Source organism: Streptomyces sp. NPDC051315 (genome assembly GCF_044455165.1).
In the GTDB taxonomy this organism is placed as follows: Bacteria; Actinomycetota; Actinomycetes; order Streptomycetales; family Streptomycetaceae; genus Streptomyces.
Window position 1 is genome coordinate 360,222 of record NZ_JBITEN010000001.1, and the last position, 55,471, is coordinate 415,692.

The window sequence follows — 55,471 nt, forward strand, 5'->3', positions numbered from 1 at the left end:
GTCACCCCGGGTGGCCGTTAGCCACCACCCTGCCCTGTGGAGCCCGGACGTTCCTCGGGAAGCCCTCGAAGGGACTCCACGCGGCCGTCCGCCCGGCTCGTCTGCCGTGTCGACCATGTTACCGGGCGCCCGCCCCTCGTTCCGCCGCCCGTCGGATCCGGGGGGCTCAGGGTCGGTGTCGGCGCCGACACCGGCGCGCGGCTCGCTTGACCCTGCCGTGGCGTCAACGTCTGTACTGGTCGCATGCGGATCGGAGAACTCGCCGAGGCCGTCGGCGTCACCACGCGGACCGTCCGGCACTACCACCATCTGGGGCTGTTGCCGGAGCCGGAGCGGCGGGCCAACGGCTACCGCGACTACACGCTCCGGCACGCCGTGGTGCTCGCCCGGATCCGGCGGCTGACGGAGCTGGGGCTGGGGCTGGCCGAGGTGCGGGACGTGCTCGCGGACGACGCAGGCAAGGACCTCGCCGAGGTACTGACCGAGCTGGACGAGGACCTGGCCCGGCAGGAGGCGGCGATCGGGGAGCGCCGCGCCCGGCTGCGGGCGCTGCTGGACGCGGACGGGCTGCCCGCCGAGGGGCCGGTCTCGCCCGAGCTGGCCGCCCTGTTCGCGGACATCCCCGCCTCCGGCTCCCCCATGGCCGCCAAGGACCGCGAGGTGCTCGCGCTGCTCGACTCCGCCGCGCCCCCGGAGGTCCGCGAGCGGCTGCTGACCGCGCTGAGCGGCACGCTCGGCTCGCCCGACGCCGTGGCGCGGGCCCGGGAGGCCTACGCGCTGCTGGACCGGCTCGCCGACGCGGACCCGGACGACCCGCGCGTGGAGGAGGCCGCCCGCTCGCTGGTCGCCTGGATCCCACGGGAGACGCTCCCCGAGGCCGCCATCGACCACGACAGCAGCTTCCTGCGCGCGCTCTACGCCGACTTCGCGCCGGCCCAGGCGGAGGTCCTCCGCCGGGTGCTGCGCATCCTGGCCGGCGACGGGGAGGCACGGTGAGAGCCGCCCGCGCCCTCGTCCGGCACCAGGTACGGCTGCTGGCGAGCCTGCTGCTGTGGGCGCTGCGGCGGCGGCACGGGGTCGGCGACGGGCGGGCGTTCGGATACGCGCGCGGGCAGGGCGCGGTGATGGCCGGGTTCGTGACCGTGTGCCTGATCGAGACGTTCACGATGTCCGTGCTGCTGCGCGACTGGCCGGCCGCGCACGCGGTGGTGCTGGCCCTGGACGTCTGCACGGTGGTCTCCCTGACGGGCCTGCACGCGGCCTGGACGGTCCGCCCGCACGTCCTGGCCGGCGACGCCCTGCGCGTGCGCCATGCCGCCCACGTCGACCTGCGCATCCCGCTGGACCGGATCGCGGCCGTACGGCACGAGGTGCGCACCACGCACGAGCGGGCCGAGGGGGAGCTGAACGTCCCGGTCGGCTCACAGACATCCGTCACCCTCGAACTGTCCGCGCCGGTCACCCACGTCGGCCTCCTCGGCCGCCGCCGGGAGGTGGACGTGGTGCGCCTTCAGGCCGACGACGCGCGGTCCCTCGTCCACGCCCTCACACAGGCGCGACGGGCGCCGCCTTCGCCGCCGGACCGGCCCGCGTGAAGCGGAGGCGGAGGCGGAGGTGTGTGCCGTGGGGAGGCCGTCCCCGTGGGTGGGGGCCGGGGAGCGTTGCGCGTGCGGCCGGGGAGTGCCGTCGGGGCGCCGTGGACTCCGGCCGGGACGGGTCGGGGCACCCCGTACGCTGGCGCGGAGCCCTATCGAAGGAGAACCACCCGTGCTCGTCCTGCTGCCCCCGTCCGAAGGAAAGGCCGCTTCCGGCCGTGGCGCCCCGCTGAAGCCGGAGTCGCTGTCCCTGCCGGGGCTCGCCGCCGCCCGCGAGGCCGTCCTGACCGAGCTGGTCGAGCTGTGCGCGAGCGACGAGGAGAAGGCGCGGGAGGTGCTCGGGCTGAGCGAGGGCCTGCGCGGCGAGGTCGCCAAGAACGCGGAACTGCGCACGGCGGGCGCACGCCCGGCCGGTGAGATCTACACGGGTGTGCTGTACGACGCCCTCGGCCTGGCCTCGCTGGACGCAGCCGCGAAGAAGCGCGCCGCCCGCTCCCTGCTGGTCTTCTCCGGTCTGTGGGGTGCCGTCCGGGTGACGGACCGCATCCCGTCGTACCGCTGCTCGATGGGGGTGCGGCTGCCGGGGCTCGGGGCGCTGGGCGCTCACTGGCGGGCGCCGATGGCGGACGTGCTGCCGGAGGCGGCCGGGGACGGACTGGTGCTGGACCTGCGGTCGGCGGCGTACGCGGCCGCGTGGAAGCCGAAGGGGGAGGTCGCCGGGCGGACGGCGAGCGTGCGGGTGCTGCACGCGCCGACCCGGAAGGTGGTCAGCCACTTCAACAAGGCGACGAAGGGGCGGATCGTGCGCGGTCTGCTGACGGCGGGCATCGCACCGAAGGACCCGGCCGAGCTGGTGGTGGCGCTGCGGGATCTCGGCCACGTGGTGGAGGAGCGGGTTCCGGCACGGGCGGGGACGGCGTGGACGCTGGACGTGCTGGTGGACGAGATCCACTGACCCTCCCCCCATCGTTGCATCATACGCAATGAGCTTTGCGTGGAGTGCGTCCCGAGGGCAGGATGAGGCGCATGACCTCCCCCCTGCCCTCCTCTTCGGCTGCCTCGGTACTGGATCTCGCCCCCGTCGTGCCCGTCGTGGTCGTGGCGGACGCCGCCGACGCCGTACCGCTGGCGCGGGCGCTGGTCGCGGGCGGGCTGCCGGCGATCGAGGTGACACTGCGCACGCCCGCCGCGCTCGACGCGATCCGGGCGATCGCGGACGCGGTGCCGGAGGCGGTGGTCGGGGCCGGGACGGTGATCGCGCCGGAGCAGGTGACGCGGTGCGGGGCGGCCGGGGCGCGTTTCCTGGTCAGCCCGGGCTGGACGGAGGCCCTGCTGACGGCGATGCGGGCGTCCGGGCTGCCCTTCCTGCCCGGGGTGTCGACCGCATCGGAGGTGGTCGCGCTGCTGGAGCTCGGGGTGCGCGAGATGAAGTTCTTCCCGGCGCAGGCGGCGGGCGGTACGGCGTATCTGCGGTCGCTGTCCGGGCCCTTGCCGCAGGCCCGGTTCTGTCCGACGGGCGGGGTCGGACCGGACAACGCGGCGGAGTATCTGGCGTTGCCCAACGTCGGTTGTGTGGGTGGGAGTTGGATGGTCCCCGGGGACGCGGTGGCGGCCGGGGACTGGCAGCGGGTCGAGCGGCTCGCGCGGGCCGCCGCGAACCTCAGGAACGCAGGTGGGACGTGTCGTTGAGGAGGCGGACGCTGGCGTTGCCGTCCGCGTAGTACGCCACGACCGACAGCGAGGCCGCCGACAGTTCCATCCGGAACAGGGACTCGGGCGGGGCGCCCAGGGCGAGCCGCACCAGGGTCTTGATCGGGGTGACGTGGGTGACCAGCAGCACCGTACGGCCCGCGTACGCCGCGACCAGCTTGTCGCGGGCGGCGGCGATACGGGTGGCGGTCGCCGCGAAGCTCTCGCCGCCACCGGTCGGTTCGGCCTCCGGGTCGGCCAGCCAGGCGTTCAGGTCGTCGGGGTGACGCTCACGAACCTCGGCGAAGGTCAGCCCCTCCCACGCGCCGAAGTCGGTCTCGCGCAGCCCCTCGTCGATGGTGACCTCGAGCCCCAGGCGGGCGGCGACGGCGCCCGCGGTCTCCCGGGTCCGGGCGAGCGGGGAGGCGACGATGTGCTGGATGGTCCCGCGCCGGGCGAGGGCGGCGGCGACCCGCTCGGCCTGTTCCCGGCCGATGTCGGAGAGGGAGGGGTCGCTGCCACCGCTGCCGGAGAAACGCTTCTCCGGGGTGAGGGGGGTCTCGCCGTGGCGCAGCAGGACGAAGGTGGCGGGAGCGCCGAGGTCCGGGGCGGAGCCCCAGCCGACGGAGGACGGCGCGGCCGACGGGGTGGATGACGTGGCCGAGGGGATGGCTGACGGGCCGGCCGAGGGGGTGGCGACGGTACGGGCGGCGCGCAGGTCGGCTCCGGCCTTGGCACCGGAAGGAGTGGCGGCGCCACCGGAGCCGGTGGCGACGGTGTCCTCGGAGCCGGTGGCGAGGGTGTCGGCGGGAGCGCTGGCGACGGTGTCCGCCGAGGTGGCCGGGGCGGCGGTCGAGCGTCCCCGGGCCAGCGCCTCGCGGGCCCGCGCCGCACCCGCGGCCGCGTCCCCGGGCGGGCCGGACGGCTCGGGAAGCCCGGGAACGGGCGGACCGGAGGCGGCTGCCTCCAGGGCGGCCCGGGAGGCCCCGGCGTCCCACTGCTCGCCCCGCTTGCCCGCGTCCATGGCCTCGTTGGCCAGCCGGTCGGCGTGCTTGTTGCGCTCGCGCGGGATCCACTCGTACGTGACCTGCACGGGCGGGAGGATCTGCGCCGCCTCCATGGCCAGCGGCTTCATGTCGGGGTGCTTGATCTTCCAGCGCCCCGACATCTGCTCGACGACGAGCTTGGAGTCCATGCGGACGCGCACGGTGGCCGACGGGTCGAGTTCACGGGCGGCGCGCAGGCCGGCCAGCAGCCCCCGGTACTCGGCCACGTTGTTCGTGGCGACGCCGATGTACTCGGCGCGTTCGGCGAGGGTCTCCCCCGTCGCCGCGTCGATCACCACGCTGCCGTAGCCCGCGGGCCCCGGGTTGCCCCGCGATCCGCCGTCGGCCTCGACGATGAACTCCCGCACGCCCCGCGCCCCTACAGTCCGGACTCGGAGGTCCGCACCAGGATCCGACGGCAGTTCTCGCACCGCACGACGGTGTCGGGGGCGGCCGCGCGGATCTCGCTGAGCTCGGTGATGGCGAGTTCCTGGCGGCAGCCCTGGCAGGTGCGCGCGTACAGCTTGGCCGCGCCGATGCCGCCCTGCTGCTCGCGCAGCTTGTCGTACAGCTTGAGCAGGTCGGCTGGGATGGACCCGGCGATGACCTCCCGCTCCTTGGTCACGGTGGCGACCTCGCCGTCGATCTCCTCGAAGGCGGCGTCCCGGCGGCCGGTCGCGTCGTCGATCTTCGCCTGGACGGAGCCGGTCCGCTCGGTCAGCTCGGCGACCCGCTCCTGGGCGGACTCGCGGCGCTCCATGACCTCCAGGACGACGTCCTCGAGGTCGCCCTGCCGCTTGGCGAGGGAGACGATCTCCCGCTGGAGGTTCTCCAGGTCCTTGGGGGAGGTGACGGCACCGGAGTCGAGCCGCTGCTGGTCGCGGACGGCGCGCTGGCGCACCTGGTCCACGTCCTGCTCGGCCTTGACCTGCTCGCGGGCGCAGTCGCTCTCCTCGGTCTGCGCGGCCACGAGCAGGTCGCGCAGCTGCGTGAGGTCCTTCGTCAGCGACTCGATTTCGGCGTGCTCGGGCAGCGACCGGCGCCGGTGCGCCAGTTGCTGGAGGCGGACATCGAGGGCCTGGACGTCGAGAAGTCGGATCTGGTCGGCGGGCGCGGCGTTCAGTTGGGGGCTCCAGGTGAAGGGGAGTGACTGGTCCAGGGGTCGGTGACCGTCTTGGAGACGTGGACCCTCAGGCCCCATCCGTTCCGGTCGGAGATCTCGTCGAGCTGGGCGGCGGCCAGCTCGCACCAGGGCCACTCGGTGGCCCAGTGCGCCGCGTCGAGCAGCGCGAGAGGACTGTGGGCGCGGGCCTCGGACGCCGGGTGGTGGCGCAGGTCCGCGGTGAGGAAGGCGTCAACGCCGGCGGCGCGGACGTGGTCGAAGAGGCTGTCGCCGGATCCACCGCTGACGGCGACGGTCCGCACGACCGCCTCCGGGTCCCCCGCCACGCGGATGCCCTGCGCGGTGGCGGGCAGCCGCTCGGCGGCACGGGCGGCGAGCTCACGGACGGTGAGCGGATGGTCCAGCTCACAGATCCGCCCGAGGCCGCGGCGCCCCTCGGCGTCGGAGGGGTCGGGCACCAGCGGCCCCACGATCCGCAGGTCGAGCGCCCCGGCGAGGGCGTCGCTCACGCCCGGATCTGCAGTGTCGGCGTTGGTGTGGGCGACGTGCAGCGCGATGTCGTTCTTGATCAGGCGGTGCACGACCCGGCCCTTGAAGGTGGAGGCCGCGACGGTCGTCGTCCCGCGCAGGTACAGCGGGTGATGGGTGACGAGCAGATCGGCGCCCAGCTTCACCGCCTCGTCCACGATCTCCTCGACCGGGTCGACGGCGAAGAGCACCCGGCCGACCTCCTGACCGGGATCGCCCACGACCGTACCGACCGCGTCCCAGGACTCGGCCCGCTCGGCGGGCCACAGGTTCTCCAGCGCGGCGATGACTTCAGACAGACGGGGCACGGGGAAAGGCTACCTGGCCGTTGTACGGGGGTGCACCGGCGTGGGGGGTGGGCTGCGAGGGGGAGCTGCTGGGGGTGGGGTGGGGACCGCGGCCGGGGGTGGGAGGCGAAGACCACTGGGGTCGGGGCGGAAGCCAGGCCGGGGGGCGCGGGGAGCGGGGGCCTGGCAGGGGGCGGAGGGCGAAGACCCGCCGGGGACCGGGCGGGAGTCACGCTGGGGTCGGGGCCGGAGCCACGCGCCGGTCTGGGGCGCGAGCGACGCCGGGGGCGCAGGGAGCGGAGCCCCCGCCGGAGTCTGGGGCGGAGCCTCATGTCGGTCACGCCTCGCCCCACCGAGTCGGGCGGGTGGGTGCAGAGGCAAACGCCCCTCGGGGTCCGGGGCGGAGCCCCGCGTCGAGCACGCCTCGGCCCACCGAGTCGGGCCGGCCGGGTGGGCAGACACCCTCTCGCCCCACCCCGGCAGCACACCCCCCTGACCGCCGAAGGCGAATCGCTTCTGCACCACTCGTAAGAGTGGAGCCCCCCGCCCGCCGTCCCCCGCCCGTTCGTGCGAAAACTAGCTTCGTCGCCGGAGGTGACCGAACGATGACGGTCTGTGCGATCGCACCCACCGCGGAGTCCGAGGACGAGGACGACGACGGTACGCCGCACGCGGACTGCGTGATCACGGCGGACGGCTCCTACGCCGCCCGCCTGGCGCGAGCCGGCGAGTCCTGGTTCCCGGAGCGCTGGACGCTGGGCGGCCCCGAGCCGTACGCCGTACCGCTGCCCGCCCACCAGCCGGAGGAGCCCGGCACCGAAGTGCACCCGATGGCCGACGGCCGCGTCCTGATCCGCCGCCTGGTGCAGGGACGGCACGTCTTCTCCCTGCTGTACCCCACCGGCCCCGGCACGGGCGAGCTGCCGCTGGGCGCGGTCGAGTGCCGCGAGGAGGGCACCCGGCTGCGCCTGCTGCCCCCGGCGCCCTGTGGCGAGCGGGCGTACGCCCTGGCCGTGGGCCGGCGTTCGACGACGCTGTGGCTGGTGGCGGGCGGCGCCTTCGGCCCGCAGCACGTCGCCGAGATCCCCGGCCGCTGCTCGGGCGGGGTGTGGCTGGACCGGACGGGACGGATACTGGCGCTGGACCGGGAGTCCGGTGGCTGCACGAAGGCGATCGTGGTGGATCTGGAGCGCGGCGGCGAGGTGTCCCCGCTGCTGCAGATCGCCGCCGACAGCGACGACCGCCTGCTGCTCGCGGACCCCGACAGCGGCCTGCTCCTCATCCGCTCGGACGCTCCCTCACCCGGCGAGCCACGACTCGGCTGGGGCGTGCTGGGCAGCACGTTCCCGGTGCGTTTCCCGGAGTCGCTGCGGCTCCCCGGCCGCACCCTGACGCCGTTCGCGATCCAGCCGGGCCAGGTGCTGCTCCCGGAGAACTGTGCGGTGGCGCTCCGTCTCGACGGCCCGTTCGACAGCTGGGTCGGCGTCTGGCGCCCGGCGGAACGGCACCTGCACCAGCTCGCCGCGCCGCGGGGCTGGCTGGCGGGCAGCGGCCTGTGGACGCGGGACGGCGTACTGCGCCTGCCGTACGCGACGGAGGCGGAGCCGTGCGGCGTGGCCCACGTGACGGTGCCACGGACGACCGGGCCGACGAGCACGACGCCGGCCACAGCACCGCACACGACGGGCGGCACGAGACCCGACACGACGCCGCGCACAAGGGCAGACACCAGCACGACCAGCGACACGACCACCCCCATGACCATCCCCACGACCCCACTTCCACCCCCCGCCCCGGAGCCCCCCACCCCGCACCGCCCCATCACCCTCCAACAAGCCCTCGGCCTGCTGGTAACGAACTAGCAGCGATGGGCGTGGCCGCCTGGATTCGCCCCGAGGTGCGCCGGATAAACTCACCCGGCTGTAAAAGATCATGTTGACGGGGTGAATCCTTCCGATGAGCGACGCAAGCACCAAGCAGCCGCTGTCCGCCGACGCCCAGGAGACCGCCGGTCACGGCCGTCACCGGGGTCCGGTCTCGTCCTACGACAGGGAGTCCGCTCCCCGCGGCCGGCACCGCAAGCCGGTCGAGGAGAAGGCCGAGGCGGCTGCCTGACGGTACGACGGGCCCCGTTCGTCTGCTCGACGGACGGGGCCCCTCGTGTGTCCGCCTACTCCCGCCGCAGCCCCAGCACCTCCGCCGCCGCGAACGTCTCCCCCGCCGGCCGCCGCGCGTAGTGCGGTGTGAGCACGGCGTCCAGTTCCTCGTACGTGAAGGTCTCCTGCTCGCTGTCGAACTTCGCTCCCACCCGGGGCCGTTCGACGACGGCGACCATCCCTCCGTGCACGACGATCAGCTGCCCGTTGATCCGTCCGGCGGCGGGCGAGGCCAGATAGCCGACGAGCGGGGCGACGTGCTCGGGCGCGAGCGGGTCCAGCCCTTCCTCGGGGCGTCCGAGGCCCGCGAAGACGTCCTCGGTCATACGGGTGCGGGCGCGCGGACAGATGACGTTGGCCGTGACGCCGTACTTGGCGAGGGCGAGGGCGGTGGACGTCGTGAGTCCGACGATGCCGCCCTTCGCCGCCGCGTAGTTGGGCTGTCCGGCGGAGCCCGCCAGGAACGCCTCGGAGGAGGTGTTCACGATCCGCCCGTAGACCGGCCCGCCGGCCGCCTTGGACCGTGCGCGCCAGTGCGCGGCGGCGAAGCGGGTGGTGTTGAAGTGGCCTTTGAGGTGGACGCGGACGACGGAGTCCCACTCGTCCTCGGTCATGGAGAAGACCATGCGGTCGCGCAGGATGCCCGCGTTGTTGACCAGGACGTCCAGCGTGCCGAACTCCCCGACCGCGAGCTCCACCAGTTCCCGGGCCCGGGCGAAGTCGGCCACGTCCCCGGTGTGGGCGAGCGCGGTGCCGCCGGCCGCCCGTATCTCCCGCGCCACCTCCTCCGCCGGACCGGCCGAGGCCTCGCCCGAGCCGTCGCGGCCGGGCCGTCCGTGGTCGTTGACGACGACGGCCGCGCCCAGCCGGGCCAGTTCCAGGGCCTCGGCCCGTCCGAGCCCGCGTCCGGCACCGGTGACGACCGCGGACAGTCCCGCCAGCGGCAGGGACGACGGCAGTGACCGTGACATGGCCTGCTCCCCCTCAGATCTCTATGCAGGTACGCAGGGCGGTGCCGGTGCGCATCTGGTCCAGCGCCTCGTTGATCTCCGCGAGCGGCACGCGGTGGGTGATCAGGCCCGAGAGGTCGATGCGGCCGGCCCGCCACAGGGAGATGGTCCGTTCGTAGGACCGCAGGACGTCGCCGCCGCCGTACAGGGAGGGGAGGATGCGCTTCTCGTCGAAGAACAGCTCGAACATGTTGAGCTGGAGGAAGTCGTCGAGGGCGCCCGCGCCGACCACGACGAGCGTGCCGCCGCGCCGGGTGTTCTCGTACGCCGTGCGGGCGGTGGCGGAGCGGCCGACGACCTCGAAGACGTAGTCGAATCCCTCGCCCCCGGTGATCCGCTGCCTGGCGTCGGACAGTTCGTCCGGCGGGACGGCCTGCGTGGCGCCGAACCTGAGCGCGGCCTCCCGCCGGGCGGCGACCGGGTCGACGGCGACGATCTCGGCGGCGCCCTTGAGCCGGGCGCCCTGGATCGCGGAGACGCCCACGCCGCCGCAGCCGATGACGGCGACGGACGAGCCGGCGGCCACGTCGGCGGTGTTGAGCGCGGCGCCGAGGCCGGTCGTCACGCCGCACCCGATGAGCGCGGCGATGTCGAAGGGCACGTCGTCGGGGACCGGGACCGCGCATCCGGCGTCGACCACGACCTCCTCGGCGAAGGTGCCGGTGCCCGCGAAGCCGAAGACGTCGGACGTCCCGTCGCCACGGCGGAAGTTGGGGGTGCCTGCGTTCATGAACCCGGCCAGGCACAGTTGGGTCTGGCCGCGCCGGCAGGCGGGACAGGCGCCGCAGGCGGGCAGCCAGCACACGACGACCCGGTCGCCCGGCTTCACGTGGGTGACGCCCTCGCCCACCTCCAGGATCTCGCCCGCGCCCTCGTGACCGGGTACGAACGGCGCGGGCTGCGGCAGCACCCCGCCCATCGCGGACAGGTCCGAGTGGCACAGCCCCGTGGCGCGCACCCGGATCCTGACCCTGCCGGGGCCGAAGCCCACCGCCTCGACGTCGTCGAGGACCTCCAGCTTGTCCTGGCCGATCTCGTGCAGTACGGCTGCGCGCATGGTGCGGCTCCCCTCGGATCCTGCGGAATCCCTGCGGAATCCCGGTGGAATCCCTTCGAATCCCCTCGGCGGACGGGTGGTTCAGGAATGTTCGACGATCGTGTCGGCGAGGACGGGCGCGTCGTCCCGTTCGACGGCGCTCACCGCCGCCCGCACCGCACCCTCCTGCCGCCACAGGCGCAGGCGCAGGGTCTCGCCGGGGTACACGACTCCGGCGAACCGGGTGGCGTACGACCGCACCCGGGTCACGTCCCCGTCGAGCAGCGTGTCGACGACGGCCTTGAGCGTGATGCCGTAGGTGCACAGGCCGTGCAGGACGGGCCGGTCGAAGCCGGCGAGCTTGGCGAACTCGGGGTCGGCGTGGAGCGGGTTCCAGTCCCCGGAGAGGCGGTAGAGCAGGGCCTGGTCCTCGCGGACGGGCCGTTCCAGCACCTTGTCGGGGTCGCCGGCCGGCGGTTCGGGCCGGGCCGTGGGGCCCCGGTCGCCGCCCCAGCCGCCTTCGCCCCGCACGAAGATCTGGGCGTCGTTGGTCCACAGCGGGCCGTCCGCGTCGGCGACCTCGGTGCGCATGACGAGGACGGCGGCCTTGCCCTTGTCGTACACGGCGGCGATCCGGCCGGTGGCGGTGGCGGTGCCCCCGACGGGGATCGGGCGGTACAGGGTCAGTGACTGGCCGCCGTGCAGGACGCGGGCGAGGTCGACGTCGACGCCGGGCATGGACAGTCCGCTGATCACGCCGGGCGAGCCGGAGCCGGCGACGGTGGCGAAGCTCGGCAGGACGTGCAGCCGGGACTCCAGGGTGTAGCGCAGTTCGTCGGGGTGGGTGGCGGGGACGCCCGCGCCGATGCCGAGGTGGTAGAGCAGGACGTCCTTGCGGTCCCAGGTGATCTCGCCGGTCCGGGGTTCGGCGGCGAGCGCCTTGGCTGCGTCGATGGGCATGGGGCTCCTGACGGTGGCGGTACACGGCGTAAGACCTCGGTACGGCCGTCCGCACCGTCGGCCGCACCGAGGTCGTCACGGGGCCGCGGAACCCGCTGTTCTAGAACGCGTTCCAGTGCGGCGAGACCTCTGTATAGCCCAGGGCCCGGCACTTGGGAAGACTCCTGACGGCTTGTCAGATCGTCGGCTCGGCATCCGCCCCGGACCGGCTGGGGATCGCACCGGCCCCACCGTAAGGTGATACGGGGTAAGGGCAACGGGGCTGCATGTGACGGCCGTTGAGCCCCGTCCGCACGGCGCGCCGAACGCGCCGTGTCCCCGTCGTCGCCTGGCGGCTTCGCAGGCGGCGCCCTTCGGCCGGCGGGGTGGGCGGGAGCGCGTCAGACCGGGTGCCCACCGGACCGGGTGCCCCTCGACGGGCCAGGCGGGCAGGTGCCCCCCGACCGGACCGGGCGGGCAGGCAGGGGTCCCTCGACCGGACCAAGCAGGCGGGCAGGAAGGGGCACTCCAGGCAGGTCCCCCCGACCGGACCGGGCGGGCACGGGCACCCCGGGCCGGGCGTCCCTCGGCAACGGCCGGATCAGGGCACCCCCCGGCCCCCGGCCGGCAGCCCTGCCTAGATGCCGGCGCCCGTGCGCCGGAGCACCCGCAGCGAGCCGGTGTCCGAGAGCTCCGTGAAGGCGCCGGAGGCCAGGGCGCGCAGGTAGACGCGGTAGGGGGCCTGGCCGGTGAACTCGTCGGCCGGGTCGGGGAAGACGTCGTGGATGACGAGGAGGCCGCCCTCGGCGAGATGCGGGGCCCAGCCCTCGTAGTCGGCGTTCGCGTGCTCGTCGGTGTGGCCGCCGTCGACGAAGACCAGGCCGAGCGGGGATCCCCAGACCTTCGCCACCTGGGGCGAGCGGCCGACCAGGGCGACGACGTGCTCCTCCAGACCCGCCCCGTGGAGCGTGCGGCGGAAGGTGGGCAGGGTGTCCATCAGGCCGGTCTCGGGGTCGACGGTCTCCGGGTCGTGGTACTCCCAGCCCGGCTGCTGCTCCTCACTGCCCCGGTGGTGGTCGACGGTGAGGGCGGTGACCCCGGCCTGCCGGGCGGCGTCGGCGAGCAGGACGGTGGAGCGCCCGCAGTAGGTGCCGACCTCGAGCAGCGGCAGTCCGAGCCGCCCCGCCTCGACGGCCGCCGCGTACAGCGCCAGCCCCTCGTCGGCGGGCATGAACCCCTTCGCGGCCTCGAACGCGGCCAGGATCTCGGGCTTGGGTGCCGCGGTCATGGGGTCTGCCTTTCCGGAAGGGGTCGTCCGTGCGTCTCGGCGCCCCATGCTGCCGTACCCCCTGGCGGGCACGGGACAGGGGGTACGGAGGACGGGGGGATGGACAGGGGGTACGGACGGCGGGTGCCGGCCGGGCGTGCCCGGGTGGACGGGAGCGCCGGCCGCGTCCCGGGTGGACGGGAGCGCCGGCGGTCACGGCGGAGCCAGTACGGCGGGACCGCCGGTCTCGTCCCCGTGGACGGGGGCGCCGGCGGTCACGGCCGAGTCAGTTCGGCGGGACCGCCGCGCCCCCTCCCTCAGGGCGCGGTGACCGTCTCGCCCGGCAGCGCCAGGTCCACGTCCACGGGGCGGTCGTCGCCCGTGTGGGTCGCGGCGGAGGCGAGCGGGCCGTGGCCGGCGGCCCGGGCGGCGAGGACGTAGGCGCCCTGGGCGGGGACGACGAGGGCGTAGCTGCCGTCCGCCGCGGACAGGGTGGCGCCGGCCTGGCGGCCGCGGGGGTCGATGAGGGTGACCCTGGCGCGGGCGACCGGGGCGCCGCCGGCGTCCAGGACCCGGCCGCGGAAGCCCCGCAGCGCCCGCTCGGCGCGCTCCAGGTTGGCGTCCTCCTCGCTGGAGGCGCGCAGCTGCGGTGCGCGGGCCGGGGTGCGGCCGGGCAGGAAGAGGGCCAGGAGCAGGCCCACGGCGACGGCGGCGGTGGCGATCAGGAAGGAGACGCGGAAGCCGTGCATGGTCGGGATCTCGACGCCACCGACCGTGTTCGCCGTGTTGGCCAGCACCATGCCGATGACGGCGCTGGAGACCGACGTGCCGATGGAGCGCATCAGCGTGTTTAGGCCGTTGGCGGCGCCGGTCTCGGAGGCGGGGACCGCGCCGACGATCAGCGCGGGCAGGGAGGAGTAGGCGAGGCCGATGCCGGCCCCGAGGACCACCGCGATGACGAGGCTCTGCCAGGCGGCGCTCATCAGGCCGAGGCCGGCGCCGTAGCCGATCGCGATGATCAGCAGGCCGAGGATCAGCGTGACCTTGGGGCCGTACTGGGCGGACAGCCGGGCGTAGACGGGCGCGGTGAACATCATCGTCAGGCCGAGCGGGGCCACGAGCAGGCCCGCGACGACCATCGACTGGCCGAGGCCGTAGCCGGTGCTCTTCGGCAGCTGGAGGAGCTGGGGCAGGACGAGGGAGACGACGTAGAAGCTGACGCCGACCATGATCGAGGCGAGGTTGGTGAGGAGGACCTCGCGGCGGGCGGTGGTGCGCAGGTCGACGAGCGGGGCCTTGAGGCGCAGTTCCATCACGCCCCACAGGAGGAGGACGACGGCCGAGGCGGCGAACAGGCCGAGCGTGGTGGCGGAGGTCCAGCCCCAGTCGCTGCCCTTGGTGATCGGCAGCAGGAAGAGGACGAGTCCGGCGGACAGGCCGAGCGCGCCGGGCAGGTCGAAGGAGCCCTCGGCGCGCGCCGGGGACTCGGGGACGACGAGCAGGGTGAGGGCGATGGCGAGGACGCCGAGGCCGGCGGCGCCGTAGAAGAGGGCGTGCCAGTCGGCGTGCTGGGCGACGAGGGCCGCGGCGGGCAGGGCGAGGCCGCCGCCGACGCCGATCGAGGAGCTCATCAGGGCCATGGCCGAGCCGAGCCGCTCGCGGGGCAGCATGTCGCGCATCAGGCCGATGCCGAGGGGGATCGCGCCCATCGCGAAGCCCTGGAGGGTACGGCCGGCGATCATGGGCAGCAGGGCGCTGGTGACCGCGCTGACGAGGGCGCCGACGACCATGACCGCGAGGCTCAGGATCAGCATGCGCCGCTTGCCGTACAGGTCGCCGAGGCGGCCCATGATCGGTGTGGCGACGGCTCCCGACAGCAGGGTGGAGGTCAGGACCCAGGTGGCGTTGCTGGGGGCGGTGTCCAGCAGGAGCGGCAGGTCCTTGATGACCGGGACGAGCAGGGTCTGCATCACCGCGACCACGATGCCCGCGAAGGCGAGCACCGGGACGACGGCGCCGCTCGCTCTGCGGGGGTCCGGGTCGGTCGGCGTGTGCGTCATGGAGTGGGGCCTCCGGGCCTGGGCTGGGTGGGTCTACGGGTCGCAAGGTGAGCCGTGCGGTACGTGCAGGCTGAACCGTGCGGTACGTGCAGAGTGAACCCCGTATGCATGAGCAACTATTCCGATGCTTTGGACCGCTAACGAATTCTTGACCTTCTCTTGGGACGGAACCCTGGGGAGGGACCCGGCGAGGCCCTCAGGGCGCGCCGGCCGGTAGGGGCGGTCCTCCTACGGCTTACGGCGGGAGGCGTACGCCGAAATCCCGATGCAAGGGTCGCGGCCGGGTTGAGACCATGACGCCCATGCCTGAAGCAGCCCCCGCGTCCCGCCGCGCCCCGTCCCCCGCCTGGCTCGTCGTGGCCCTCGCGTGTGCCGGGCAGTTCCTCGTCGTCCTCGACGTGTCCGTCGTCAATGTGGCGCTGCCGTCGATCCGGGCGGAGCTGGGGATGAGCGCGCCGGGACTGCAGTGGGTGGTGAACGCGTACGCCATCGCCTTCGCCGGGTTCATGCTGCTGGGCGGGCGGGCCGGTGACCTCTACGGGCGCAAGCGGATGTTCCTGATCGGGCTCGGCCTGTTCACGCTGGCCTCGCTGGCCGGCGGACTGGCGCAGGACGACTGGCAGCTGCTGCTCGCGCGGGCCGCGCAGGGGCTGGGCGGGGCGGTGCTGGCGCCCGCGACGCTGACGATCGTCACGGACGCCGTCCCGGAGGGTGCCGCGCGGGCCCGGGCGATCGCGACGTGGACGGCGGTCGGCGCGGGCGGCGGGGCCGCGGGCGGACTCGTGGGCGGGGTGCTGGTCGACCTGCTGTCCTGGCGCTGGGTGCTGCTGATCAACGTGCCGGTCGGCGCGGTCGTCCTGGCCGGCGCCCTGGCCCGGCTCCGTGAGGGCCGCGCGGGGACCGGCCGCCGCCTGGACCTGCCGGGCGCCCTGCTCGTCACGGCCGGACTGGCCACGCTGGCGTACGGCATCTCGCGGACGGAGACCGACGGCTGGACCGCGTCGGCGACGCTGGTGCCGCTGGCCGCCGGCCTCGCGCTCGTCGCGCTGTTCCTCGCCGTCGAGGCGCGCACCCCGGATCCGCTGATGCCCCTCGGGCTGCTGCGGCGGCGGGCGGTGTCCTCGGCGAACGTGGCGATGTTCGTGTGCGGGGCGTCGATGTTCGCCATGTGGTTCTTCATGACGCTGTACGCGCAGAACGTGCTCGGCTACAGCCCGCTGGAGGCCGGTCTGGCCCTGGTGCCCAGTTCCCTGGCCGTGGTCCTCGGCTCGAAGCTCGCGCCCCGCCTGATGCGGGCGGCCGGGGCACGCACCGTGGCGGCGCTGGGTGCGCTGGTGGCGGCGGCCGGGTTCGGCTGGCAGTCCACGATGAGCGCGGACGGCGACTACGTCACCGGGATCATGGTGCCGGGCGTGCTGATGATGGTGGGCGCGGGCCTGACGGCGACCCCGCTCGCCGCGCTCGCCACGTCGGACGCGGCGCCGGGCGAGGCCGGCCTGGTGTCCGCGCTGGTCAACACCTCCCGCACGATGGGCGGATCGCTGGGCCTCGCGGTGCTGTCGACGCTGGCGGCGGAACGCACGGCGGGACGCGGCACCCCCGAGGCGCTGACGGAGGGGTACGCGCTGGCGTTCCGTACGGGAGCGGGGGTGCTGCTCGCGGGGGCGGCGCTGATGCTGGTGTGGCTGCCCCGCAGGACGGCGCGTCCGACGGATTCCGGCACCTCCGCGACCGCCGGCGATCCGGCCGGGGCAACGGATTCCCGGACGTCCGTCCGATGAGGCGACACCCCTGACTGCTCACCGCCCCGCTCGGACCGTCGGGAGCACGGGCCGGTAGCGGCGACCCGGTCACACGCGCGGGCCGATCGCCGCGCCCCGACCACTCGAACCACCGGAAGCCCCGGCCGAACGCGGCAACCCGGCTCGTGGGCCCGGCGGCCCGTCATCCGGCCGGCCGCCGCTCCCGGGCCGCTCCCGCGGTCCCCGTTAGGGTGGCAGGCGTGTCGTACACAGGCCCCGAACTCGATCCCCCGCACCCCCGCCGCTCCCCGCTGCGCCGCACCCTCGCCGTGGCGCTCGCCGCGCTGGTGCCCGGTGCGCTGCTCGGGTGGCTGGCGTACGAGACGCTGGGCGGGTCGGGGGACGGCGGGCCCGACCCGGTGACGGGAGCGGCCTCGAGCGGTCAGGCCTCGCCCTCGGGCGCGACGGACGGCGACGAGAAGGGCGGCACCTCCGTGTCACCGTCCGCCACCTCGTCCGCCCCGGCCGGCGCGGGCGCCCTCCGGGGCAAGGTCGTCGTCATCGACCCGGGCCACAACCCCACCAACGTCGAGCACACCACCGAGATCAACCGCAAGGTCGACGTCGGCACCCACTGGAAGGAGTGCGACACCACCGGGACGGCCACCAACTCCGGTTACAGCGAGGCCGCTTTCACGCTGGACGTCGCGCACCGGCTGCGCACCCTGCTGCAACGGCAGGGCGCCACGGTGAAGTTGACGCAGGACGCGGACCGCCCCTACGGCCCCTGCGTGGACGAGCGCGCCCGCATCGGGAACGCCGCGCACGCCGACGCGGTCGTCTCCCTCCACGCCGACGGCTCCGGGGCCGGCAACCGCGGCTTCCATGTGATCCTGCCGGGCGAGGTGCACGAGGGCACCGCCGACACCCGTGCCATCGTGGCCCCTTCGCGGGAGCTCGGAAAGCTGATCGCGGGCGACTTCCAGCGCGTCACGGGCAGCGCGCCCTCCAACTACCTCGGCGACGGCAGCGGTCTCGTCACGCGTGAGGACCTGGGCGGTCTCAATCTGTCAACGGTTCCCAAGGTGTTCGTCGAGTGCGGCAACATGCGCGATACCAAGGACGCGGCGCTGCTGACCAGCGGTGCCTGGCGGCAGAAGGCGGCGCAGGGGATCTCTGAGGGAATCGTGAGTTTCCTGCGCGGGTAGTGATCAGCGGTCTGATCCCGGCGGACAGCCTGATCGTGCGGACGATAGTGTCGTCCCTACGATGAGGGGCCACCCCCGCGCTTCACACCCGGGCCTGACGGCGACATGGTGACAGCGACGCCTCTACCGATGCGTGTACCGATGACGAGACGACTGACGAAGGACCTGAAGTGAATATCCGCTCCCTCACTCGAGGCGACGGCGTGGTGATCGGAGCAGCGGTATTGCTGTTCATCGCGTCGTTCCTGGACACGTTCGACGGCTCCGGTGACGACGTCCCCAACGCCTGGGACAACCTCGGTCTCCTGATGAGCACGTACGTCGGCGGGATCATCGGGGCGGCCCTGATCGTCGTCGCCCGCGCGCTCCCGCAGCCGCGCAAGGTCGTCGGCCTCGACCTCGGTCAGCTCGGGGTCGCGCTGACCGTCTTCGCCGCGTGGACCGCGCTCTGGTCGATCATCGACCCGCTGGGCGCGTTCACGGACGCCTTCGAGGCGGCGGACATCGACACCGGTGCCGGTCTCATCCTGGGCCTGATCGCCGCCCTGCTGCTGGCCGCCGCCGCCATCGCCACCCCCCTGGTCCCGGCGCTCCAGGCCGCGCTGATCCCGGCCCCGAAGCCGCCGGCGCCGCAGCCCTACGGCGCCCAGCCGCCCGGTGGTTACGGCTACCCCGGCGCCCAGCAGCCGCCGTTCGGCGCCCAGCCGCAGCCGGGTCAGCCCGGTCAGCCGGCGTTCGGCGGCGGCCAGCCGGCCCCGGCGCCGCAGCCGCCGGCCGCGGACTTCTCGCCGTTCTGGTTCGCGGTGCCGGTGCCGCGCCCGCTGTACGCGGAGGACGGCGCGCCGATGCCGATCGCCGAACTGGCGCCGGGCACCTGGTACCTGGCCGTCGAACAGGGCGCCCAGGGTCTGGTCGCGCAGACCCAGGACGGCCGCCGCGGCGTCCTGCGGGACACCTCCGGCATCCAGCGCGGCTGAGCCCCTGGCCACCGCGGGCAGCTCACGGCCCCTCGCCCTTCCGGGCGGGGGGCCGCTGTCGTACAGTCGCCACCCTGATCTGACTCATCGTCAGGAGGCGTGCATGCGGCTCGGACTGGCGCTCGGCTACTGGGGGCGCGGCCCCTCCCCGGACCACGTGGAGCTGGCAGTGGAGGCGGAGCGGCTCGGCTACGACTCCGTGTGGACGGCCGAGTCGTGGGGGTCGGACGCCTTCACCCCGCTCACCTGGATCGCGGCGCGGACGTCAGCCATCGGGCTGGGGACGGCCGTCGCGCAGATGGCGGCGCGCTCACCGACCACGACCGCGATGCACGCGCTCACCCTGGACCACCTCTCCGGCGGGCGGGTGGCGCTGGGCCTCGGCCTGTCCGGCCCGCAGGTCGTGGAGGGCTGGTACGGCCGCCCGTTCCCGAGCTCGCCGCTGACCGCGACCCGGGAGTACGTCGACGTCGTACGGCAGGTGCTCGCGCGGCGCGGGCCGGTGGAGCTGGACGGACGGTTCCACGCCCACCCCTACCGGGGCCCGGACGCGACGGGACTCGGCAAACCCCTGAAGCCGATCACCCACCCCCTGCGCGCCGGTCTGCCGGTGCTGCTGGGGGCGGAGGGGCCGAGGAACGTGGCGCAGACGGTGCGGATCGCCGACGGCTGGCTGCCGCTGTACTGGTCACCGAGCCGCCCGGAGGCGTACGGGCCGGCGGTGACGGAGCTGCCGGAGGGCTTCCGGGTCGCCCCGATGGCCCAGGTGCGGGTCTGCGACGACGTCGCCGAGGGGCTGCTGCCGGTCAAGGCGATGCTCGGCTTCTACATCGGCGGCATGGGCCACGCCCGCCGCAACTTCCATGCCGACCTGATGGCACGCATGGGGTACGAGGAGGAGGCCCGGCGGATCCAGGACCTGTTCCTGGCCGGGCGCCGGGAGGAGGCCGTCAGGGCCGTCCCGGACGCCTTCGCCGACGAGATCTCCCTGGTCGGCCCGCGCGCACGGGTCGCAGAACGGCTGGAGCTGTGGCGCAGGGGCCCGGTGACGGACCTGCTGGCCCTGGCCCCCGACCCGCACACCCTGCGCGTGCTGGCGGAACTCAACACCTAGCGGGTCGCGCGCCCCGGCCGCCTCGCGGGTGCGTCCGCACCCGGGCGGCCGGCTGACCGGTGCCGTACGGGGCGCGCGGCACGACCTCTCCCTGCCCGGAAGGGCCAACTCACCGCGAGAACCGTGGAGGTGGCGTGTTCCGGGGGGTTTCATACCGAGGCGAACGGCAAGCCGCACAGTATGTCCACTCGATATCGCAACGGTGCGAATCAGGCCGGTACGGTCATCGCCGTGGTGGCCGACGTCATGGCACTCATCCTGGGCCTGTGGATCCTCATGTACCTGCTGGACGCCAACCGGGGCAACGACTTCGTGCAGTTCGTGCACGACACCGCCCGCTGGCTGGCGGGCTGGTCCCACGACCTGTTCACGTTCGACGAGGCGTGGGCCCGGGTGGTGGCGGGTTACGGTCTCGCCGCGGTGGTCTACCTGTTCGTGGGCCACGCGATCGCCAACCGCGTACACCGGCACTGAGCGTTCCGGCCGGTGTGCCGCACGCACCCCGCCAAGCGCGGACGGCACACCGGCCGGTGACCGCGGGCCTTCAGCGGCCGGCCGCGCCCGGGCGGCAAGGCCGCGTGTCCGGTACGGCCCCGCGCTGTCGGGGACGCTCAGCCACAGCAGTCCGGGTCGAGCCCCGTCGGCAGCAACTCGCCCCCGAACACCGCGCAGGTGGCCTCGTGGCCGCCCAGCGCGGCGACCGCCAGCAGCAGCGATCCGGCCGTCCACGTGGTCAGCTCGCGCGGCCAGATCGCCTCGTCCTCGAAGACGTACCCGGTCCAGTACAGGCCGGACTCCGGCTCGCGCAGGTGCTGGATCGACTGGAGGATCTCCAGCGCGCGGTCGGACTCGCCCATCGCCCACAGGGCCAGGGCGAGTTCGGCCGACTCACCGCCCGTCACCCAGGGGTTGGGCACCACGCACCGCACGCCCAGGCCCGGCACGACGAACCGCTCCCACGCCTCCTCGATCCGGGCCTTGGCCTCCACCCCGGTCAGCGCCCCGCCCAGGACCGGGTAGTACCAGTCCATCGAGTAGCGCCCCTTGTCCAGGAACCGCTCGGGATGCCGGCGTATCGCGTGCCGCAGCGCACCCGCCGCCAGCTCCCAGTCGGGCTGCGGCTCCTCACGCTGCTCGGCGATCGCCAGCGCGCAGCGCAACGCCTGGTGGATGGAGGAGGAACCGGTCAGCAGCGCGTCCTCGGTGGCGGTGCCGTCGTCGTCGCGGCGCCAGCCGATCTGCCCGCCCGGCTGCTGGAGCCGCAGCACGTACTCGACCGCCGCGTAGACGACCGGCCACATGCGGTCCAGGAACGTGTCGTCGCCGGTGGACAGGTAGTGGTGCCACACGCCCACGGCGATGTAGGCGACGAAGTTCGTCTCCCGGCCCCGGTCGGTGACGTCGGCGAAGTCGCCGTCGGCGTAGGCCGCGTACCACGACCCGTCCTCGTTCTGGTGCCGGGCGAGCCACGCGTACGCCCGCTCGGCGGCCTGGTGCTCGCCCGCCGCGTCCAAAGCCATCGCGGCCTCGGTGTGGTCCCACGGGTCGAGGTGGTGCCCCCGGAACCACGGGATCGCGCCGTCCTCCCGCTGCACGGCGAGGATGCCGCGGACGGTCGCGGCGGCCTGCTCTGCGGTGAGGACCCCGGGCAGGACGAGGTGTTCCGTCCGGGGGGTGGTCACGTGGCGTCCACCCGGGGCAGGTGCGGCTTGGTCGCGTAGACCACGAAGCTCTTGCCGATCAGCGGGTTCAGCGCCTGCTCGGCGACCCGGGTGGCCAGCGGCTTCTTCATGATGTCCCAGACCAGCAGCTTGTGGTACGCCCGCACCGGCAGCGCCTTGTCGTTGTCGACACCGAACGCGCACTTCAGCCACCAGTACGGCGAGTGCAGCGCGTGGGCGTGATGGCTGCCGTACGGCTTCAGCCCGGCTTCGCGGACCTTGGCGACGAGCTCGTCCGCCTTGTAGATGCGGATGTGGCCGCCCTCGACCTCGTGGTAGGCGTCGGACAGGGCCCAGCAGACCTTCTCGGGGCCGTAGCGCGGGACGGTGATCGCGATCCGGCCGCCCGGCTTCAGCACGCGGACCATCTCGGCGAGGACGCCCTTGTCGTCGGGGATGTGCTCCATCACCTCGGAGATGATCACGACGTCGAAGGACCCGTCGGGGAAGGGCAGCGCGAGGGCGTCGCCCTCCATCGCGGTCGCGGTGGCGCCCTCGGGGGCCTCCCCCGCCTCCTTCATCGCCGCGAACCACTTGGCGACCTCGCGGATCTCCTCACCGTTCTGGTCCAGGGCCACGACCTGCGCGCCACGCCGGTAACACTCGAAGGCGTGCCGGCCGGCCCCGCAGCCGAGGTCCAGGACACGGTCGCCCGGGGCGAGCGGGAACCGGGAGAAGTCGACGGTCAGCACGTGGCCCTGCTTTCGCGATCGGATGCATCTGATGGGACGTCAACGGCTTCGGGGGCGGCCGCGCGGCGGGCGGCCGGCACCGCGGCGGACCGCGGACGCCCGCCGCCGGCCCGTTCGATGGCCTCCCGGTACCGGGCCACGGTCCCCTCGGCGGCCCGCGCCCAGGTGAACCGCTCCAGCACCCGCTGCCGCCCGGCCGCGCCGAGGCGGGCCCGCAGCGCGGGGTCGCCCAGCAGCCGGCTCAGCCCGGCGGCCAGGGCACCGGAGTCGCCCGGCGCGACCGCCAGGCAGGTCTCCCCGTCGCGCCCGGCGACCTCGGGGATGGCCCCGCCGGTGGTGGCGACGAGCGGTGTCCCGGTGGCCATGGCCTCGGCGGCCGGCAGCGAGAAGCCCTCGTACAGTGACGGCACGCAGGCGACCTCCGCCGAGCGCACCAGGTCGACCAGTTCGGCGTCGGAGATGCCCTTGACGAACTCGACGGCGCCCTCGAGTCCGTAGCGCTCGACGGCCTGGGCGACGGGCCCCTCCTGGGGCCGCTTGCCGACGACGACGAGGTGGGCGTCCGGGTGCTCGGTGCGGACCTTCGCCAGCGCCTCGACGAGGAAGACCAGCCCCTTGAGCGGCACGTCCGCGCTGGACGTCGTCACGATCCGGCCCGGTATGACGGGCACCGACGGGTCGGGCGAGAACAGGTCGGTGTCGGCGCCGATGTGGACGACGTGGATGCGGTCCTGGCGGACGCCGAGGTGGTCGACGATCTCCTGGCGGGAGGTGCCGGAGACGGTGAGCACGGACGGCAGCCGGCGCGCGACGCGCTTCTGCATGCGGGTGAACGCGTACCAGCGGCGGACGGAGTACCGCCGCTGCCAGCCCTCGGCGGCGTCGAGCTCCAACTGCCGGTCGACGGTGATGGGGTGGTGGATCGTGGTGACCAGCGGGGCGCCCACGTCGCCCAGCAGCCCGTATCCCAGGGTCTGGTTGTCGTGCACGACGTCGAACCGGCCGCGCCGGGCGCGCAGATGCCGGCGGGCCCGCAGCGAGAACGTCAGCGGCTCGGGGAAGCCGCCGGTCCACATCGTCGCGACCTCCAGCGCGTCGATCCAGTCGCGGTACTCGCCGCGCCCCGGGGTGCGGAAGGGGTCGGGCTGGCGGTAGAGGTCGAGGCTGGGCAGCTCGGTGAGGGAGAGGCGGGCGTCGAGGTCGCCGCCGAGATCGTCGAGGACGGGGTACGGCTGGGAGCCGATGACCTCGACGCGATGGCCGAGGCGGACGAGTTCGCGCGAGAGATGCCGTACGTAGACGCCCTGGCCGCCGCAGAACGGGTTTCCCTTGTAGGTGAGGAGCGCTATGTCGAGCGGTCGCCCGCCGTCCGCGGCGGGAGCCTGACCGGGCCCCGCCTGACTGGCCTCAGCGGTCACTCCGGGCCCCCTTCTGCCTGCACTGTCCCGCGAGATTACGACGGGACGCTAATCTAGAACAAGTTTCAGACTTGATCGTTCGGGAGGCTCTGAATCTACCGGCAGGTAAGGACGCTGTGAGCAGTGGATCAGGTGATTCACGCCACGACCGGACGTCCTGTTCCGCGGTGTGATCGCAAGCCCTCACCGACTGTCACGGAACGGGACCCATGCCTGCGGAAGCCAAGGGGGACAAGGTGGAAGCCAGTACCGTGCGCCCGGCCTCCCCGCCTCTCACCGAGCGGCAGGAGGCCCGCCGCCGCCGCATCCTGCACGCGAGCGCGCAGCTGGCCAGCCGGGGCGGGTTCGACGCGGTCCAGATGAGGGAGGTCGCCGAGTCCTCCCAGGTCGCCCTGGGCACCCTCTACCGCTACTTCCCCTCCAAGGTGCACCTGCTGGTCGCCACGATGCAGGACCAGCTGGAGCACATGCACGGCACGCTGAGGAAGAAGCCCCCGGCGGGCGAGACCCCGGCGGAGCGCGTGGCGGAGACCCTGATGCGCGCCTTCCGCGCCCTCCAGCGCGAGCCCCACCTGGCCGACGCGATGGTCCGCGCCCTCACCTTCGCCGACCGCAGTGTCTCCCCCGAGGTCGACCAGGTCTCCCGCCAGACGACGGCGATCATCCTCGACGCGATGGGCCTCGCCGATCCCACCCCCGAACAGCTCTCGGCGGTCCGGGTCATCGAGCACACCTGGCACTCGGCCCTCATCACCTGGCTCTCGGGCCGCGCCTCCATCGCCCAGGTGCGGATCGACATCGAGACGGTGTGCCGGTTGATCGACGTGACGGATCCGGGCGCCGGCCACGCGGCCGGCACCCGGACCTGACCGATCCGGGACCACGGGACCGGCGCCCTGGCCTGACCGGTCCGGGTCCGTCGGGCAACGGCCCACGGCCGGTTGCGACTTCGGCTGAATTCCGGCAGAACACGCAGGTCAGGCCGTACGCTTCGGGGGAATTCGCCGAACCGCACCGAAGGGGTCGGGAGTTGGCCGCACCACCCGCGGGTCCCGTCGCGGACTTCTGCGCCGAACTGAACCGCCTGGTACGCGCGTGCCGTGTGTCGCAGCAGGAGATAGCCGGAGCGCTCGGCCTGAGGAGCACCAGCTCGGTCTCCGAGCTGCTCAACGGGCGGCGGCGGACCCCGCCGGAGTGGGACACCGTGCGGCGGATCGTCGACCTGTGCGCCGAGCGCAACGGAACGGCACCGCCACCGCCCGGGATGAGCCTGGACGCCCGCTGGTGGCGGTTCCGGCACGCCGAGCTGGAGCGGACGGCCGACGCGGCGCACGACCGGGCCGAGCGGTGGCCCGCGCCGGCGGCCCCCGCTCCCGTCCCGACGCTCGACACGGCCGACTGCGCCGCCATGGGCGTCGAGGACGCCGTGGGCCTGCTGGCCGAGGGCCGCATGAAGTGGACGGTCGCCATGGACACCCTGATGAACCCGCCTCTGGGCGAGCGCGACGAGCAGCGTGTCCTGGACTACCTGCTGGAACGCTTCCCAGAGCGGGTGCGCGCCGCCCACGGCCTCGCGCGCGCCGCCCTGATCCAGGCGGCGCGCGTGGCGCTGGTCGCGGCGGCGGTGGTCCGGCACACGTCGAGCCGTGAAGAGACCGCGCGACTCATCCAGGACCTGGCGCACGGTACGCACACCCCCTACGGGTCGCCGCTGGCGGAGCACCGCGTCGACGACGGTCCGGCGGCTCGGCTCACCGACGAGTACGTGCGGCTGGCCACCCCGCTGGCCGCCGCCTGCCCCGAGTTCGCCCTGGTGGCGGGTCTGCCCGGCGGCGTGCCGCAGGACGGTCCGGCCGGCGCCGGCCTGGCCGGCCTCGCGGACCTCCTGGCGGAGTTCGACGTCCGGGCCGGACGCCCGGCGTCCGGCGGAGCACTGCTGCGCGGCCCGATCGCATCCCTGGACTCGCCCGGTCCGCGGCTGCCCAGTCTCGCGGAGGGCTACGTGACGCCCCGCTTCCGGCTGGCCGGCGCGTCCCGGACCGCGTCGGCCGCGATCGCCTCCGACAAGTGGTGGGAGGAGCAGCCGGTGTACGACCGCATCGAACGGTTCCTCGCCGCCCACCTCCTGGGCCTGCCCGCCCTCCTGGCACCCCTCGTCGTGCTCGGGCATCCGGGGGCCGGCAAGTCCCTGCTCACGAAACTGCTGACGGCCCGGCTGCCGGCCGGTGAGTTCCGCCCGCTGCGGGTGGAGTTGCGGCACACCCCGGCGGAGGCGGACGTGCAGCGGCAACTGGAACACGCTCTGCACCGGGTGACGGGACGGGAGGTGAGCTGGCCGGACTGGTCGGAGGAGGAGTCCGGCCCCGTCCCCGTGGTCCTGCTGGACGGCTTCGACGAACTGCTCCAGGCGGGCGCCCAACGGCTGGGTCCGGCCGGGCCGTGGAGCTATCTGCAGAAGGTCCGGGTCTTCCAGGAACGGGAGGCGCGGCTCGGCCGCCCGCTCATCGTGATCGTGACCAGCCGCACGGTGGTCGCCGACCGTGCGGACATCCCGCCGAGCAGCCCGGTGGTGCGTCTGGAGCCCTTCGACGCCCCGGAGATCGAACGCTGGCTCACCGTCTGGAACGCCACGAACACGGGCTACTTCGACCGGCAGGGCCTGAGACCGCTCACCCCGGAGGTGGTCCTCCCCCACCGGGAGCTGGCGGCCCAGCCCCTGCTGCTGCTCATGCTGGCGCTGTACGACGCCGCGGACAACGCGCTGCACGGCATGCGGGAGGAGAACATCAGCCGGACCCAGCTGTACGACCGGCTGCTCAGGGAGTTCGTCCGCCGCCAGGTCGAGAAGGACGGCCCGCTTCCCCCTGCCGAGGCGGCCGCCGCCGTCGAGAGCGAGCTGCACCGCCTGTCCGTGATCGCCCTCTCCATGTTCCACCGCGGCGCACAGGCCATCAACGGTGAGGAGGCCGACCGGGACCTGCGGGCGCTCGGCGCCTCGCCGCCGTGCGCGGCGGAGGACGGCTCGGGGCTGCTCTTCGGCCGCTTCTTCTTCGTTCACGAGGCACAGGCCGTCGTCACGGAGGAACGGCTGCGCAGCTACGAGTTCATGCACGCGACCTTCGGCGAGCATCTGGCCACGCGTCTGATCGAGGCGGCGCTCCGGCGCCTGGCCGACACCGTGGCCGCCGACCGCCGCGCCGCCCTGGACGACGGCGAGCTGTACGCCCTGTTGTCCTTCGCCCCGCTCACCGACCGGGCGCAGCTCGTGCAGAACCTGCGGGACATGCTCGCCACCTGGCCGGAGCACCGCACGCGCACCGACCTGGTGCCCGCGCTCGTCGACCTGTTTCGCGCCGCCGCGTGGGGCACCGAGCACCGCTCCGCGGTCGGCTACGCCCCGGTCCGGCTGCGGCGGGCGTACCGGGAGGCGGTGTACGAGGTGAACCTGGTGCTGGTCGTGGTGCTGGCGGTGGGTGAGGCGTACGCCTCGGAGCTGATGGGGCACGACGACGGCGGCACGGTCGCCGGCTGGCGGCGGCACGCCCTGGGGTGGAAGGGGCAGTTGTCCGCCGAGTCGTGGGCCGCGCTGGCGTCCACCCTCACCCTCGAACGCTGCTGGCGCGGCGGGCAGCCGGATCTGCGCCTCACGACGCGTGGGACGCCGCTCGCGCACCATGAGCTCGGCTGGTCACGGGGGATGTTCTCGCCCGAGGCCGGCCGGCCCCTGCCGGGCCGGCTGGAGGAGCGGCTCTCCCACACGGGCGTCTCGGACCTCGTCAGGCGGGTCTCGTTCCCGGGCGATCCGGACACCGAGCTGCTGCTGCACGTGGTCCACCCCCTGCTCCTGCAGATGCCGAGCGCCTTCGCGGTCCTGAGCGACAGCCCGGTCCGGTCGGCCGCGCAGCCGCTCGTCTCCCTGCTGACGCGTGACCTGGACAGCAGCCCCGGGGCGCTGCGCGATCTGTACACGGCGTGCCTGGAGCATGCCGAGGTGCTGGCACCGGAGGAGCGCGGGCCCTATGTGGAGACCGTGCTGCGTCACCTGGTCCATGACGTCCCCGCGCTCCCCGACACGGCCCTCGCGTCCGTCCTGTCCCGCCTGTACGACGCGTTCATGAGCGGTGGGCTGCCCCTCACCCCCGCGTTGGAGGGGCCGTTCCTGGACTGCTTCCGGCACGCTCAGGAGCGCGGGAGCCTTCATCTGAACGCCCCGCTGGGCGCCCTGCACACGCTGATGAGCGAGGACGACACCCCCCTGCGGAACCTCCTGCGCGTGACCCGTCTGAGTCACTCCACCCGCGCCTGGCAATGGGCGGGCTCCCTGCGCGGCAAGACGGCCGCCCGTCACTTCGACGACCTGCTCGCCGCCCTCGACCTCCGGGAGGTCGCCGCCGAGCACCCCTCCGCCGTCGTCGGCCTGCTCCGCCTCGCCGCGGAACTCGGCCTCGACGACTGGCTGGCCGCCCGCACCGCGGAGATCCTCGAGGCGCTTCCCGCCGAGGCCTTCGGCCTGCTCCGCCCCTCCGACCTGCCCCACCTGCGCGCGGCCGTGCCGAGGGGCGCGTACGCCGACGAGTTCGAGGCGGTGGAGTGGACCTGGCGCGGCCCGGAACCGTCGGCGCTCTGAGGCGGTGACGGACGCGATCACCGACGGAGAACGAGGGCAACCGCGCAGGACGCGGACACCGGCGGATGACGCGGACACCGCGGAGGACACGAGCACCGCGACGGATCGGGACGCGGGCAACGCAAAGGACCTACGAGACGGGTTCCCTTCGCCGGTATTACCCGGATCAGGTACTGGGGGTCGCCTTCCGGCCCGACTACTGCCTTCCGGCCTCTCAGCCCGACCGTCGACGTCGGCTGCCGGCGGATGCCGTGACCTTCGCCACGGCGTCGCGCCGAAGTCGGCTACTCCGGTCGAACTCCCTCACTCGTCCCGTAGGCCAATACCAGAATAGAACGCCACAAGTCGGACACAACCCCCTGGCGGGAAGATTTTTTCGATTCGTTCGTTCCCGGTCCGGTGGGCCCGCGGCGGCTCATCCCACCGTCACCAGCCCACTCCGGCTCCGCCCCGTCGAGGTCTCGCCGGCCCACCGCTCCAGCAGGCGCCCGGCCTCGTCCTCGGGTGCGGCCAGGGAGATCCGCCGGGTGCCGGCGTGCACCGAGCGTTCCTGTTCGAGGGTGCCCTCGCTGCAGCACGTGCACAGCGGCTCCAGGCCGCTCGCCGGCTCGGCCCCGCAGTCGTGCCCGGTGAAGAGGTCCAGCAGGGCCGCCACGTCGGCCGGCGTGCCCGCGTCCACCGTCACCTCCAGGGTCGGCAGCTCGGACGCCTCGAACAGCAGCAGCTCGTCGAAGACGGGGTGGGCCGTCCGTCGACGATGCGCTCGCCCTGGGGTTCCCCGTCGTGCACGACGATCTCGCCGAACCGCCGTCCGCCGGTCATGGGCACGCTCAGCACCCGCCCGCGCGTCGGGCACAGCCGGTCGAATCCACACGACCTCGCGCTCACCGCCGGTGTCGAGGCGCACGCAGGCGAGTCCGAGCCGGGCGACGATCCATCCCCCGCGTCGTACCACCACTCGGCGCTGCGCTCGCCGTCCGGGAAGTGGGCGAGCAACGCGCTCGAAGCGGTCGGCCGCGGTCGGCCAGTCCTCTGCGCCCCGGGCCTCGTACGCCTGCTCGATCACCTGCTGGGCCTCGGACTCGTGCACGTCTTCCCCTGCCTCGGTCTGCCGTTCGGCGACCGCAGGAGCGTAAGCCCTACTCCTCCGGCGGGAACACCGCCTCCCCGCTCCCCGCCAGCGTGATGGCGATCGCCTCGACCGGGCAGCTCTCCGCCGCCGCCAGCACCCGCTCGTTGGCGTCCGTGTCGGGGTCCAGCGGGCGGGACTGGCGGGCCGTGTCCAGGCGGAACCCGTGCGGCGCGTGGTGGACGCACTGGGCGGAGCCGATGCACAGGGAGCGGTCGACCTCGACGTGCCAGCGGTCGCCCACGGCGTCCGTCACCCCTCCCAGCCGGCCGGCAGGTGGATCATCTTGTGCTCGAGGTACTCGCCGTGGCCCTCGGGGCCGAACTCCCGGCCGAGACCGGAGTTCTTGTAGCCGCCGAACGGGCCGAGCATGTCGAGGCTGAAGGTGTTCACCGAGTAGGTGCCGGTACGGACCCGGCGGGCGACCTCGACGCCGTGCTCGACGTCCGCCGTCCACACGCTGCCGCTGAGCCCGTAGTCGGAGTCGTTGGCGATCTTCAGGGCCTCGGACTCGTCGCCGTAGGGGAGGAGGCAGATCACCGGGCCGAAGATCTCCTCGCGGGCGATCCGCATGGAGTTGTCGACGTCGCCGAAGAGGGTCGGCTCGACGTACCAGCCGCGCTCCGGCCCCGGCGGGCGGCCGCCGCCGGCGAGGACCTTCGCGCCCTCCTCCTGGCCGATGCGGATGTAGTCGAGGGCGCGCTGCTGCTGGCGCCGTGCGACGAGCGGGCCGACCTGGGTCGCCGGGTCGAGCGGGTCGCCGACGACCAGCGCGCTCGCCGCCGCCGCGAAGGCGTCCGCGAACTCGGCGTAGCGGGAGCGGGGCAGCAGGATGCGGGTCTGGGCGACGCACGCCTGCCCGTTGTTCATCCAGGCCGCCGGGACGATCCCGGCCACCGCCGTGGCGACGTCCGCGTCCGGCAGGACGACCGCCGCGGACTTCCCGCCGAGTTCCAGGGTGACGCGGGTGAGGTTGCGGGCGGCGACCTCCATCACGCGCTTGCCGGCCGCCACCGATCCGGTGAAGGAGACCTTGTCGACGCCGGGGTGTCCGACCAGGTACTCGCTGACCTCCCGGTCCGCCGGGAGGATCGACAGCACGCCCTCCGGCAGGCCGGCCTCCCGCGCGATGTCCGCCAGGATGTACGCGTCCAGCGGCGACTCCGGCGACGGCTTCAGCACCACCGTGCAGCCGGTGAGCAGCGCCGGCGCGAGCTTGGCGGCGGCCACGAACTGCGGGACGTTCCAGGGGGCCACGGCGGCCACGACCCCGACCGGCTCGCGCCGCACGAGGATCTTCCCCAGGACGCCGTCGCGCCGCTCCTCGTAGGGGAAGTCCCGGGCGACGGTGATCGCCGCGTCCCACACCATCATCGCGCCGAGCGCCTGGGCGAGGACGCTCCAGGAGTAGGGGGAGCCGTTCTCGGAGGAGATCACCCGGGCGATCTCCTCGTGGCGGGCGGCGATCCCGTCCTTGATCCGGGTGGCGACCGCGATCCGCTCGCCGAGGGACAACCGGGGCCAGGGCCCCTCGTCGAAGGCCCGGCGAGCGGCGGCGACCGCCCGGTCCACGTCCGCCGGCGAGGCGTGCGGCACGCGCCCGACGACCTCCTCGGTGTGCGGCGAGACGACCTCGATGACGTCCTTGCCCAGGGGGTCGGTCAACTCCCCGCCGATGAACAGCTGCCGGTGTTCCACGAGCTCGGTCATGGGGTCCGCCTCCCGAGGGTGCCCAGGCCCACCGGGCACCGTTTCTGACGGTGTTTCAGAAACTGATACCAGTTCTGGTTATAGTGGGCAATGGCCGTGGGACGGAGGGCAGATGACGAGCAGCCCGCACGCAAAGCCCGTGACCCCGACGACGTACGACCACGGTGGGGGTGTGCGCTCGCTCCGGGTCCCCATCCCGGACAACCCCCTCGGTCACACCCTCGTCCACGTCGTCGACACCGACCGGGGACCGGTCCTCGTCGACACCGGCTGGGACGACCCCGCCTCCTGGGACGCGCTCACCGCCGGACTGACCGCCTGCGGCACCTCGGTCACCGAGCTGTACGGCGTCCTCGTCACCCACCACCACCCCGACCACCACGGCCTGTCGGGCAGGGTGCGGGAGGCCTCCGGGGCGTGGGTGGCGATGCACGCGGCGGACGGCGCGATCGTCCGGCGGGCGCGTGCCACCCGGCCCGAGCGCTGGTACGCGTACATGGCGGACAAGCTGATGGCCGCCGGCGCCCCCGAGGAGCACGTGGCGCGCCTGCGCACCGCCCGCCGCCGCACCCTGCCCGGCCTCTCCCCCGCCCTGCCCGACCGCGAGATCGTCCCGGGCGAACTCCTCGACCTCCCCGGCCGCCGTCTGCGCGCGATCTGGACCCCCGGGCACACCCCGGGCCACGTCTGCCTGCACCTGGAGGAGGACCATCCGGCCGGACTGCCGGGCCGGGGGCGGCTGTTCTCCGGCGACCACCTCCTCCCCGAGATCTCCCCGCACATCGGCCTGTACGAGGACCCCGACGACGACGGGGGCGCCCACGGGCGAGCGGAGCCGAACGCCGGGGACGTCACCGACCCCCTCGGCGACTACCTCGACTCCCTCGAACGCGTCGGGCGCCTCGCCCCCGCCGAGATCCTCCCCGCCCACCAGCACGCCTTCACCGACGCCCCGACCCGCGTACGGGAGTTGCTCGCCCACCACGAGGACCGCCTCACCGGCCTCCTCACCCTCCTCGCCGAACCCCTCACCCCCTGGCAGCTCGCCGAACGCATGGAGTGGAACCGGCCCTGGGAGCAGATCCCCTACGGGTCGAGGAACATCGCCGTCTCGGAGGCCGAGGCGCATCTGCGGCGGCTGGTACGACTGGGGCGGGCCGAGCCGGTGGCGGGGAGCGAGCCGGTGACGTACCTGGCGGTGTGAGCGGACGGCGCGGCGCCATGGACGGAGGCCGCCCTGCCGTGGGCCCGCCGGCCGCCGTCCCTCGGCGGCCGCGTCGCCCCATCCCGCACGGCCGCGTCGTCCCACCTCTCATGGTCGCGGCACGGCCCCCATGCCGCGCCGTCCCCTCACGGTCGCGGCACGGCCCCCACGCCTCCTCGATCACGTACCCGTCGGCCGTACGGCCCGAGCCGAGCAGGTGGCCCGGCTCCCTCCCCGGAAGGGTCGCGGCCCGGAACCACCCGGCCGTCCGCAGCCCCACAGGCACCTCTCGGGGCTTCCCCTACGGGCGAGTAGAGTGGCCGGGTCGTCATCACACCCGTACGGGGGGAAGCCGGTGCAAATCCGGCGCTGACCCGCAACCGTGAGCCACGCCGAGTGGCCAGCCGGACTGCCCCGGACGGGACCGTGACCGGCTCACGTGCGCCGGCAGCCCGCCGTCGCACGGCACCGTCGAGGTTCACGGAGCCGAGCCGCCGGGGTGTCCCGTGCTGCCCGGCTCCCTGACAGGGAGAGGCACCCGCCGATCATGAACGTCCGCCGCAGCGCCGCGGTCCTGGCCGCCACCGCAGTGATCGGCGCCGCCACGCCCGCCGTGGCCGCGTCCCCGTCGCCGACCCCCTCGGTGGCGATCCCGTCCGGCCTGTACGGCGGCACGGACCCCACGTACGACGGCGTCTGGCGCCAGTCGCTCGCGCTGCTCGCGCAGGACACGGTGGGGGTGACCCCGGCGGCCGAGGCCGTGGACTGGCTGACCGGACAGCAGTGCGCGAACGGCGCCTTCGCCGCCTTCCGCGCCGATCCCGCCAAGGCCTGTGACGCCAAGCTCATGGTCGACACCAACAGCACGGCCGCCGCCGTCCAGGCCCTCGCGGCCCTCGGCGGCCACGAGGCCGCGGCGCGGAAGGCCGTCACCTGGCTGAAGTCCGTCCAGAACGCGGACGGCGGCTGGGGATACACCCCCGGCGGCGCCAGCGACACCAACTCGACGTCCGTCGTCATCGGGGCCCTGGCGGCGGCCGGCGAGAAGCCCGCCCGGGTCGAGAAGGGCGGGAAGTCGCCGTACGACGCCCTGGTGGAACTCGCCCTTCCCTGCGACGGCGCCGGCGCGGGCGCCTTCGCCTACCAGCCGGACCCGAAGGGCGCCCCGGCGGCCAACGCGGACGCGACGGCCGCGGGTGTCCTCGGCGCGCTCGGCAAGGGCCTGGCGCCCGCGGCGGGGGCGAAGACGGACGCCGCGGCCTGCGCCGACGCGGGCGGCCCGACCCCGCAGCGGGCCGCGGCCAACGGTGCCGCGTACCTGGCGAAGGCCGTCGCGAAGGACGGGTACCTGACCTCGGTGCTCCCCGGCGCCGAGAACCAGCCGGACCACGGCAACACCGCCGACGCCGTCGTGGCCCTCGCCGCGCAGGGCGGCGCCGAACGGGCCCGGCAGCCGCTGGCGTGGCTCGAGCAGCACTCCGCCGCCTGGGCGAAGCAGAGCGGCCCGGCCGCCTACGCCCAGTTGATCTTCGCGGCCCACGCGACCGGCACCGATCCGCGCGCCTTCGGCGGCACCGACCTGGTGGCGGCCCTGAACGCGACGGGACCGACGCCGGAGGCCACGGGGAAGGCGACCGGCGAGGCGACCGCGCCGACGCCGGACGACGACTCCGTCAAGGGCGACTCCGACGACGGCTACGGCACCTGGTGGACCATCGGTGTCTTCCTCGTCGCCGGCATCGGCATCGGCTTCCTGATCAGCGGCCGCAGGAAGCAGCAGCCGTGACCGTCATACGCCGCGCCGCCGCCCTCGCCCTCGCCGCGCTGCTGCTGATCCTGGCCGGCCCCGGCCGGGCCGAGGCCACCGGCTACCGCTACTGGTCCTTCTGGGACCGTGCGGGCGAGCGCTGGACCTACGCCACCGAGGGCCCCGCCACGGCCCGCCCCGCCGACGGCGCCGTCCAGGGCTTCCGCTTCGCCGTCAGCGAGAACTCCCAGGACGCGGCCCAGCCGCGCGGCATGACGTCCTTCGCGGTGATCTGCGCGAGGACGCCGGCGCGGGAGGGGGCGAAGCGGGTGGCGCTGGTCCTCGACTTCGGCACGAAGGCCGACGCCCCCGCCGGGGAGACCCCGCCGGCCTCCCGCGCGGTCTGCGCCCGGGTCCCCGAGGACGCGACGACGGCGGAGGCCCTGGCCTCGGTCGCGGGGCCCCTGCGCTACGACACGAACGCCCTGCTGTGCGCGATCGCGGGCTACCCGAAGGCGGGCTGCGGGGAGCAGGTCACCTCGGGCAGCAAGCCGTCGGCGGACGACGGCGGGGACGGTGGGGACGCCGGTCCGTCCGTGGGGGTGTACGCGGGCGGGGCCCTGGTCGCGGCCCTGGCGGCGGCAGCGGTGTGGCAGGCGCGGCGGCGCGGGAATGGCTGACGGTTCCCGTCACGGGACACTCCACCCGGGAGCCTGGTGGCTGTGGGCCCTCGCCCTCGGTACCGCCGCCACCCGCACCACCCACCCCCTCCTCCTCGCGCTCCTGCTCACCACCTCGGCGTACGTGGTCGTCACCTGCCGCCCGGACGCGCCGTGGTCCCGCTCCTACTCCGCCTTCCTGCACCTCGCCCTGGCGGTCCTCGTCATCCGTCTCGTCTTCGTCGTGGCCCTCGGCTCCCCCGTCCCCGGCACGCACGTGATCGTCACCCTCCCCGAAGTGCCCCTCCCGGCCTGGGCGCAGGGCATCCGGCTCGGCGGCCGGGTCGCCGCCGAGGGCGTCCTGTTCGCGCTGTACGACGGCCTGCGCCTGGCCACCCTGCTGGTCTGCGTCGGCGCCGCGAACGCCCTCGCCAGCCCGTCCCGCCTGCTGAAGTCCCTCCCCGGGGCCCTGTACGAGGCCGGAGTCGCCGTCGTCGTGGCCCTCACCTTCGCCCCGCACCTCATCGCCGACGTCCACCGTCTGCGCGCCGCCCGCCGCCTGCGCGGCCGCCCCGACAAGGGTCTGCGCGGCCTGCTCCAGGTGGCCCTGCCCGTCCTCGAGGGCGCCCTGGAACGCTCCGTCGCCCTCGCCGCGGCGATGGACGCCCGCGGCTACGGCCGTACCGCCGACGTCCCGGCCCCGGTCCGCCGTACGACCGCCGCCCTCACCCTGGGCGGCCTGCTCGGCGTCTGCGCGGGAACGTACGGCCTGCTCACCGCGGCCGGTGGCGGCTACGGCCTCCCGCTGCTCCTCGCCGGGCTCACCGCGGCCCTCGCCGGACTCCACCTCGGGGGCCGCCGCTCGCCCCGCACCCGCTACCGCCCCGACCGCTGGACCCCGCGCACCTGCCTGGTCGCCGCGTCCGGCATCGCGGTCGCCGCCCTCCTCGTCCTCGCCGGCTCCGCGGACCCCACGGCCCTGCGCCCCACCGTGGTCCCCCTCGCCGCCCCCACCCTCCCCCTCTGGCCCGCGGCGGCGATCCTCCTGGGTCTCCTGCCCGCCTTCCTCGCCCCCGCACGCCGCAAGGAGCCGTGAGCCGTCGTGATCCGCTTCGAGAACGTCTCCGTGACCTACGACGGTGCCCCGGAACCCACCATCCAGGACGTCGACTTCACCGTCCCCGAAGGTGAGCTCGTCCTCCTCGCCGGCCCGTCCGGCGTCGGCAAGTCGACGCTCCTCGGCGCGGTCGCCGGTCTCGTCCCGCACTTCACCGGCGGCACCCTGCGCGGCCGGGTCACGGTCGCCGGCCGCGACACCCGCGCCCACACGCCGCGTGAACTCGCCGACGTCGTCGGCACGGTGGGCCAGGACCCGCTCGCCCACTTCGTCACCGACACCGTCGAGGAGGAACTCGCCTACGGCATGGAGTCGCTGGGCCTGCCCCCGGCCGTGATGCGCCGCCGGGTCGAGGAGACCCTCGACCTCCTGGGCCTGGCCGGGCTCCGCGACCGCCCCCTCGCCACCCTCTCCGGCGGCCAGCGCCAGCGCGTCGCGATCGGCTCGGTCCTCACCCCCCACCCCAGGGTCCTCGTCCTCGACGAACCGACCTCCGCCCTCGACCCGGCGGCCGCCGAGGAGGTCCTCGCCGTCCTCCTCCGCCTCGTCCACGACCTCGGTACGACGGTGTTGCTCGCGGAACACCGCCTGGAGCGCGTCCTGCACTACGCCGACCAGGTCGCCCTGCTGCCCGCCCCCGGCGCGGCCCCGGTGCTGGGCACCCCGGCCGAGATCATGGCCGTGTCCCCGGTGTACCCGCCGGTGGTGGACCTGGGCCGGGCCGCGGGCTGGTCCCCGCTGCCGCTGACCGTCCGCGACGCCCGGCGACGCGCGGGTGGCCTGCGCGGACGCCTGGCCGGAAAGGTGCCGGACCGAGGCGGGGCGCCCACTCCTCCACCGGCCGCCGAGCCGCACGCGCCCGCGCGCCCGGCGTTCGCCCTCCGACGCCGCAGGCCGTCCCCGCCCGCGCCCGCGCACCCCGCCGAGGTCCGCGCCCTCGCCGTCCGCCGCGCCCGCGTCCAGGCGCTCCGCCACGTCGACCTCACCGTCGCCCCCGGCGAGACCCTCGCCCTCATGGGCCGCAACGGCGCCGGCAAGTCCACCCTCCTCACCACCCTGGTCGGCCTGGTCGAACCGTCCGCCGGGACGGTCCGCGTCGGCGGCGCGGTCCCCCACCGCACCCCGCCCCGCGACCTGGTCCGCCGCGTCGGCCTGGTCCCGCAGGAACCCCGTGACCTGCTCTGCGCCGACACGGTCGCCGCCGAGTGCGAGGCCGCCGACCGGGACGCGCGGGCCGCCCCCGGCACCTGCCGCGCCCTGGTCACCGGCCTGCTCCCCGGCATCGCCGACGACACTCACCCCCGTGACCTCTCCGAGGGCCAGCGCCTGACGCTCGCCCTGGCCGTCGTCCTCACCGCCCGCCCGCCCCTGCTCCTCCTCGACGAGCCGACCCGGGGCCTGGACTACGCGGCGAAGGCCCGTCTGGTGGCCGTGCTGCGCGAGCTGGCCGCCGCCGGTCACGCCATCGTGCTCGCCACGCACGACGTGGAACTGGCCGCCGAGCTGGCCCACCGGGTCGTCCTGCTCGCCGAGGGCGAGGTGATCGCGGACGGCCCGACGGCGGAGGTCGTCGTCTCCTCCCCGTCCTTCGCCCCGCAGGTGACGAAGATCCTCGCCCCGCAGGAGTGGCTCACGGTGGCGCAGGTGAGGGAGGCGCTCGCATGACCGCAGTGGAACGACAGGTGCCCGCCGTGCGACGACAGCCGCCCGCCGTACAGCGGCAGGCGCGGGCGGTCCGCCTGGGCCCCCGCTCCCTCGCCGCCCTCGCCCTGGTCAGCGCGGTCGGAGCGGTCTCCCTCACCTGGCCCTTCCTCGCTCCGCCCGGTTCCACCCTGAACGCCCACGCCCAGGACGCCCCCTGGCTCTTCGCCGGCCTGCTGGTGCTCCTGGTCGCGGTGGTGACGGCGACGATCTCGGAGTCGGGACTCGGCGCGAAGGCGGTCGCGGCGCTGGGGGTGCTGGCGGCGACCGGGGCGGCCCTGCGCCCGCTCGGCGCCGGGACCGCCGGCATCGAGCCGATGTTCTTCCTGATGGTGCTGAGCGGCAGGGTGCTGGGCCCCGGCTTCGGCTTCGTCCTCGGCTCGCTCACGATGTTCGCGTCCGCGCTGCTCACGGGCGGGGTGGGCCCGTGGATGCCGTTCCAGATGCTGTCGATGGGCTGGTTCACGATGGGCGCGGGCCTGCTGCCGGGCGCCGACCGCCTCCGCGGCCGTACGGAACTGGCCCTCCTCGCCGTCTACGGCTTCCTGGCCGCGTTCGCCTACGGCACGGTGATGAACCTGGCCGGCTGGCCGTTCATGGGCGAGCTGGCCTCGCGCATCGCCTTCGACCCGGACGGCGCGGTCGCCGCGAACCTGGCCCGCTTCGTCGCGTACTGCGTCACGACCTCCCTGGGCTGGGATCTGGGCCGGGCCGTCGTCACCGTCGTCCTCACCGTGACCCTGGGCCCGGCGGTCCTGCGCGCGCTGCGCCGCGCCACGCGCCGGGCGGCTTTCGAGGCGCCGGTCACATTCGAGGCGCCGCGCTCGTGAGCACGCGTACGCGCCGGGTGAGAAGGGTGTCGCGGAGCGGTGAAGCACCCCACATGACGCAGGTCACCTACGAAGGTCGATAGTCGGACAATTCGAACGTCATGTACATGCAGATACCAGCCCTGACCTGCACTTTGAGAGCCAGGTCACACAAGCGACCTTCACCCCACATGCGGCCACAACTAGTAAAAGGGGTCATTGCGGACGCCCTCCCGGCCTGCTTCTCTGGATGACGTCGCACGGCGCCGACGAGCCCCAAAGGCCTCGGCGCCGACGCATGCAGCCACCCACCGCACCTCACGCGGTGCGGCCACGCACCACGTGACTCCGGCATGCAGGCGACCCACCGCCCCCGAGGAAAAGGTTCTTTCGTGTCCGTCTCCGTCATCCGCCGCATCGCCTCCCCCAAGAAGACCCTCACCGCCGTCGCCGTGGCCGCCGCCACCGCCGGCATGGCGCTGACCGCGGCGCCCGCCCAGGCGGCGGCCCCCACGGCCGTGACCTCCGCCTCCGAGGCCAAGGCGATCGCGCACAAGATGATCCCGGACGCCGCCCAGTTCAACGCGTTCAGCAAGATCGTCGAGCACGAGAGCGGCTGGGACATCGACGCCACCAACGCCTCCTCCGGCGCCTACGGCCTGGTCCAGGCCCTGCCCGGCTCCAAGATGGCCTCGGCCGGCTCCGACTGGAAGACCAACCCCAAGACCCAGATCAAGTGGGGCCTCGACTACATGAACGAGCGCTACGGCAGCCCGGCCGGCGCCTGGTCCTTCTGGCAGGCGAACGGCTGGTACTGATCCAGCCACAGCCTCCCCCGGCCGAGTCACGGCCTCCCCCTGACGCGAAAGCGGCGGTCCCTGATCCCCGGACCGCCGCTTTCGTCTGCCCCGACGGCACCGCCGCTCTCGCCCGCTCCCCGACGGCACCGCCGCCCTCCGCCCGTTCCGCGGCGCCCGTCAGCCGGCGCTGACCCGCAGCTCCTTCACCCCGTTGATCCAGGCGGACCGCAGCCGCCGGGGATCCTCCACGAGCCGCAGCCCGGGCATGGCGTCGGCGACGGCGTTGAAGATGAGGTCGATCTCCAGCACGGCGAGTGACTTGCCGAGGCAGAAGTGCGGCCCGCCCCCGCCGAACCCCAGGTGGGGGTTGGGATCCCGGGTGACGTCGAACACGTCGGGCCGGTCGAACACCTCGGGATCGCGGTTGGCGGAGGCGTAGAAGATCCCGACCCGCTCCCCCTTCCTGATCGTCTTCCCGCCCAGTTCGGTGTCCTGCGTCGCGGTCCGCTGGAAGGCGACGACGGGGGTGGCCCACCGCACGATCTCCTCGGCGGCGGTGGCGGGCCGCTCCCGCCGGTACAGCTCCCACTGCTCGGGGTGCGTGAGGAAGGCGTGCATCCCGTGCGTGATGGCGTTACGGGTGGTCTCGTTGCCGGCGACGGCCAGCATCAGCACGAAGAACCCGAACTCGTCGGAGTTGAGGTTGCCCTCGTCCTCGGCGGCCACCAGCGTGGAGACGATGTCGTGCGCCGGGCACCGCTTCCGCTCGGCGGCCATGTTCATGGCGTACGTGATGAGCTCGGCGGCGGACCGGGCGCCGACCTCCTCGGTGATGGCGTACTCGGGGTCGTCGTACGCGATCATCCGGTTGGACCACTCGAAGATCCTGGTCCGGTCGTCCTGGGGTATGCCGATCAGCTCGGCGATGGCCTGGAGGGGCAGCTCACAGGCGACGGAGGTGACGAAGTCGAAGGGCCCTTCGAGCTCCCGCGCGGCGCCGACGATATCGACGGCCCGGGCCCGCAGCCGCTCCTCCAGCGCCCGGACGGACCGGGGCGTGAACCCTCGCTGCACGATCTGCCGCACCCGGGTGTGCTCCGGCGGATCCATGTTCAGCATGATCAGCCGCTGGGCGTCGATCGAGTCGCGCCGGATGTGCTCGTTGAAGCGGATGATGGCGGTGTTGAGGGTGGAGGAGAAGAGCTCCGGGTGGGTGGAGACGTACTTGACGTCGGCGTGGCGGGTCACCGCCCAGTACCCCTCGTCCCGGAACCCGGCCACGTTCCCCGGCTGCGGGATCCAGCGGACCGGCTCGGCCCGGCGCAGCTCGGCGAACTCCGGGAGGGGCACACGGTGTTGCAGCAGGTCGGGGTCGGTGAAGTCGAACCCGTCGGGAAGCGCTGGACAGGGCATGGGCGGCTCCAGCCAGGGGGCGGCTCTGCGGGCGTCGTTTGCTGACGGTCCATCAGAAACAGAGTGCAGCGAAGGTAGTTCAGTCACCTGAAGGCTGCAAGACCCTTGCGGTGACCCACGTCACGTCCGCAGACTGCACCAGAGAACTAGTACGTGTTCTAGTTCTGCCGGTTCGCGTGCTGGTTCTGCTGGGGCCCGTCGTTCGCGGGGTCCGGTGCGTGCGGCTGCAGGGCGGAGCAGGGCGCCGACGCGGAGCGTCGGCAACCGACGACGACGCCGCAGAGGTGCGTGCCGGACACCGCGACGCCGGCACGATCCGGACGACAGGCCCTGGTCCGTCATGCCGGAGGAGAGCCGCCCCCCGAGAGGATCCGCACCCATGGCTGCCGAACCCGTGATCGTGGAAGCCGTCCGCACCCCCATCGGCAAGCGCGGCGGCGCGCTCGCCCATCTGCACCCCGCGTACCTCCTGGGCGAGACCTACCGCGAACTCCTCGGCCGCACCGGCATCCCCGCCGACGCCGTGGAACAGATCGTCGGCGGCACGGTGACCCACGCCGGCGAACAGTCCATGAACCCGGCGCGCACCGCCTGGCTGACCATGGGCCTCCCCTACGAGACGGCCGCGACGACGGTCGACTGCCAGTGCGGCTCCTCGCAGCAGGCCGGCCACATGACGGCCAACATGATCGCGGCGGGTGTGATCGACGTGGGCATCTCGTGCGGCGTGGAGGCGATGTCGAGGGTCCCCCTGGGCTCGGGCTCGAAGCACGGCCCCGGAAAGCCGTTCCCGGACGAGTGGAACGTCGACCTCCCGAACCAGTTCGAGGCGGCGGAACGTATCGCCAGGCACCGGGGGCTGACCCGGGAGGACGTCGACAGGCTCGGCCTGCTCTCGCAGGAGCGAGCGGCGGTCGCCTGGTCCGAGGAACGCTTCAAGCGCGAGACCTTCGCCGTCCAGGTCCCCACGACGGAGGAGGAACAGGCGGCCGGCCAGGGCATGTGGCGCCTGGTGGACCGGGACGAGGGCCTGCGCGACACGTCGATGGAGGCCCTGTCCGGCCTGAAGCCGATCATGCCGAGGGCGGTGCACACGGCGGGCAACGCCTCGCAGATCAGCGACGGCGCGGCGGCGATCATGTGGGCGTCGAAGCGGATGGCGCGAGCCCTGAAACTGAAGCCGAGGGCGAGGATCGTGGCCCAGGCCCTGGTCGGCGCGGACCCCCACTTCCACCTGGACGGCCCGATCGACGCGACACGCGCCGTGCTCGGCAAGGCGGGCATGTCCCTGACGGACATCGACCTCGTCGAGATCAACGAGGCGTTCGCGTCGGTGGTGCTGAGCTGGGCCCAGGTCTTCGACGCGGACCTGGCCAAGGTCAACGTCAACGGCGGCGCGATCGCCCTCGGGCACCCGGTCGGAGCGACGGGCGCCCGCCTGATCACGACGGCACTTCATGAACTGGAGCGCACGGACAAGGAGTTCGCGCTGATCACGATGTGCGCGGGGGGCGGGCTGGCCACCGGGACGATCATTCAGCGGTTGTAGACCCACCGGCCCAGGAGAGGAACGCGGTGAAGGCGGCGGGCTGGAGAGTGAGGACCGGGCCCGCCGGGGTCTTTGAGTCGCGGACGGCTACGGCGGCGGTGGGGAGGTCGGCGACCTCGACACAGTTGCCGCCCTGGTCGCCGCTGTAGCTGGACTTACGCCACAGGATCCCCGCCAGAGTCGCGTTGTTCTCCATAGCGTTCCTCCATCAAGCGCCGCATCAGCTCCGCCGAGTCCTTGAGGGAAAGCGCGGCGGCTTGCAGATGATCGTAACGGAGGGAGCAGTCCTTGACGGTGTCCGGATTGGCGCTCGGATGCCCGCTGCCGTACCCCTCGGTGTAGACGATGGCCGGGTCGCTCGCGAAGCGGTAGAGGTCGAACGAGCCTTGCAGTCCGGCATGCGCGCCCGCCGAGAACGGCAGCACCTGAATGTTGATCCGGGGGTTGTCCTCGAAGGACAACAGGTGGCCCAGTTGCTCCCGCATACCCGACGGGCCACCGATCTCCTGACACAGCGCGGCCTCGCTGAGCACCAGCCAGTAGACCGGCGGTTCACGCTTCTCGAAGATGCGCTGGCGGTCCAGGCGCACGGTGGCGCGGTCGTCGAGGTCCGTCCGGTCCAGCACACCGAGCACGGCACGCGCGTACGCCCTGGTCTGAAGAAGACCCGGCACGATGTGCGTCTCGAAAGCACAGATCTCGGTGGCCCGCCCTTGAACCTCGGCGACCTGCTGAAACCACGACGGCAGTTGACTACGAAGCACGAGCGCGACGAGCCGCGAGAACAGGCCACCGCTCCCCAGGGCCGCATCCGCCCGCTCGCTGAACTCGACGGTCGGGACCTTCCTGGCGGTCTCGATCTGCCCCACCAACGACCCGGTGTAGTTGAGGATGTCCCCGAGTTGCCGCTGGCTGAGCCCGGCGGCTTCTCTCAGCCGCCGCAGCTCGAACCCGTAGTAGTCGAGCGGCGAGGCGCCGGGATCAAGGACGTTGATGTGGGTCACGCGAGGCCCCTTTCACGCAGCACTGCTCACACCTGGACGGGTTGTATCCATCCGGTGGCCCAGAGTAGTTGGACCAGGTCACCCTCGTCCCGTGAACGAATACTTCCCCTCCGTCCTCGCCTCCCCCGTCATCGCCCAGTACCGCCTGACCCTGACGGCCGGCGCCCACTCGGCCCACCACATCCGCCACATCGCCCGCTCCCTCCTGGTGGACTGGGCACTGGAGTCCCTGACGGACGCGGTCGAACTGGCGCTGACGGAACTGGTGGCCAACGTGGTCCGCCACGTCCCGGACCGTCGCTGCACGGTGCTGCTGCTGAGGCAGGGGGCGGGGGTACGGGTGGAGGTGACGGACGGCTACGGCCAGCTTCTGCCGACCCCGGCCGACTCGCAGCCGGAGTCGGAGAGCGGGCGGGGCCTCTTCCTGCTGGACGCGGTGGTCGACAAGTGGGGGGTGTCGCCGACGGGCGGGGGCGGGAAGGTGGTGTGGTTCGAGTGCGTGGACGTCAGCCCTCGTTGATCCGCAGGCCGCCGCAAACAACGAACCCGTCCCCCGAACCGTCCGTGACGATCAGGGTGGCGTACCTGGAGCTGTGCCTCTCCGGGATGCCCACGAACTCGTCGGTCTCGGCGCCGTCGGGCGCTGCGGAGATCCGCAGTTCCCGGTACTGGGACTTCACCTTCATCCCCAGCACGTCCAGGAACTCGATCTCCACCATCCCGTCCAGCCTGCCTTCCGGGCGTCCCCGCAGGACGAGCTGTCGGTGGGACGCCTCCAGCGCGCTCACTCGTCTCGACGCCTTCTCGAACCCTGGCTGACCAGCAGCATCCCGTCCCTACCAACAGCACACCCCGGAGCCGTGGAATCCGGCGCCCACCCGGCGCGACAGCCGGGCCATCAGACAGACCGCAAGCAGAAATCTTCGCTCTGAACCATCAGAAAGGGTCTGTCAGCAAGTTGGCGGACCCTCGTGCAAGATTCGAGGTTAGAGGGTGCGGAGAGCGCATGTGTGGACTGCAATTTCGCCCTGAGCCGTGCTCGTCGCAACGAGGGCCGTCCCGTCCGGTTGGGTGAGGGCGCTCACGATGGTGCCGCTGAGCGAGAACCCGATCGGGTTTCCACCCTCGCCGCCTGATTTAGTAGAGGCCCATTGTGAAGGGACGGGGACCTCAACGGCGACTCCTTCCCCGATGTCCTGGTCAAGCAGGGCAGCAAGCTCTGGGTCTATTACGGTGACCGCCTGGGACGCCTGGACAACGTGGCACCCCACCCGTCCCACGCCGGCAGCAACGGCGCCGACTGGAACAAGTTCACCTTGCTCTCCCCCGGCGACCTCAACGGCGACACCGTCTGCGACCTGCTCCTGCGCGACCGGCGACCTCTACCGCTCCTACGGCGCCAAGGAACCCATCAGCGGCAAGCTCGACCTCGCAACCTGGGAGCCCCGAACACCCGCACCAAGATCGCATCTGGTTTGAAGACGGTTGACTACCCCTCCCTGGGCGCCTCCGGTGACCGCACCGGCAACGGAATCCTCGACCTCTCGGTACGCCTACAACGACGGCAGCGACAAGGTCCCCACCATGTTCGCCGCATCCGTCGCCGGACAGAACCAGTTCGGCTCCGCCAAGGTCACCCTCGACGCCGAGCTCAGCTGGGACATCAACCAGACCCAGCTCGCCACCGGCGACTTCAACGGCGACGGCCACGACGACCTGGCCGCCCTGCGCCAGCAGAACAGCACCGTCCAGACCTGGACCTGGAACTGGTCCGGGCCCGACGCCACCTTCAAGGGCGGCCTCGCCGGCTGGACCGACTCTTCCACCAGCTGGCCGTACGAACCGATGAGGCTCGTCAAGCCCTACAACTGACGGCCTCCGCTCCACAGCGCCCAACCCTGACGGGGCGGAGCACGCCACCCGCGTGCCCCGCCCCGTCACGTGCTCAGCTCCCCTGCCCGGGGACCTCCCTCATCCCGTCCACCACCGCCCGCTTCACGATCGCACTCGTGTAGTTGATCGTGCCCGGCGTCACCAGTCCCCCGTCCTCCTTGCTCGCCCTCACCTGGACCTCCCGCTGGCCGAGGAAGACATGGGACCTGGCGTCGAAGATCCACTCCTCGCGCGCCCCGCTGGTCTCGTCCAGGCGGGCGACGGCCACGCCGGGGCGGCCGATGGCGTCCTTCACGTTCTGGACCACGACGACTCCGGGGATCTTCGCGGCGGCCTTGAAGAGGGCCGAGTACAGCTCGGTGGGCGGGTAGGACTCGCCGAGCAGGTCGCCGATGGTGGTGAAGGCCTGCTGGTCGGGGCTGTTGCCGTGGCCCTCGGCGGCCTTGTAGATCATCGCCAGGAGCCGGTCGGGGTCCGTGGTGAGCTTGGTGAGGAAGTCGTACGACGGGTTGTTCAGGCCCGCCACCGGAGTGTTGCCCTGCTCGTCGGGGAGGCTGAGGGTCTCCCCCGCCGGGTCGTCGTTGACGGCCGGATCGATCAGCCAGCCCTTGGTGCCGTCGGCGGACTGCCAGATCTGGCGCCGGTGCAGCGCGTGGCTCTCCAGGGACGCCTTGTCGCCGTCGTGCCGCACGTAGGTGTCGGCGGACTTCGACTCGATGTAGACGTACTGACCCGGCTTGATCACCGGGTTGCGGGCCTCGGCCGCCGCGAGCGAGATCTCGTCGAGCAGTTGCGGCACGCCCTGGGTGGTGGGGGTGCCGAGCTGGGTGGTGAGCGCCGGTCCGGTGGCGAGGCCGTCGCTCTGGACGCCGTTTCCGTCATTCATGATCGAGCCGACAGTGACCGCGCCGGCCAGGGCGAGGGCCATGGCGGGGAGGGTGATCGCCGGGCGGGGCAGGCGGAACCGGCGGGCCTTCGGGCGGGCCGGCGACGGGTCGTGCGGCGCCGGGGTCATGCGCCCGGTTTCCCGGGTGCCGTCGCCCTGCTGCAGGTCCTGCTGGATGCGAGCCATCAGACGCTCCTTGTGGAACTGGTGACGGCCCGTCGGCAGGTCGCGCGCCGTCTGCGGCAGGAGGGACGCGGTCTCCTCCCACTCGGCCGGGCTCTGCCGGGACGGTGTCGCTTTCATCGGCTTCCTTCCGATACGGGCCGGATCGTGTGAGTGTGTTCTCCTCTTGTCTGACGATCCGGCGGGCCGAGTTCCCGTTTCTCGTCGACGAGTTGGGCGTCGGTGAGTCTGCGCAGTTTGGCGCGGGCCCGGGAGAGGCGGGAGCGGACCGTGCCGACCGGGACGCCCAGGGCCTCGGCCGCCGCCGTGTACTCCAGGCCCTCCCAAAGGCAGAGCGCCAGCACCTCGCGTTCCGGTCTGCGCAGCAGGGCCAGCGCGCGCAGCGCGGCCGCGATCCGCCGGCGGTCGTCGAGCCGGCCCGCGACCTCGTCGGCGTGGTCGGGCAGTGCGGTCTCGGCCTCGGCGGCGGCGGTCGCGGCGGCCCGGTAGCGCCGGTCGCTGCGGTGGTGGCCACGGGCGACGTTGGTGGCGACGCCCAGCAGCCAGGGCCGCAGGGAGCCGCCCTCGGCGTCGACGCGGTCACGCAGCCGCCAGGCCTGCATGAAGGTCTCCGCCATCACGTCCTCGGCCGCCGACCAGTCGGCGGTGAGCCGGAACGCGTGGTTGTAGACCGCGCGGGCATGGCTGTCGTACAGCTCGGCGAAGGCGCTCGGATCCCCGGCCCGTACCCGGGTGCGCATAGGAGTGCTCACCTCTGTTGGCTGCCGCCGCGACCGCCCCGAGTTCCCGTGACCCCCGTCACACCCCGTCGCCCGGTGGGCGGATCAGGAACGCTGCGCGTCGGCCAACCGGTCGACCTGCCGCTCCACCAGGTCCCGGGGGAACGTCGCCTCACGGCCCTCGTCCGCCTTCCGGAAGGTGGCGATGACGCCCGCGGTGCGTACGACGACGTAGTCGTGGTGCATCACCAGGCCGTCCTTCGTGGGCGTGACCGTGCGGAAGGTCAGGGCCTCGTCGCCGACCCGTCCCGCCCTCGGGCCGTCCACGCCCGTGACCTCGGTCGTGTACGCGCCCGCGTACGACCTCCCCGAGTAGGACCGGCAGGTCCTCAGCCCCTTCTCCAGCCGCTCGAAGACCTGCCGCGCCCCGGCGTCCTCGTACGAGGCCAGCGTGGACGCGCCGCCCCACAGGTCGTCCTTCCAGTTGAAGACCTGACGTACGACGGCGGAGGCGCCCTTGGCGTCCAGGACGTCGAGGACGGTCTGGCAGGACGCGTCGGAGACCGGCGGGAAGGTCCGCTCGGGCCCGGGGGCGGGACTCTGCACGGGTGAGCCGTGGGAGTTCGGCACCTCGCCGTTCCGGAAGGCGAGGTTTCTCAGTTCCTCACGGCCGAGGGCTCTGCCCTCCGTCCCCTTCGCCCCCGCTCCGGGCCGCTGCGCGGTCTCCTGGCCGGAACAGCCCGTCACGGACAGCACCACGCCCACACCCACAGCCGCGGCACCGGCCAGCCGTATCCACCCGCCGATTCCGGACATGCGCCCCTCCTCACAGCCCGACCGGACTCCGTACCGGTCGGGGACGATCCGTCGCGAGAGTGAACGGGAGGCCGAGGCGATCCGGCACGCACTCACCGGAGTGGACCTCGGCCCGCATGTCTCGCGACTGGTTCCTCATCCCCCCGTTCCCGCGGCTCCCGTCCGTAGGGAGCGCCTTGCGCTCCCGCATCGAGGGGCGTCCGGCCGGGGGGACCAGAACATGCTGTCAGAAGCGATGACGGCCGTCGCCGCCGGTGGGGGGATGGCCGTCTACAGGCCGCCACCGGTGGCCGTGGTGCGGGCCGGTGACCGTCGTACGGGCCGCCACCCGTGGCCGTGGTGCAGGCCGCCACCGGTGACCGACCTGCGGGCCGGTGACCGTCGTACGGCCGCCACCGGTGGCCTTCGCGCAGGCCGCCGGCTCGGGCGCCTGAGCGGCGGGCCCCGTCCACCAGTGCCGGCTCGCGCGGCCGCGCGAGCGGCCGGCGGGCGCGGGCGGTCAGCTCGGCGCGGGCGGTCAGCTCGGCGCGGGCGGTCAGCTCGGTGCGGGGTCCTTCTGGGGCACCGCGGGCTCGACGGCGGTCTTCGTCACCACCGCCGCCCGGGCCCGCGGCCCCTGGAAGGCGTACGCCAGCCCGAAGCCCGCGAACACGACCGCCGCACCGCCGACCGCGTCCAGCACCCAGTGGTTGCCGGTCGCCACGATCGCCGACGCCGTGAAGAGCGGGTGCAGCAGGCCGAGCGCCTTCATCCACGCCTTCGGCGCCACGATGGCGATCACCATGCCGCACCACAGCGACCACCCGAAGTGCAGCGACGGCATGGCCGCGTACTGGTTGGTCAGCGCCGTCAGCGTGCCGTAGTCCGGCTTGGAGAAGTCCTGGACGCCGTGGACGGTGTCGATGATGCCGAGCGACGGCATGAGGCGGGGCGGGGCCAGCGGGTACAGCCAGAAGCCGACCAGGGCCAGCAGGGTCGCGAAGCCCAGGGAGGAGCGCGCCCAGCGGTAGTCCACCGGGCGCCGCCAGTAGAGCACGGCCAGCACGGACAGCGGCACCGCGAAGTGGAAGGACTCGTAATAGAAGTCGAAGAAGTCGCGCAGCCAGTCGACCCCGACCACCCAGTGGTTGACGGCGTGCTCGATGTCGATGTGGAGGACGCGTTCGAGGTCGAGGATCTCCTGGCCGTGCGCTTCCGCCCGCTCCCGGCCGCCGGAGATCGTGCCGCCGGTCGCCGCCAGCCGCACCTGCTGGTACGCCGCGTACGTGACGCGGATCAGCAGCAGCTCCAGGAGCAGGTTCGGGCGGGTGAGGACCCGGCGCAGGAACGGCAGCAGCGGGACGTGTCTCCAGCGGGCCGGCACCGGCGCCGCGTACTCCGTCGGGATCGGCGTGCGGTAGTACTGCGAGGTCCGCGACAGGAACGGCACGACCGTCGCCGCGGCCACCGCCGCCAGCAGCACCACGTTGTCCCGCAGCGGGTACAGGGCCGGCATGTTCGGCAGCATCATCTTCGCCGGGAGGGTCATGACGAGGACGACGGCCACCGGCCAGACCAGGCGGTCCGAGGCCCGCCGGCCCACCCGGCCCACCACCGCGAGCAGGACCCACAGGAGCTGGTGCTGCCATGTCGTCGGCGACACGGCGATCGCCGCGCAGCCGGTGATCGCCACCGCGAGCAGCAGCTGGCCGTCGCGGGCGTAGCGCACCGCCCGGCGGACGCCGAGGACGGCGACGGTCGCGCCGAGGGCGAGGAAGAGCGCGATCTCCAGGGGGCCGTCGAGGCCGAGGCGGAGGAGGGCGCCGTGGAGGGACTGGTTGCCGAGGGCGTCCGCCTTGCCGCCGAGGCCGACACCCGCCATGTGGTGGACCCAGTAGGTGTACGAGTCGTGCGGCATCGCCGCCCAGGCGAGCACCGTGGCGGCGGCGAAGGTGGCGCCGGTGGAGAGGGCGGCCTGACGGCGGCCGGTGAACCACAGCAGCGGGACGAAGAGGAGCACCGTCGGCTGGAGGGCGGCCGCCAGGCCGATCAGGACGCCGCCCGTCCGCTGTCCCCGGACGACGAAGCATCCGAGCAGGACGAGCAGGACCGGGATGATGCTGGTCTGGCCGAGCCAGAGGGTGTTGCGGACGGGGAGGGACAGCATCAGCAGGCTGATGGCCACCGGGGCGGCCAGGAGCGAGGTGCGTCTGCTCACCGGCTGGGGCAGGGCGCGCGCGACCACCAGGCCGAGGGCCGCGACCAGCAGCAGCGTGCCGAAGGTCCAGCCCCAGCCGAGGGCCTGTTCCGCCGCCCGGGTGAAGGGCTTGAGGACGAGCCCGCCGAAGGGGGTGCCCGTGAAGCGTGTGGAGTCGTAGAGCGAACCGTTGACGTGCAGTACGCCGTCGGGTCCGACCCAGGTCTCGAGGTCCGTCAGCCGCTCTCCGCGCGGGGTGCCGAGGACGACGGCCACCTGCCGGACGGCGAGGACCGCCACCACCAGCCAGAGGCCCAGGCGGGCCGCGTGCAGCCGCGACCTCGCCGTGCCGACCGCCGTCGCCCCGAAGGGTTCCGCCGGCCGCCCGCTGTGCTCCGCATTCGCCACGCCTCGTCGGCCTCCCGCCCCGCTCGTCCCACGCGTCACCCGCGTGAGGTGCCTTTGCGAACCCTATGAGGCTCGCACCACCCCCGGACAGAGACGCAGGGCACCCCGCCTTCACCTGACGTCCGCTCTCCTTTTGTCCGGAAGACGATAGTGCTCCGGGGGGAGGGTTGCCTCCGCAGGGTGCGATGTGGATCACACCACGAACGGAACCAACCCCTCGGGCCAGTCCGTCGTAGCCACCACGGCCGTGATCAGCGGCGGACGACCGACGACGGAGGGCTACGGGGCATGCTCGGTTTCCGGGGGGAACGGCGAGACCGGCACACACGGCGGAAACGCCGGCGCGGGCGGCTCCTGGCCCTGCTCCTCGCGCTCCTCGCGACCCAGCTCGGCTCCCTGATCGCCCCGGCCTACGCCTGCGGCTGCGGCGCGCTCGTGCCGGGCGGCCAGCAGCGGGTCGCGGTGCACCGGGAGGTCTCCGTCGTGCGGTGGGACGGGGACCAGGAGCAGATCGTGATGAGTCTGTCGGTCACCGGGGACGCCGACCGGGCCGCCTGGATCATGCCGGTGCCGAGCCGGGCGACCGTACGGCTCGGCGACGCGGAGGTCTTCGACCAGCTGGCCGACGCCACGGCGCCGGAGGAGCGCACCCGCCACCACTTCTGGCCGCGGGACGGCGACTGGCCGCTGTCCGCCACCGACGGCGCGGGGGCCGCGCCCCTGCCGGGCGCGGGGCCCGGGGTGGGTGTGGTGGGGCGCGAGCGGCTCGGGCCGTTCGACGTGGCCCGCCTGACGGCCACCGACCCGGCCGCCCTGGACGACTGGCTGGGCGACAACGGCTTCACCTTCCCGCCCCGCCTGGAGACGGCCCTGCGGCCGTACGTCGACCAGCGCTGGGAGTACGTGGCGGTACGGCTGGCCCCGGAGACCGCGGGCACCCCGCTGAGCGGCGAGCTCGAACCGCTCCACCTCACCTTCGCCAGCGACACGCTCGTCTACCCGATGCGGCTGTCCGAGCTCGCCACCACCCCGCAGTCGCTGGCCCTGTACGTCCTGGCCGAGCACCGCATGGAGCCGGTGTCGCGGATCGGCGGGGAGCGGCCCCGGGTCACCTTCGCGGGACGGGTCGGCACGGCGACGGGGCCGCTGGGCGAGCTCGCGGACGGTACGCCGTTCCTGACGGCCCTGACGCAGGAGTTCCCGGTGCCCTCGTCGATCTCGGCCGACCACGAGCTGCGCCGTACGGCCGAGGACACGGCGTACCGGCAGGTCACCTACGAGAGCCGGCTGCTCACCGTGGCCGGGATCCCGGCATGGCTGCTGACCGTCGTGGGGGTTCTCGGGGCGCTGGTGACGGGGGCGGTCGTGCTCGGCGTGCGCGTCCGGCGGGCGCGCCGGCGGTACGCGTGGGGGCAGCGGCTCGTCGGGCCGCGGCCGGCCGGATCCGCGCTGCCGGCTCCGCCGTCGCGGCCGGCGCCTCCCCGTCCCCCGTCGCCTCCTGGACCGTACGGCTGAATGCCGCAGGCCGGGGTCCCGTCGGGTCCGGTCGGCGGGGAACCCCGGCAGGGCGGGGCGCCGTTGCCCCGACCGGCCGGTGTTTCCTGGCTAGATTGTCCGAGGCATGTCCTAGGGGGTGTCTTGTGGACCAGGTCGGCTGCGAGTGAGGTGCCCGTCGGCCGCGCCGAGCGGGGTCGCGTGCCAGGGCCCGCGACCCCGGTCGGATCCACGAGACACCCCCTAGGTATGTCAAGGGATGTCCTAGGTATGTCAGGTACACGAGAGGCAGAGCGCATGAGCGAGTCGCAGGTCTGGGACGCCGTCGACGCCTACTTCATCACCCACCTCGCCCCGGACGACGAGGTGACCACGGCCGCGCTGCGCGACAGCGAGGCGGCCGAACTCCCGCAGGCCAACGTCACGGCGAACCAGGGCAAGCTGCTTCAGCTGCTCGCCCAGATCCAGGGGGCCCGCAACATCCTCGAGATCGGCACGCTCGGCGGGTACAGCACGATCTGGCTGGGCCGCGCGCTCCCCGCCGACGGCCGGCTGATCTCGCTGGAGTACAACCCGCGGCACGCGGAGGTCGCCACCCGCAACGTCGCCCGCGCGGGACTCCACGAGCAGGTCGAGGTGCGGGTGGGCCCGGCCCTGGAGTCGCTGCCGCTGCTGGCGGACGAGAACCCGCCGCCGTTCGACCTGGTCTTCATCGACGCCGACAAGGCCAACAACGCCAACTACCTGGAGTGGGCGCTGAAACTGACCAGCACGGGCAGCCTGATCGTCATCGACAACGTCGTCCGGGGCGGGCGGGTGGTCGACGTCGACACCGACGCGGGGGACGTGCGCGGGACCCGCGCCGCGATCGAACTCATCGGCTCCCACCCCAGGTTGAGCGGCACCGCGATCCAGACGGTGGGCGCCAAGGGCTACGACGGGTTCGCGCTGGCCCGCGTCCTGGCGTAGCCCCCGGGGCTGCTGACGGAGGCTACGCCTCGTGGTAGAAGCCGACGTTGACGCTGCGCGGCCCGGTGCGGTCCACGACGACGATCTCGCCGTTGCCGCCCCGGGGCAGCTGCACGGTCCCGCCGTACGCGATGGTCTGGGCGTACTCGCCGACCACCAGCCGGACCTCGGACGACGGGTCCGGCTGGGAGCCGCGCAGCCAGGTGACCTGCCAGACGCCCTCGGGCCCGCACAGGAACTCCAGGTGGACACGGGAGACGAACAGCCAGTCCTCGGGCGTCACGAGGCGGCAGACGGACTTGTCCCGGCCCACCCGCAGCACGGCGCCCGGGTCGCTGGGCGCGTCGGCCATGAGCATGCCGGCCGTGGCACCCTCTTCCGTCCCCGAGACGGTGGCCATGGTGAGTTCGAGCACGTGCGCTCCTCGTGAGGTGTCCGACAGTGGCTTCAGTGACCTTGGTGCAGCCGCCGCATCCTAAATCGCCCGGGGCCGTCGCGTCCGGCACAATGGACCCATGACCGAGCGAAAGCCACCCGGCGTCCCGTTCGAGTCCTGGGTCGACAAGCAGATCCGTGACGCGCAGCGGCGCGGTGATTTCGACCGACTGCCGGGCGCGGGAAGGCCGTTGGCCCCGGGTACCGACACCTCGTACGACGAACTGTGGTGGATCAGGCGCAAGATGGCGCGCGAGGGGCTCTCGGTGCTTCCGCCGGCGCTCGCGCTGCGCAAGGAGGCGGAGGACGCCCTCGCGGCGGCGTACGCGGCCCCCTCGGAACGCCTCGTCCGGAAGATCGTCACGGACGTTAACGTGAAGCTCCGCGCCATGATGTTCAGGCCGCCGCCCGGCCCCCCGCTGGGTATGAAGCCGTACGACGTCGAGGCGGTCGTACGGGAGTGGCGGGAGCGCCGGGCGGCGGCCTCTGGGGAGAGCTAGGGCCGGGGCCCGTCGGCCCGGACGGGCGAGGCCACGCGAGCCGGTTCACATGTGCATCAGCCGCTCCGACAGTTCGCGGTAGTCCCGCAGGGCCAGGCGGAGCTGTTCGGTGTCGGCGGTCGTGACGCTGTCGTCCTTCGTGCCCTCCGCGAGCTGCCAGGAGCCGCGCAGCGTACGACGGCGGCTGTTCACGGCGTCGGTGAAGCGCGCGGTCAGCTCCTCCAGGACGTGGTCGGCCTCCTCGACGGCGTCCCGGGGGCGGTCGATGAACTCGGCCACGGCGTGCTGGATACGGGCGGTGAGCTTGTCGCACTCCTCGCCCGGGAGGAGCGGGGAGGTGTGGGAGCCCTGAGGGGCGACGGCACCGCGCGTCTCGTGAGCGCCGGTGCCGGCGGCCGGGGCCGTCGAGGCGGGCGCGGCGCCCCTGACGTCACCGCCCTCGCCCGCGTCGCGGGCCCTCCGGGCGTCCCTGGTCTCCTTGGCCTCCCTGGCCTCCTGGACGAACGCGCCGCGCATCTCCGCGGTGGTCGCCGGGGGCTGCTGGCCTCCGGCCGTCATCGGGGTCCGCCCCTCGTCCTGCGTCCCGCGCCGGTCTTCTCCGCTGGGTGTCACGTCCGGCATCCTTCTCACCCCTCCTTCGTCTGGTGCCGGTGGAAGCTCCACGGCAGGTGGTGGCCCTGACGGGCCCGGGTGTCCCGGCCCTCGTCCGGCCGGGTCAGTACGCGGTGACGGCCGGACTCGTTCCGGCTCCGCGTCACCAGGTCGTCGAAGAGCTCGCGGGCCTCGACCATGGCGGCCCGCAGGTCCTCGGTGCCGGGGGCCTGGCCGTTGCGCGCGCCGCCGTCCGCGTGGAAGCGCGCGACCTGGTGGACGCGCCGGTAGCCGTGCACATGGTCCGCGTGGTGCACGGAGAGCGCGGCGAGCTGCTCCTCGTACTGCGCGCCGTCCGGGAAGCCCCGGGCGCCGGCCACCTCCGCGAGCAGTCGGTCGGCCTCGGCGACCGCCTCACGGGGCGAGTCGACGAAGCGCTCCTGCGCAGCCGTCCAGCGGGCCTCGAACCGCTCGCGCTCGGCGGGCTCCAGCGGCCGCTCGCGCAGCTCGCCGTGCCGCTCCACGAGGGCGGCGAGTTCCCGCTCGGCCGCCTTGACGTCCCCGTCGTGCCGGGCCACGGCCCGGTCGTACTCGGGCCCGAAGCGCTGCTTCAGGCTGCGTCCTCCTCCATGCGACCCTCGGGCCCGCAGGGCCAGGACCGCCGCGACGGCGATGACGGCCGCCACGATCACGATCAGAGCGATGATCACGCCTGTGGACATGGTTGCCTTCCGGTGTTTCGGCCCGCACGGGCCGGTTCACGATTCGGGTTGCCCGGACGGCGCGGGACAAACGGACGCGGCCGCGCCCGCCGGACGTGCGGGTCCCGGCCCGTAATTCGGTTGCGGACCGGTCCTGTCCGCTCCCGACAATGGCCGTCATGAGCTGGACGATCACCCCCGAGCCCGTGGACTCCGCCGTCGCCGCCGCGCTGTGGCGGGCGTACTACACGGAGGTCAGCGATCGCTGGTACCTGCGGCACGAGGGGCGCCGGACCGACCCCGACGAGCTGGAGCGGGAGATCGCCGCCGACACGGGGGACGGGCTGGTGCCGCCGAAGGGGCTGTTGCTGGTCGCGCGGTACGGCGGTGAGCCGGCCGGCAGCGCGGGCGTACGGCTGGTGGACGCGGTGACCGCCGAGCTGAAGCGGGTGTTCCTGGTGCCCGAGGCGCGCGGCAGGGGCGGTGCGGCCCTGCTGGTGGGCGCCGCCGAGGAGGCCGCCCGCGGGCTCGGCGCCGGACGGATGGTCCTCGACACCCGCGGCGACCTGGTCGAGGCCCGCGCCCTGTACGCCCGGCTCGGTTACACGGAGACCGAGGCGTAC

Annotated in this window: 52 protein-coding genes, 1 other RNA gene, 1 pseudogene and 1 riboswitch (2 of these 55 only partly in view); of the genes and pseudogenes, 28 read left to right on the forward strand and 26 right to left on the reverse strand. The window is 73.5% G+C overall.

The genetic code is table 11. The features are described from left to right. Positions 1 to 100: RNase P RNA component class A (rnpB, locus tag ACIBBD_RS01520), an RNA gene on the reverse strand (it extends 302 nt beyond the left edge of the window). A gap of 143 nt (positions 101 to 243) precedes the next feature. Between rnpB and ACIBBD_RS01525 the strand changes: the two genes are divergently transcribed. The 4 genes from ACIBBD_RS01525 (at position 244) to eda (ending at position 3,284) form a co-directional block, all read left to right on the forward strand. Beyond that, entirely contained in the window at positions 244 to 996 is a 753-nt protein-coding gene (locus ACIBBD_RS01525) for a MerR family transcriptional regulator (protein ID WP_399417219.1), read from the forward strand. Next, positions 993 to 1,595 (forward strand): hypothetical protein, encoded by a 603-nt coding sequence (locus tag ACIBBD_RS01530; RefSeq protein WP_399417220.1) that lies wholly within the window; start codon positions 993 to 995, stop codon positions 1,593 to 1,595. Before ACIBBD_RS01525 ends, ACIBBD_RS01530 begins: the two co-directional genes overlap by 4 nt. Positions 1,596 to 1,767: 172 nt before the next feature. After that, positions 1,768 to 2,550 (forward strand): peroxide stress protein YaaA, encoded by a 783-nt coding sequence (gene yaaA / locus ACIBBD_RS01535; protein ID WP_399417221.1) that lies wholly within the window; start codon positions 1,768 to 1,770, stop codon positions 2,548 to 2,550. Positions 2,551 to 2,621: 71 nt separating this feature from the next. After that, complete coding sequence (gene eda, locus ACIBBD_RS01540; RefSeq protein WP_399417222.1) at positions 2,622 to 3,284, forward strand: bifunctional 4-hydroxy-2-oxoglutarate aldolase/2-dehydro-3-deoxy-phosphogluconate aldolase; 663 nt, start codon at positions 2,622 to 2,624, stop codon at positions 3,282 to 3,284. Here eda and ACIBBD_RS01545 read toward each other — a convergent pair. Genes ACIBBD_RS01545 through ACIBBD_RS01555 form a run of 3 tightly spaced genes read right to left on the reverse strand, consistent with a single transcriptional unit; the run spans position 3,256 to position 6,289 of the window. Further along, the gene (locus ACIBBD_RS01545; RefSeq protein ID WP_399417223.1) at positions 3,256 to 4,698 is read right to left on the reverse strand and encodes a bifunctional RNase H/acid phosphatase; all 1,443 of its coding nucleotides are present in this window, start codon (positions 4,696 to 4,698) and stop codon (positions 3,256 to 3,258) included. The two genes, eda and ACIBBD_RS01545, sit on opposite strands and share 29 nt — an antisense overlap. Positions 4,699 to 4,709: 11 nt before the next feature. After that, positions 4,710 to 5,453, reverse strand: a complete 744-nt coding sequence (locus ACIBBD_RS01550; RefSeq protein WP_399417568.1) for a zinc ribbon domain-containing protein — start codon at positions 5,451 to 5,453, stop codon at positions 4,710 to 4,712. Beyond that, positions 5,450 to 6,289, reverse strand: coding sequence for a Nif3-like dinuclear metal center hexameric protein (locus ACIBBD_RS01555; RefSeq protein ID WP_399417224.1), 840 nt, complete (start codon positions 6,287 to 6,289; stop codon positions 5,450 to 5,452). The genes ACIBBD_RS01550 and ACIBBD_RS01555 overlap by 4 nt, the downstream gene beginning before the upstream one ends. Positions 6,290 to 6,873: 584 nt before the next feature. On the opposite strand from ACIBBD_RS01555, the gene ACIBBD_RS01560 reads away from it, so the two are divergent. Both ACIBBD_RS01560 and ACIBBD_RS01565 read left to right on the forward strand, forming a co-directional pair. Continuing rightward, positions 6,874 to 8,130 (forward strand): hypothetical protein, encoded by a 1,257-nt coding sequence (locus tag ACIBBD_RS01560; protein ID WP_399417225.1) that lies wholly within the window; start codon positions 6,874 to 6,876, stop codon positions 8,128 to 8,130. Positions 8,131 to 8,224: 94 nt separating this feature from the next. Further along, positions 8,225 to 8,383: a hypothetical protein gene (locus tag ACIBBD_RS01565; RefSeq protein WP_399417226.1), complete on the forward strand. Its 159-nt coding sequence runs from the start codon at positions 8,225 to 8,227 to the stop codon at positions 8,381 to 8,383. A gap of 55 nt (positions 8,384 to 8,438) precedes the next feature. Here ACIBBD_RS01565 and ACIBBD_RS01570 read toward each other — a convergent pair whose 3' ends face one another. From ACIBBD_RS01570 to ACIBBD_RS01590, 5 genes are all read right to left on the reverse strand, one after another. Next, positions 8,439 to 9,395, reverse strand: a complete 957-nt coding sequence (locus ACIBBD_RS01570) for a 3-oxoacyl-ACP reductase (protein ID WP_399417227.1) — start codon at positions 9,393 to 9,395, stop codon at positions 8,439 to 8,441. A 13-nt stretch (positions 9,396 to 9,408) separates the two neighbouring features. Next, positions 9,409 to 10,491: a Zn-dependent alcohol dehydrogenase gene (locus ACIBBD_RS01575; RefSeq protein ID WP_399417228.1), complete on the reverse strand. Its 1,083-nt coding sequence runs from the start codon at positions 10,489 to 10,491 to the stop codon at positions 9,409 to 9,411. An 81-nt stretch (positions 10,492 to 10,572) separates the two neighbouring features. Beyond that, positions 10,573 to 11,430, reverse strand: coding sequence for a MaoC/PaaZ C-terminal domain-containing protein (locus tag ACIBBD_RS01580; protein ID WP_399417229.1), 858 nt, complete (start codon positions 11,428 to 11,430; stop codon positions 10,573 to 10,575). A 616-nt stretch (positions 11,431 to 12,046) separates the two neighbouring features. Next, positions 12,047 to 12,697 carry a class I SAM-dependent methyltransferase gene (locus tag ACIBBD_RS01585; RefSeq protein WP_399417230.1) on the reverse strand — a complete coding sequence of 217 codons (651 nt, stop codon included), beginning with the start codon at positions 12,695 to 12,697 and terminating at the stop codon, positions 12,047 to 12,049. A gap of 296 nt (positions 12,698 to 12,993) precedes the next feature. Beyond that, positions 12,994 to 14,736, reverse strand: coding sequence for an MFS transporter (locus ACIBBD_RS01590; protein WP_399417231.1), 1,743 nt, complete (start codon positions 14,734 to 14,736; stop codon positions 12,994 to 12,996). A 293-nt stretch (positions 14,737 to 15,029) separates the two neighbouring features. On the opposite strand from ACIBBD_RS01590, the gene ACIBBD_RS01595 reads away from it, so the two are divergent. The 5 genes from ACIBBD_RS01595 to ACIBBD_RS01615 all read left to right on the forward strand — a co-directional run bounded on the left by ACIBBD_RS01595 (position 15,030) and on the right by ACIBBD_RS01615 (position 20,251). Further along, the gene (locus ACIBBD_RS01595; protein WP_399417232.1) at positions 15,030 to 16,517 is read left to right on the forward strand and encodes an MFS transporter; all 1,488 of its coding nucleotides are present in this window, start codon (positions 15,030 to 15,032) and stop codon (positions 16,515 to 16,517) included. Positions 16,518 to 16,738: 221 nt separating this feature from the next. Continuing rightward, positions 16,739 to 17,686 (forward strand): N-acetylmuramoyl-L-alanine amidase, encoded by a 948-nt coding sequence (locus tag ACIBBD_RS01600; RefSeq protein ID WP_399417234.1) that lies wholly within the window; start codon positions 16,739 to 16,741, stop codon positions 17,684 to 17,686. A 170-nt stretch (positions 17,687 to 17,856) separates the two neighbouring features. Further along, the gene (locus ACIBBD_RS01605) at positions 17,857 to 18,663 is read left to right on the forward strand and encodes a hypothetical protein (RefSeq protein WP_399417235.1); all 807 of its coding nucleotides are present in this window, start codon (positions 17,857 to 17,859) and stop codon (positions 18,661 to 18,663) included. 103 nt (positions 18,664 to 18,766) lie between these two features. Beyond that, complete coding sequence (locus ACIBBD_RS01610) at positions 18,767 to 19,777, forward strand: LLM class F420-dependent oxidoreductase (protein WP_399417236.1); 1,011 nt, start codon at positions 18,767 to 18,769, stop codon at positions 19,775 to 19,777. A 180-nt stretch (positions 19,778 to 19,957) separates the two neighbouring features. Next, positions 19,958 to 20,251, forward strand: coding sequence for a hypothetical protein (locus ACIBBD_RS01615; RefSeq protein ID WP_399417237.1), 294 nt, complete (start codon positions 19,958 to 19,960; stop codon positions 20,249 to 20,251). A gap of 137 nt (positions 20,252 to 20,388) precedes the next feature. Here the strand turns inward: ACIBBD_RS01615 and ACIBBD_RS01620 are convergent, their stop codons facing one another. Genes ACIBBD_RS01620 through ACIBBD_RS01630 form a run of 3 tightly spaced genes read right to left on the reverse strand, consistent with a single transcriptional unit; the run spans position 20,389 to position 23,608 of the window. Then, positions 20,389 to 21,459, reverse strand: a complete 1,071-nt coding sequence (locus ACIBBD_RS01620; protein WP_399417238.1) for a prenyltransferase/squalene oxidase repeat-containing protein — start codon at positions 21,457 to 21,459, stop codon at positions 20,389 to 20,391. Further along, positions 21,456 to 22,190 carry a class I SAM-dependent methyltransferase gene (locus ACIBBD_RS01625; protein WP_399417239.1) on the reverse strand — a complete coding sequence of 245 codons (735 nt, stop codon included), beginning with the start codon at positions 22,188 to 22,190 and terminating at the stop codon, positions 21,456 to 21,458. The genes ACIBBD_RS01620 and ACIBBD_RS01625 overlap by 4 nt, the downstream gene beginning before the upstream one ends. Further along, positions 22,184 to 23,608 carry a glycosyltransferase family 4 protein gene (locus tag ACIBBD_RS01630; RefSeq protein ID WP_399417240.1) on the reverse strand — a complete coding sequence of 475 codons (1,425 nt, stop codon included), beginning with the start codon at positions 23,606 to 23,608 and terminating at the stop codon, positions 22,184 to 22,186. The genes ACIBBD_RS01625 and ACIBBD_RS01630 overlap by 7 nt, the downstream gene beginning before the upstream one ends. Positions 23,609 to 23,817: 209 nt before the next feature. On the opposite strand from ACIBBD_RS01630, the gene ACIBBD_RS01635 reads away from it, so the two are divergent. Beyond that, complete coding sequence (locus ACIBBD_RS01635) at positions 23,818 to 24,477, forward strand: TetR family transcriptional regulator (RefSeq protein ID WP_399417241.1); 660 nt, start codon at positions 23,818 to 23,820, stop codon at positions 24,475 to 24,477. 161 nt (positions 24,478 to 24,638) lie between these two features. Continuing rightward, a complete protein-coding gene (locus ACIBBD_RS01640) occupies positions 24,639 to 28,235 on the forward strand; it encodes an NACHT domain-containing protein (RefSeq protein ID WP_399417242.1) in 3,597 nt (1,198 codons plus the stop codon). A gap of 415 nt (positions 28,236 to 28,650) precedes the next feature. Here the strand turns inward: ACIBBD_RS01640 and ACIBBD_RS01645 are convergent, their stop codons facing one another. From ACIBBD_RS01645 to ACIBBD_RS01655, 3 genes are read right to left on the reverse strand one after another with little or no spacing between them, the layout of a single operon-like run. Further along, positions 28,651 to 29,325: a hypothetical protein gene (locus ACIBBD_RS01645; RefSeq protein ID WP_399417243.1), complete on the reverse strand. Its 675-nt coding sequence runs from the start codon at positions 29,323 to 29,325 to the stop codon at positions 28,651 to 28,653. A gap of 49 nt (positions 29,326 to 29,374) precedes the next feature. Continuing rightward, positions 29,375 to 29,608 carry a ferredoxin gene (locus ACIBBD_RS01650; protein ID WP_399417569.1) on the reverse strand — a complete coding sequence of 78 codons (234 nt, stop codon included), beginning with the start codon at positions 29,606 to 29,608 and terminating at the stop codon, positions 29,375 to 29,377. Between the two features lie 8 nt (positions 29,609 to 29,616). Then, a complete protein-coding gene (locus ACIBBD_RS01655; protein WP_399417244.1) occupies positions 29,617 to 31,074 on the reverse strand; it encodes an aldehyde dehydrogenase in 1,458 nt (485 codons plus the stop codon). 112 nt (positions 31,075 to 31,186) lie between these two features. Between ACIBBD_RS01655 and ACIBBD_RS01660 the strand changes: the two genes are divergently transcribed. The 7 genes from ACIBBD_RS01660 (at position 31,187) to ACIBBD_RS01690 (ending at position 39,129) form a co-directional block, all read left to right on the forward strand. Continuing rightward, entirely contained in the window at positions 31,187 to 32,278 is a 1,092-nt protein-coding gene (locus ACIBBD_RS01660) for an MBL fold metallo-hydrolase (protein ID WP_399417245.1), read from the forward strand. Between the two features lie 345 nt (positions 32,279 to 32,623). Next, a riboswitch (cobalamin riboswitch) is annotated at positions 32,624 to 32,693 on the forward strand. Between the two features lie 132 nt (positions 32,694 to 32,825). Further along, complete coding sequence (locus ACIBBD_RS01665; RefSeq protein WP_399417246.1) at positions 32,826 to 34,064, forward strand: prenyltransferase/squalene oxidase repeat-containing protein; 1,239 nt, start codon at positions 32,826 to 32,828, stop codon at positions 34,062 to 34,064. Beyond that, positions 34,061 to 34,705 (forward strand): SCO2322 family protein, encoded by a 645-nt coding sequence (locus tag ACIBBD_RS01670; protein WP_399417247.1) that lies wholly within the window; start codon positions 34,061 to 34,063, stop codon positions 34,703 to 34,705. The genes ACIBBD_RS01665 and ACIBBD_RS01670 overlap by 4 nt, the downstream gene beginning before the upstream one ends. Continuing rightward, entirely contained in the window at positions 34,698 to 35,780 is a 1,083-nt protein-coding gene (locus ACIBBD_RS01675) for a CbiQ family ECF transporter T component (protein ID WP_399417248.1), read from the forward strand. The genes ACIBBD_RS01670 and ACIBBD_RS01675 overlap by 8 nt, the downstream gene beginning before the upstream one ends. A 6-nt stretch (positions 35,781 to 35,786) precedes the next feature. Beyond that, positions 35,787 to 37,466, forward strand: a complete 1,680-nt coding sequence (locus tag ACIBBD_RS01680) for an ABC transporter ATP-binding protein (protein WP_399417249.1) — start codon at positions 35,787 to 35,789, stop codon at positions 37,464 to 37,466. Continuing rightward, positions 37,463 to 38,332 (forward strand): ECF transporter S component, encoded by an 870-nt coding sequence (locus tag ACIBBD_RS01685; protein ID WP_399417250.1) that lies wholly within the window; start codon positions 37,463 to 37,465, stop codon positions 38,330 to 38,332. The genes ACIBBD_RS01680 and ACIBBD_RS01685 overlap by 4 nt, the downstream gene beginning before the upstream one ends. 371 nt (positions 38,333 to 38,703) lie before the next feature. Beyond that, positions 38,704 to 39,129: a transglycosylase SLT domain-containing protein gene (locus ACIBBD_RS01690; RefSeq protein WP_399417251.1), complete on the forward strand. Its 426-nt coding sequence runs from the start codon at positions 38,704 to 38,706 to the stop codon at positions 39,127 to 39,129. 159 nt (positions 39,130 to 39,288) lie between these two features. Here the strand turns inward: ACIBBD_RS01690 and ACIBBD_RS01695 are convergent, their stop codons facing one another. Then, complete coding sequence (locus ACIBBD_RS01695) at positions 39,289 to 40,524, reverse strand: cytochrome P450 (RefSeq protein WP_399417252.1); 1,236 nt, start codon at positions 40,522 to 40,524, stop codon at positions 39,289 to 39,291. A gap of 379 nt (positions 40,525 to 40,903) precedes the next feature. On the opposite strand from ACIBBD_RS01695, the gene ACIBBD_RS01700 reads away from it, so the two are divergent. Then, positions 40,904 to 42,073 carry a steroid 3-ketoacyl-CoA thiolase gene (locus ACIBBD_RS01700; RefSeq protein WP_399417253.1) on the forward strand — a complete coding sequence of 390 codons (1,170 nt, stop codon included), beginning with the start codon at positions 40,904 to 40,906 and terminating at the stop codon, positions 42,071 to 42,073. Here the strand turns inward: ACIBBD_RS01700 and ACIBBD_RS01705 are convergent. Beyond that, positions 42,057 to 42,269 (reverse strand): DUF397 domain-containing protein, encoded by a 213-nt coding sequence (locus ACIBBD_RS01705; protein ID WP_399417254.1) that lies wholly within the window; start codon positions 42,267 to 42,269, stop codon positions 42,057 to 42,059. The genes ACIBBD_RS01700 and ACIBBD_RS01705 overlap by 17 nt on opposite strands. After that, complete coding sequence (locus tag ACIBBD_RS01710) at positions 42,229 to 43,077, reverse strand: helix-turn-helix domain-containing protein (protein ID WP_399417255.1); 849 nt, start codon at positions 43,075 to 43,077, stop codon at positions 42,229 to 42,231. Before ACIBBD_RS01710 ends, ACIBBD_RS01705 begins: the two co-directional genes overlap by 41 nt. Before the next feature lie 91 nt (positions 43,078 to 43,168). Here ACIBBD_RS01710 and ACIBBD_RS01715 point away from each other — a divergent pair, with 91 nt between their 5' ends. Continuing rightward, the gene (locus ACIBBD_RS01715) at positions 43,169 to 43,597 is read left to right on the forward strand and encodes an ATP-binding protein (RefSeq protein ID WP_399417256.1); all 429 of its coding nucleotides are present in this window, start codon (positions 43,169 to 43,171) and stop codon (positions 43,595 to 43,597) included. On the opposite strand, the gene ACIBBD_RS01720 is transcribed toward ACIBBD_RS01715, so the two are convergent. Continuing rightward, complete coding sequence (locus ACIBBD_RS01720; protein ID WP_399417257.1) at positions 43,584 to 43,865, reverse strand: hypothetical protein; 282 nt, start codon at positions 43,863 to 43,865, stop codon at positions 43,584 to 43,586. The genes ACIBBD_RS01715 and ACIBBD_RS01720 overlap by 14 nt on opposite strands. Before the next feature lie 390 nt (positions 43,866 to 44,255). Between ACIBBD_RS01720 and ACIBBD_RS01725 the strand changes: the two are divergent. Next, positions 44,256 to 44,429 (forward strand): annotated as a pseudogene (locus ACIBBD_RS01725) (hypothetical protein); the annotation flags it as partial. A 160-nt stretch (positions 44,430 to 44,589) separates the two neighbouring features. Then, complete coding sequence (locus ACIBBD_RS01730; RefSeq protein ID WP_399417258.1) at positions 44,590 to 44,949, forward strand: FG-GAP repeat protein; 360 nt, start codon at positions 44,590 to 44,592, stop codon at positions 44,947 to 44,949. 73 nt (positions 44,950 to 45,022) lie between these two features. Here ACIBBD_RS01730 and ACIBBD_RS01735 read toward each other — a convergent pair whose 3' ends face one another. From ACIBBD_RS01735 to ACIBBD_RS01750, 4 genes are all read right to left on the reverse strand, one after another. Next, positions 45,023 to 46,159, reverse strand: a complete 1,137-nt coding sequence (locus ACIBBD_RS01735; protein ID WP_399417259.1) for a CU044_5270 family protein — start codon at positions 46,157 to 46,159, stop codon at positions 45,023 to 45,025. Beyond that, positions 46,156 to 46,779 carry an RNA polymerase sigma factor gene (locus ACIBBD_RS01740; protein WP_399417260.1) on the reverse strand — a complete coding sequence of 208 codons (624 nt, stop codon included), beginning with the start codon at positions 46,777 to 46,779 and terminating at the stop codon, positions 46,156 to 46,158. The genes ACIBBD_RS01735 and ACIBBD_RS01740 overlap by 4 nt, the downstream gene beginning before the upstream one ends. An 84-nt stretch (positions 46,780 to 46,863) precedes the next feature. Continuing rightward, on the reverse strand, positions 46,864 to 47,574 hold the full coding sequence (locus ACIBBD_RS01745) for a hypothetical protein (protein ID WP_399417261.1): 711 nt from the start codon (positions 47,572 to 47,574) through the stop codon (positions 46,864 to 46,866). A gap of 535 nt (positions 47,575 to 48,109) precedes the next feature. Further along, positions 48,110 to 50,158, reverse strand: coding sequence for a bifunctional glycosyltransferase 87/phosphatase PAP2 family protein (locus ACIBBD_RS01750; protein ID WP_399417262.1), 2,049 nt, complete (start codon positions 50,156 to 50,158; stop codon positions 48,110 to 48,112). Positions 50,159 to 50,446: 288 nt separating this feature from the next. Between ACIBBD_RS01750 and ACIBBD_RS01755 the strand changes: the two genes are divergently transcribed. Together ACIBBD_RS01755 and ACIBBD_RS01760 are read left to right on the forward strand one after the other, a co-directional pair. Further along, positions 50,447 to 51,673 (forward strand): DUF2330 domain-containing protein, encoded by a 1,227-nt coding sequence (locus tag ACIBBD_RS01755; RefSeq protein ID WP_399417263.1) that lies wholly within the window; start codon positions 50,447 to 50,449, stop codon positions 51,671 to 51,673. Between the two features lie 276 nt (positions 51,674 to 51,949). Continuing rightward, positions 51,950 to 52,621: an O-methyltransferase gene (locus ACIBBD_RS01760; protein WP_399417264.1), complete on the forward strand. Its 672-nt coding sequence runs from the start codon at positions 51,950 to 51,952 to the stop codon at positions 52,619 to 52,621. A 22-nt stretch (positions 52,622 to 52,643) separates the two neighbouring features. Here ACIBBD_RS01760 and ACIBBD_RS01765 read toward each other — a convergent pair whose 3' ends face one another. Continuing rightward, positions 52,644 to 53,036, reverse strand: a complete 393-nt coding sequence (locus ACIBBD_RS01765; protein WP_399417265.1) for a hypothetical protein — start codon at positions 53,034 to 53,036, stop codon at positions 52,644 to 52,646. A gap of 100 nt (positions 53,037 to 53,136) precedes the next feature. Between ACIBBD_RS01765 and ACIBBD_RS01770 the strand changes: the two genes are divergently transcribed. Then, positions 53,137 to 53,556 (forward strand): DUF1992 domain-containing protein, encoded by a 420-nt coding sequence (locus tag ACIBBD_RS01770; RefSeq protein WP_399417266.1) that lies wholly within the window; start codon positions 53,137 to 53,139, stop codon positions 53,554 to 53,556. A 45-nt stretch (positions 53,557 to 53,601) separates the two neighbouring features. Here ACIBBD_RS01770 and ACIBBD_RS01775 read toward each other — a convergent pair whose 3' ends face one another. Next, positions 53,602 to 54,177 carry a hypothetical protein gene (locus ACIBBD_RS01775; protein ID WP_399417267.1) on the reverse strand — a complete coding sequence of 192 codons (576 nt, stop codon included), beginning with the start codon at positions 54,175 to 54,177 and terminating at the stop codon, positions 53,602 to 53,604. Positions 54,178 to 54,182: 5 nt separating this feature from the next. Then, positions 54,183 to 54,869 carry a hypothetical protein gene (locus ACIBBD_RS01780; protein WP_399417268.1) on the reverse strand — a complete coding sequence of 229 codons (687 nt, stop codon included), beginning with the start codon at positions 54,867 to 54,869 and terminating at the stop codon, positions 54,183 to 54,185. A 158-nt stretch (positions 54,870 to 55,027) separates the two neighbouring features. Here ACIBBD_RS01780 and ACIBBD_RS01785 point away from each other — a divergent pair, with 158 nt between their 5' ends. Further along, positions 55,028 to 55,471, forward strand: the 5' portion of a protein-coding gene (locus ACIBBD_RS01785; protein WP_399417269.1) for a GNAT family N-acetyltransferase. Its footprint extends 87 nt past the window's final position; the window shows 444 of its 531 coding nt (coding positions 1-444); its start codon is at positions 55,028 to 55,030; the stop codon falls past the right edge of the window.

What these genes read in the sequence shown, in the direction of transcription:
- ACIBBD_RS01525 (WP_399417219.1), top strand. Translation starts at nt 244, where the DNA reads ATGCGGATCGGAGAACTCGCCGAGGCCGTCGGCGTCACCACGCGGACC.
- eda (WP_399417222.1), top strand. Translation starts at nt 2,622, where the DNA reads ATGACCTCCCCCCTGCCCTCCTCTTCGGCTGCCTCGGTACTGGATCTC.
- ACIBBD_RS01560 (WP_399417225.1), top strand. Translation starts at nt 6,874, where the DNA reads ATGACGGTCTGTGCGATCGCACCCACCGCGGAGTCCGAGGACGAGGAC.
- ACIBBD_RS01565 (WP_399417226.1), top strand. Translation starts at nt 8,225, where the DNA reads ATGAGCGACGCAAGCACCAAGCAGCCGCTGTCCGCCGACGCCCAGGAG.
- ACIBBD_RS01570 (WP_399417227.1), bottom strand. Translation starts at nt 9,395, where the DNA reads ATGTCACGGTCACTGCCGTCGTCCCTGCCGCTGGCGGGACTGTCCGCG.
- ACIBBD_RS01575 (WP_399417228.1), bottom strand. Translation starts at nt 10,491, where the DNA reads ATGCGCGCAGCCGTACTGCACGAGATCGGCCAGGACAAGCTGGAGGTC.
- ACIBBD_RS01580 (WP_399417229.1), bottom strand. Translation starts at nt 11,430, where the DNA reads ATGCCCATCGACGCAGCCAAGGCGCTCGCCGCCGAACCCCGGACCGGC.
- ACIBBD_RS01585 (WP_399417230.1), bottom strand. Translation starts at nt 12,697, where the DNA reads ATGACCGCGGCACCCAAGCCCGAGATCCTGGCCGCGTTCGAGGCCGCG.
- ACIBBD_RS01590 (WP_399417231.1), bottom strand. Translation starts at nt 14,736, where the DNA reads ATGACGCACACGCCGACCGACCCGGACCCCCGCAGAGCGAGCGGCGCC.
- ACIBBD_RS01595 (WP_399417232.1), top strand. Translation starts at nt 15,030, where the DNA reads ATGACGCCCATGCCTGAAGCAGCCCCCGCGTCCCGCCGCGCCCCGTCC.
- ACIBBD_RS01610 (WP_399417236.1), top strand. Translation starts at nt 18,767, where the DNA reads ATGCGGCTCGGACTGGCGCTCGGCTACTGGGGGCGCGGCCCCTCCCCG.
- ACIBBD_RS01615 (WP_399417237.1), top strand. Translation starts at nt 19,958, where the DNA reads ATGTCCACTCGATATCGCAACGGTGCGAATCAGGCCGGTACGGTCATC.
- ACIBBD_RS01635 (WP_399417241.1), top strand. Translation starts at nt 23,818, where the DNA reads ATGCCTGCGGAAGCCAAGGGGGACAAGGTGGAAGCCAGTACCGTGCGC.
- ACIBBD_RS01655 (WP_399417244.1), bottom strand. Translation starts at nt 31,074, where the DNA reads ATGACCGAGCTCGTGGAACACCGGCAGCTGTTCATCGGCGGGGAGTTG.
- ACIBBD_RS01660 (WP_399417245.1), top strand. Translation starts at nt 31,187, where the DNA reads ATGACGAGCAGCCCGCACGCAAAGCCCGTGACCCCGACGACGTACGAC.
- ACIBBD_RS01665 (WP_399417246.1), top strand. Translation starts at nt 32,826, where the DNA reads ATGAACGTCCGCCGCAGCGCCGCGGTCCTGGCCGCCACCGCAGTGATC.
- ACIBBD_RS01675 (WP_399417248.1), top strand. Translation starts at nt 34,698, where the DNA reads ATGGCTGACGGTTCCCGTCACGGGACACTCCACCCGGGAGCCTGGTGG.
- ACIBBD_RS01685 (WP_399417250.1), top strand. Translation starts at nt 37,463, where the DNA reads ATGACCGCAGTGGAACGACAGGTGCCCGCCGTGCGACGACAGCCGCCC.
- ACIBBD_RS01695 (WP_399417252.1), bottom strand. Translation starts at nt 40,524, where the DNA reads ATGCCCTGTCCAGCGCTTCCCGACGGGTTCGACTTCACCGACCCCGAC.
- ACIBBD_RS01700 (WP_399417253.1), top strand. Translation starts at nt 40,904, where the DNA reads ATGGCTGCCGAACCCGTGATCGTGGAAGCCGTCCGCACCCCCATCGGC.
- ACIBBD_RS01705 (WP_399417254.1), bottom strand. Translation starts at nt 42,269, where the DNA reads ATGGAGAACAACGCGACTCTGGCGGGGATCCTGTGGCGTAAGTCCAGC.
- ACIBBD_RS01735 (WP_399417259.1), bottom strand. Translation starts at nt 46,159, where the DNA reads ATGAAAGCGACACCGTCCCGGCAGAGCCCGGCCGAGTGGGAGGAGACC.
- ACIBBD_RS01740 (WP_399417260.1), bottom strand. Translation starts at nt 46,779, where the DNA reads ATGCGCACCCGGGTACGGGCCGGGGATCCGAGCGCCTTCGCCGAGCTG.
- ACIBBD_RS01745 (WP_399417261.1), bottom strand. Translation starts at nt 47,574, where the DNA reads ATGTCCGGAATCGGCGGGTGGATACGGCTGGCCGGTGCCGCGGCTGTG.
- ACIBBD_RS01755 (WP_399417263.1), top strand. Translation starts at nt 50,447, where the DNA reads ATGCTCGGTTTCCGGGGGGAACGGCGAGACCGGCACACACGGCGGAAA.
- ACIBBD_RS01760 (WP_399417264.1), top strand. Translation starts at nt 51,950, where the DNA reads ATGAGCGAGTCGCAGGTCTGGGACGCCGTCGACGCCTACTTCATCACC.
- ACIBBD_RS01770 (WP_399417266.1), top strand. Translation starts at nt 53,137, where the DNA reads ATGACCGAGCGAAAGCCACCCGGCGTCCCGTTCGAGTCCTGGGTCGAC.
- ACIBBD_RS01775 (WP_399417267.1), bottom strand. Translation starts at nt 54,177, where the DNA reads ATGCCGGACGTGACACCCAGCGGAGAAGACCGGCGCGGGACGCAGGAC.
- ACIBBD_RS01780 (WP_399417268.1), bottom strand. Translation starts at nt 54,869, where the DNA reads ATGTCCACAGGCGTGATCATCGCTCTGATCGTGATCGTGGCGGCCGTC.